90 protein-coding genes, 1 tRNA gene and 1 other annotated feature (1 of these 92 only partly in view) are annotated in these 53406 nt (G+C 28.8%); of the genes, 81 read left to right on the top strand and 10 right to left on the bottom strand.

Translation table 11 applies throughout. From position 1 onward, the window contains the following. Positions 1-227 carry the start of a sigma 54-interacting transcriptional regulator gene (locus IC219_RS17610; protein ID WP_227831661.1) on the bottom strand. Its footprint begins 1798 nt before the window's first position, so 227 of the gene's 2025 nt are visible here — the first part of the coding sequence; the start codon lies at positions 225-227; its stop codon lies off the left edge, out of view. A gap of 387 nt (positions 228-614) precedes the next feature. Here IC219_RS17610 and IC219_RS17605 point away from each other — a divergent pair, with 387 nt between their 5' ends. The 6 genes from IC219_RS17605 (at position 615) to IC219_RS17580 (ending at position 6459) form a co-directional block, all read left to right on the top strand. Next, entirely contained in the window at positions 615-1283 is a 669-nt protein-coding gene (locus tag IC219_RS17605) for a nucleoside recognition domain-containing protein (RefSeq protein ID WP_227432369.1), read from the top strand. A gap of 1 nt (position 1284) precedes the next feature. After that, positions 1285-1770, top strand: coding sequence for a YjiG family protein (locus IC219_RS17600; protein ID WP_227831660.1), 486 nt, complete (start codon positions 1285-1287; stop codon positions 1768-1770). 59 nt (positions 1771-1829) lie between these two features. Further along, entirely contained in the window at positions 1830-2951 is a 1122-nt protein-coding gene (locus IC219_RS17595; RefSeq protein ID WP_227432371.1) for a M20 peptidase aminoacylase family protein, read from the top strand. Positions 2952-3234: 283 nt separating this feature from the next. Then, positions 3235-4425: a MalY/PatB family protein gene (locus IC219_RS17590; RefSeq protein ID WP_227831659.1), complete on the top strand. Its 1191-nt coding sequence runs from the start codon at positions 3235-3237 to the stop codon at positions 4423-4425. Between the two features lie 137 nt (positions 4426-4562). Continuing rightward, positions 4563-4818, top strand: a binding site (T-box leader). Between the two features lie 58 nt (positions 4819-4876). Next, on the top strand, positions 4877-5878 hold the full coding sequence (gene asnA / locus IC219_RS17585; protein WP_227432373.1) for an aspartate--ammonia ligase: 1002 nt from the start codon (positions 4877-4879) through the stop codon (positions 5876-5878). A gap of 191 nt (positions 5879-6069) precedes the next feature. After that, entirely contained in the window at positions 6070-6459 is a 390-nt protein-coding gene (locus IC219_RS17580) for a YkvA family protein (RefSeq protein WP_227432374.1), read from the top strand. 166 nt (positions 6460-6625) lie between these two features. Here IC219_RS17580 and IC219_RS17575 read toward each other — a convergent pair whose 3' ends face one another. The 4 genes from IC219_RS17575 to IC219_RS17560 all read right to left on the bottom strand — a co-directional run bounded on the left by IC219_RS17575 (position 6626) and on the right by IC219_RS17560 (position 12051). Then, positions 6626-7744: a site-specific integrase gene (locus IC219_RS17575; protein WP_227831658.1), complete on the bottom strand. Its 1119-nt coding sequence runs from the start codon at positions 7742-7744 to the stop codon at positions 6626-6628. A 69-nt stretch (positions 7745-7813) separates the two neighbouring features. After that, on the bottom strand, positions 7814-8215 hold the full coding sequence (locus IC219_RS17570; RefSeq protein WP_227831657.1) for a type II toxin-antitoxin system HicB family antitoxin: 402 nt from the start codon (positions 8213-8215) through the stop codon (positions 7814-7816). Between the two features lie 454 nt (positions 8216-8669). Continuing rightward, positions 8670-10334, bottom strand: coding sequence for a DUF4041 domain-containing protein (locus tag IC219_RS17565; RefSeq protein WP_227831656.1), 1665 nt, complete (start codon positions 10332-10334; stop codon positions 8670-8672). A gap of 268 nt (positions 10335-10602) precedes the next feature. Further along, complete coding sequence (locus IC219_RS17560; RefSeq protein ID WP_227831655.1) at positions 10603-12051, bottom strand: SAP domain-containing protein; 1449 nt, start codon at positions 12049-12051, stop codon at positions 10603-10605. A 496-nt stretch (positions 12052-12547) separates the two neighbouring features. On the opposite strand from IC219_RS17560, the gene IC219_RS21825 reads away from it, so the two are divergent. Beyond that, the gene (locus tag IC219_RS21825) at positions 12548-12682 is read left to right on the top strand and encodes a hypothetical protein (RefSeq protein WP_255613035.1); all 135 of its coding nucleotides are present in this window, start codon (positions 12548-12550) and stop codon (positions 12680-12682) included. Positions 12683-12711: 29 nt separating this feature from the next. Here IC219_RS21825 and IC219_RS17555 read toward each other — a convergent pair whose 3' ends face one another. Further along, positions 12712-13104, bottom strand: a complete 393-nt coding sequence (locus IC219_RS17555; protein ID WP_227831654.1) for a helix-turn-helix domain-containing protein — start codon at positions 13102-13104, stop codon at positions 12712-12714. Between the two features lie 175 nt (positions 13105-13279). Between IC219_RS17555 and IC219_RS17550 the strand changes: the two genes are divergently transcribed. Together IC219_RS17550 and IC219_RS17545 are read left to right on the top strand one after the other, a co-directional pair. Further along, positions 13280-13474, top strand: a complete 195-nt coding sequence (locus IC219_RS17550; protein WP_196337413.1) for a helix-turn-helix transcriptional regulator — start codon at positions 13280-13282, stop codon at positions 13472-13474. Between the two features lie 58 nt (positions 13475-13532). Then, positions 13533-14321 (top strand): phage antirepressor, encoded by a 789-nt coding sequence (locus tag IC219_RS17545; RefSeq protein ID WP_227853342.1) that lies wholly within the window; start codon positions 13533-13535, stop codon positions 14319-14321. A gap of 77 nt (positions 14322-14398) precedes the next feature. Here the strand turns inward: IC219_RS17545 and IC219_RS17540 are convergent, their stop codons facing one another. After that, positions 14399-14593, bottom strand: a complete 195-nt coding sequence (locus IC219_RS17540; protein WP_227853341.1) for a hypothetical protein — start codon at positions 14591-14593, stop codon at positions 14399-14401. A gap of 102 nt (positions 14594-14695) precedes the next feature. On the opposite strand from IC219_RS17540, the gene IC219_RS21820 reads away from it, so the two are divergent. Beyond that, positions 14696-14824 (top strand): hypothetical protein, encoded by a 129-nt coding sequence (locus IC219_RS21820; RefSeq protein WP_255613034.1) that lies wholly within the window; start codon positions 14696-14698, stop codon positions 14822-14824. A 3-nt stretch (positions 14825-14827) separates the two neighbouring features. Here IC219_RS21820 and IC219_RS17535 read toward each other — a convergent pair whose 3' ends face one another. Next, positions 14828-15007, bottom strand: a complete 180-nt coding sequence (locus tag IC219_RS17535; RefSeq protein ID WP_074438730.1) for an Arc family DNA-binding protein — start codon at positions 15005-15007, stop codon at positions 14828-14830. Between the two features lie 135 nt (positions 15008-15142). On the opposite strand from IC219_RS17535, the gene IC219_RS17530 reads away from it, so the two are divergent. From IC219_RS17530 to IC219_RS17520, 3 genes are all read left to right on the top strand, one after another. Further along, positions 15143-15322: a hypothetical protein gene (locus tag IC219_RS17530; RefSeq protein ID WP_227482722.1), complete on the top strand. Its 180-nt coding sequence runs from the start codon at positions 15143-15145 to the stop codon at positions 15320-15322. After that, a complete protein-coding gene (locus tag IC219_RS17525) occupies positions 15315-16115 on the top strand; it encodes a phage antirepressor KilAC domain-containing protein (protein ID WP_227482721.1) in 801 nt (266 codons plus the stop codon). Before IC219_RS17530 ends, IC219_RS17525 begins: the two co-directional genes overlap by 8 nt. A gap of 83 nt (positions 16116-16198) precedes the next feature. After that, entirely contained in the window at positions 16199-16369 is a 171-nt protein-coding gene (locus IC219_RS17520) for a hypothetical protein (RefSeq protein ID WP_227482720.1), read from the top strand. A 208-nt stretch (positions 16370-16577) separates the two neighbouring features. On the opposite strand, the gene IC219_RS17515 is transcribed toward IC219_RS17520, so the two are convergent. Continuing rightward, the gene (locus tag IC219_RS17515; RefSeq protein ID WP_227482719.1) at positions 16578-16928 is read right to left on the bottom strand and encodes a helix-turn-helix domain-containing protein; all 351 of its coding nucleotides are present in this window, start codon (positions 16926-16928) and stop codon (positions 16578-16580) included. 196 nt (positions 16929-17124) lie between these two features. Here IC219_RS17515 and IC219_RS17510 point away from each other — a divergent pair, with 196 nt between their 5' ends. The 3 genes from IC219_RS17510 to IC219_RS17500 all read left to right on the top strand — a co-directional run bounded on the left by IC219_RS17510 (position 17125) and on the right by IC219_RS17500 (position 18354). Next, a complete protein-coding gene (locus IC219_RS17510; RefSeq protein ID WP_227482718.1) occupies positions 17125-17310 on the top strand; it encodes a hypothetical protein in 186 nt (61 codons plus the stop codon). Continuing rightward, a complete protein-coding gene (locus IC219_RS17505) occupies positions 17300-18100 on the top strand; it encodes a BRO family protein (protein WP_227482717.1) in 801 nt (266 codons plus the stop codon). The genes IC219_RS17510 and IC219_RS17505 overlap by 11 nt, the downstream gene beginning before the upstream one ends. Positions 18101-18183: 83 nt before the next feature. Then, positions 18184-18354 carry a hypothetical protein gene (locus IC219_RS17500; protein ID WP_227482716.1) on the top strand — a complete coding sequence of 57 codons (171 nt, stop codon included), beginning with the start codon at positions 18184-18186 and terminating at the stop codon, positions 18352-18354. Positions 18355-18357: 3 nt separating this feature from the next. Here the strand turns inward: IC219_RS17500 and IC219_RS17495 are convergent, their stop codons facing one another. Then, the gene (locus IC219_RS17495) at positions 18358-18591 is read right to left on the bottom strand and encodes a hypothetical protein (protein ID WP_227482715.1); all 234 of its coding nucleotides are present in this window, start codon (positions 18589-18591) and stop codon (positions 18358-18360) included. A 68-nt stretch (positions 18592-18659) separates the two neighbouring features. On the opposite strand from IC219_RS17495, the gene IC219_RS17490 reads away from it, so the two are divergent. The 65 genes from IC219_RS17490 to IC219_RS17175 all read left to right on the top strand — a co-directional run. Then, entirely contained in the window at positions 18660-18857 is a 198-nt protein-coding gene (locus IC219_RS17490) for a helix-turn-helix domain-containing protein (RefSeq protein WP_227482714.1), read from the top strand. 140 nt (positions 18858-18997) lie between these two features. After that, positions 18998-19327: a helix-turn-helix domain-containing protein gene (locus tag IC219_RS17485; protein ID WP_227482713.1), complete on the top strand. Its 330-nt coding sequence runs from the start codon at positions 18998-19000 to the stop codon at positions 19325-19327. Between the two features lie 133 nt (positions 19328-19460). Continuing rightward, positions 19461-19643, top strand: a complete 183-nt coding sequence (locus IC219_RS17480; protein WP_021385604.1) for a hypothetical protein — start codon at positions 19461-19463, stop codon at positions 19641-19643. Further along, positions 19633-19878, top strand: coding sequence for a hypothetical protein (locus tag IC219_RS17475; protein WP_131023942.1), 246 nt, complete (start codon positions 19633-19635; stop codon positions 19876-19878). The genes IC219_RS17480 and IC219_RS17475 overlap by 11 nt, the downstream gene beginning before the upstream one ends. Positions 19879-19955: 77 nt before the next feature. Then, a complete protein-coding gene (locus IC219_RS17470) occupies positions 19956-20234 on the top strand; it encodes a hypothetical protein (protein WP_227853340.1) in 279 nt (92 codons plus the stop codon). Then, positions 20224-20847, top strand: coding sequence for an ERF family protein (locus tag IC219_RS17465; protein ID WP_227853339.1), 624 nt, complete (start codon positions 20224-20226; stop codon positions 20845-20847). Before IC219_RS17470 ends, IC219_RS17465 begins: the two co-directional genes overlap by 11 nt. A gap of 14 nt (positions 20848-20861) precedes the next feature. Beyond that, positions 20862-21728 carry a hypothetical protein gene (locus tag IC219_RS17460; RefSeq protein ID WP_227482710.1) on the top strand — a complete coding sequence of 289 codons (867 nt, stop codon included), beginning with the start codon at positions 20862-20864 and terminating at the stop codon, positions 21726-21728. A 65-nt stretch (positions 21729-21793) separates the two neighbouring features. Next, the gene (locus tag IC219_RS17455; protein WP_227482709.1) at positions 21794-22051 is read left to right on the top strand and encodes a hypothetical protein; all 258 of its coding nucleotides are present in this window, start codon (positions 21794-21796) and stop codon (positions 22049-22051) included. A gap of 11 nt (positions 22052-22062) precedes the next feature. Next, positions 22063-22413, top strand: coding sequence for a hypothetical protein (locus IC219_RS17450; RefSeq protein ID WP_227482708.1), 351 nt, complete (start codon positions 22063-22065; stop codon positions 22411-22413). Positions 22414-22416: 3 nt separating this feature from the next. Beyond that, positions 22417-22797, top strand: coding sequence for an NUMOD1 domain-containing DNA-binding protein (locus tag IC219_RS17445; RefSeq protein ID WP_227482707.1), 381 nt, complete (start codon positions 22417-22419; stop codon positions 22795-22797). Beyond that, positions 22766-22906, top strand: coding sequence for a hypothetical protein (locus tag IC219_RS17440; RefSeq protein ID WP_227482706.1), 141 nt, complete (start codon positions 22766-22768; stop codon positions 22904-22906). The genes IC219_RS17445 and IC219_RS17440 overlap by 32 nt, the downstream gene beginning before the upstream one ends. Then, on the top strand, positions 22903-23076 hold the full coding sequence (locus IC219_RS17435; RefSeq protein WP_227482705.1) for a DUF3797 domain-containing protein: 174 nt from the start codon (positions 22903-22905) through the stop codon (positions 23074-23076). The genes IC219_RS17440 and IC219_RS17435 overlap by 4 nt, the downstream gene beginning before the upstream one ends. Then, positions 23076-23201 carry a hypothetical protein gene (locus tag IC219_RS21815; protein WP_255613033.1) on the top strand — a complete coding sequence of 42 codons (126 nt, stop codon included), beginning with the start codon at positions 23076-23078 and terminating at the stop codon, positions 23199-23201. The genes IC219_RS17435 and IC219_RS21815 overlap by 1 nt, the downstream gene beginning before the upstream one ends. Beyond that, positions 23194-23517, top strand: coding sequence for a hypothetical protein (locus IC219_RS17430; protein ID WP_227482704.1), 324 nt, complete (start codon positions 23194-23196; stop codon positions 23515-23517). Before IC219_RS21815 ends, IC219_RS17430 begins: the two co-directional genes overlap by 8 nt. Next, positions 23517-23705: a hypothetical protein gene (locus IC219_RS17425; RefSeq protein ID WP_227482703.1), complete on the top strand. Its 189-nt coding sequence runs from the start codon at positions 23517-23519 to the stop codon at positions 23703-23705. Before IC219_RS17430 ends, IC219_RS17425 begins: the two co-directional genes overlap by 1 nt. Beyond that, positions 23698-23862 carry a hypothetical protein gene (locus IC219_RS17420; RefSeq protein ID WP_227482702.1) on the top strand — a complete coding sequence of 55 codons (165 nt, stop codon included), beginning with the start codon at positions 23698-23700 and terminating at the stop codon, positions 23860-23862. The genes IC219_RS17425 and IC219_RS17420 overlap by 8 nt, the downstream gene beginning before the upstream one ends. Next, a complete protein-coding gene (locus IC219_RS17415) occupies positions 23862-24215 on the top strand; it encodes a hypothetical protein (protein ID WP_227482701.1) in 354 nt (117 codons plus the stop codon). Before IC219_RS17420 ends, IC219_RS17415 begins: the two co-directional genes overlap by 1 nt. Before the next feature lie 94 nt (positions 24216-24309). Then, positions 24310-24531: a hypothetical protein gene (locus IC219_RS17410; protein WP_227482700.1), complete on the top strand. Its 222-nt coding sequence runs from the start codon at positions 24310-24312 to the stop codon at positions 24529-24531. Continuing rightward, positions 24528-24719 carry a hypothetical protein gene (locus tag IC219_RS17405; protein WP_227482699.1) on the top strand — a complete coding sequence of 64 codons (192 nt, stop codon included), beginning with the start codon at positions 24528-24530 and terminating at the stop codon, positions 24717-24719. The genes IC219_RS17410 and IC219_RS17405 overlap by 4 nt, the downstream gene beginning before the upstream one ends. An 11-nt stretch (positions 24720-24730) precedes the next feature. Beyond that, positions 24731-25726, top strand: a complete 996-nt coding sequence (locus IC219_RS17400) for a nucleoid-associated protein (protein ID WP_227482698.1) — start codon at positions 24731-24733, stop codon at positions 25724-25726. A gap of 10 nt (positions 25727-25736) precedes the next feature. Next, a complete protein-coding gene (locus IC219_RS17395; RefSeq protein WP_227482697.1) occupies positions 25737-26027 on the top strand; it encodes a hypothetical protein in 291 nt (96 codons plus the stop codon). A gap of 19 nt (positions 26028-26046) precedes the next feature. After that, complete coding sequence (locus IC219_RS17390) at positions 26047-26214, top strand: hypothetical protein (protein WP_227831639.1); 168 nt, start codon at positions 26047-26049, stop codon at positions 26212-26214. Further along, entirely contained in the window at positions 26207-26578 is a 372-nt protein-coding gene (locus IC219_RS17385; RefSeq protein ID WP_227831638.1) for a hypothetical protein, read from the top strand. Before IC219_RS17390 ends, IC219_RS17385 begins: the two co-directional genes overlap by 8 nt. Before the next feature lie 2 nt (positions 26579-26580). After that, positions 26581-26760, top strand: a complete 180-nt coding sequence (locus IC219_RS17380) for a hypothetical protein (RefSeq protein ID WP_227831637.1) — start codon at positions 26581-26583, stop codon at positions 26758-26760. Between the two features lie 76 nt (positions 26761-26836). After that, positions 26837-27052 carry a DUF3850 domain-containing protein gene (locus IC219_RS17375; protein ID WP_227831636.1) on the top strand — a complete coding sequence of 72 codons (216 nt, stop codon included), beginning with the start codon at positions 26837-26839 and terminating at the stop codon, positions 27050-27052. A gap of 13 nt (positions 27053-27065) precedes the next feature. After that, positions 27066-27434, top strand: coding sequence for a hypothetical protein (locus IC219_RS17370; protein WP_227831635.1), 369 nt, complete (start codon positions 27066-27068; stop codon positions 27432-27434). A 12-nt stretch (positions 27435-27446) separates the two neighbouring features. After that, on the top strand, positions 27447-27860 hold the full coding sequence (locus IC219_RS17365; protein WP_054270882.1) for a DUF1064 domain-containing protein: 414 nt from the start codon (positions 27447-27449) through the stop codon (positions 27858-27860). Between the two features lie 91 nt (positions 27861-27951). Then, on the top strand, positions 27952-28770 hold the full coding sequence (locus IC219_RS17360) for an ORF6C domain-containing protein (RefSeq protein ID WP_227831634.1): 819 nt from the start codon (positions 27952-27954) through the stop codon (positions 28768-28770). A gap of 151 nt (positions 28771-28921) precedes the next feature. Further along, entirely contained in the window at positions 28922-29404 is a 483-nt protein-coding gene (locus IC219_RS17355) for a hypothetical protein (RefSeq protein WP_227831633.1), read from the top strand. A 439-nt stretch (positions 29405-29843) separates the two neighbouring features. After that, positions 29844-29920 (top strand) — tRNA-Ile (locus tag IC219_RS17350). A gap of 79 nt (positions 29921-29999) precedes the next feature. Then, on the top strand, positions 30000-30197 hold the full coding sequence (locus IC219_RS17345; RefSeq protein WP_227831632.1) for a hypothetical protein: 198 nt from the start codon (positions 30000-30002) through the stop codon (positions 30195-30197). Positions 30198-30244: 47 nt separating this feature from the next. Then, on the top strand, positions 30245-30646 hold the full coding sequence (locus IC219_RS17340; RefSeq protein ID WP_227437403.1) for a nucleoside 2-deoxyribosyltransferase domain-containing protein: 402 nt from the start codon (positions 30245-30247) through the stop codon (positions 30644-30646). Positions 30647-30649: 3 nt separating this feature from the next. Then, a complete protein-coding gene (locus IC219_RS17335) occupies positions 30650-30910 on the top strand; it encodes a Gp49 family protein (protein WP_227831631.1) in 261 nt (86 codons plus the stop codon). A gap of 15 nt (positions 30911-30925) precedes the next feature. Next, positions 30926-31294, top strand: coding sequence for a hypothetical protein (locus IC219_RS17330; RefSeq protein ID WP_227831630.1), 369 nt, complete (start codon positions 30926-30928; stop codon positions 31292-31294). An 80-nt stretch (positions 31295-31374) separates the two neighbouring features. Then, positions 31375-32058, top strand: a complete 684-nt coding sequence (gene terS / locus IC219_RS17325; RefSeq protein ID WP_227831629.1) for a phage terminase small subunit — start codon at positions 31375-31377, stop codon at positions 32056-32058. Next, positions 32048-33289 carry a PBSX family phage terminase large subunit gene (locus tag IC219_RS17320; RefSeq protein ID WP_227831628.1) on the top strand — a complete coding sequence of 414 codons (1242 nt, stop codon included), beginning with the start codon at positions 32048-32050 and terminating at the stop codon, positions 33287-33289. The genes terS and IC219_RS17320 overlap by 11 nt, the downstream gene beginning before the upstream one ends. A gap of 5 nt (positions 33290-33294) precedes the next feature. Then, positions 33295-34746 (top strand): phage portal protein, encoded by a 1452-nt coding sequence (locus IC219_RS17315; RefSeq protein WP_227831627.1) that lies wholly within the window; start codon positions 33295-33297, stop codon positions 34744-34746. Beyond that, positions 34739-35779, top strand: coding sequence for a minor capsid protein (locus IC219_RS17310; protein ID WP_227831626.1), 1041 nt, complete (start codon positions 34739-34741; stop codon positions 35777-35779). Before IC219_RS17315 ends, IC219_RS17310 begins: the two co-directional genes overlap by 8 nt. 50 nt (positions 35780-35829) lie before the next feature. Further along, complete coding sequence (locus IC219_RS17305) at positions 35830-36081, top strand: hypothetical protein (RefSeq protein WP_227482681.1); 252 nt, start codon at positions 35830-35832, stop codon at positions 36079-36081. Between the two features lies 1 nt (position 36082). Continuing rightward, positions 36083-36493 (top strand): hypothetical protein, encoded by a 411-nt coding sequence (locus tag IC219_RS17300; RefSeq protein WP_227482680.1) that lies wholly within the window; start codon positions 36083-36085, stop codon positions 36491-36493. Next, entirely contained in the window at positions 36494-37135 is a 642-nt protein-coding gene (locus IC219_RS17295; protein WP_227831625.1) for a hypothetical protein, read from the top strand. Between the two features lie 21 nt (positions 37136-37156). Beyond that, positions 37157-37351 carry a hypothetical protein gene (locus tag IC219_RS17290; RefSeq protein ID WP_227831624.1) on the top strand — a complete coding sequence of 65 codons (195 nt, stop codon included), beginning with the start codon at positions 37157-37159 and terminating at the stop codon, positions 37349-37351. Positions 37352-37392: 41 nt separating this feature from the next. Continuing rightward, positions 37393-37620 (top strand): hypothetical protein, encoded by a 228-nt coding sequence (locus IC219_RS17285; RefSeq protein ID WP_227831623.1) that lies wholly within the window; start codon positions 37393-37395, stop codon positions 37618-37620. Between the two features lie 44 nt (positions 37621-37664). Next, positions 37665-38231, top strand: coding sequence for a phage scaffolding protein (locus tag IC219_RS17280; RefSeq protein WP_227831622.1), 567 nt, complete (start codon positions 37665-37667; stop codon positions 38229-38231). 17 nt (positions 38232-38248) lie between these two features. Beyond that, a complete protein-coding gene (locus IC219_RS17275) occupies positions 38249-39142 on the top strand; it encodes a capsid protein (protein ID WP_227831621.1) in 894 nt (297 codons plus the stop codon). A gap of 17 nt (positions 39143-39159) precedes the next feature. Beyond that, positions 39160-39453, top strand: coding sequence for a hypothetical protein (locus IC219_RS17270; protein WP_227831620.1), 294 nt, complete (start codon positions 39160-39162; stop codon positions 39451-39453). 9 nt (positions 39454-39462) lie between these two features. After that, on the top strand, positions 39463-39873 hold the full coding sequence (locus tag IC219_RS17265) for a hypothetical protein (protein ID WP_227831619.1): 411 nt from the start codon (positions 39463-39465) through the stop codon (positions 39871-39873). Further along, positions 39867-40214 (top strand): hypothetical protein, encoded by a 348-nt coding sequence (locus IC219_RS17260; protein WP_227831618.1) that lies wholly within the window; start codon positions 39867-39869, stop codon positions 40212-40214. The genes IC219_RS17265 and IC219_RS17260 overlap by 7 nt, the downstream gene beginning before the upstream one ends. Beyond that, positions 40214-40645, top strand: a complete 432-nt coding sequence (locus IC219_RS17255; RefSeq protein ID WP_227831617.1) for an HK97 gp10 family phage protein — start codon at positions 40214-40216, stop codon at positions 40643-40645. Before IC219_RS17260 ends, IC219_RS17255 begins: the two co-directional genes overlap by 1 nt. Continuing rightward, positions 40638-41075, top strand: coding sequence for a DUF6838 family protein (locus tag IC219_RS17250; RefSeq protein WP_227831616.1), 438 nt, complete (start codon positions 40638-40640; stop codon positions 41073-41075). Before IC219_RS17255 ends, IC219_RS17250 begins: the two co-directional genes overlap by 8 nt. Then, positions 41059-41244, top strand: a complete 186-nt coding sequence (locus IC219_RS17245; RefSeq protein ID WP_413926962.1) for a hypothetical protein — start codon at positions 41059-41061, stop codon at positions 41242-41244. The genes IC219_RS17250 and IC219_RS17245 overlap by 17 nt, the downstream gene beginning before the upstream one ends. Continuing rightward, a complete protein-coding gene (locus IC219_RS17240) occupies positions 41245-42555 on the top strand; it encodes a phage tail sheath family protein (RefSeq protein WP_227831614.1) in 1311 nt (436 codons plus the stop codon). Positions 42556-42573: 18 nt separating this feature from the next. Beyond that, positions 42574-43050 (top strand): phage tail tube protein, encoded by a 477-nt coding sequence (locus tag IC219_RS17235; RefSeq protein WP_227831613.1) that lies wholly within the window; start codon positions 42574-42576, stop codon positions 43048-43050. Between the two features lie 52 nt (positions 43051-43102). Then, the gene (locus tag IC219_RS17230) at positions 43103-43360 is read left to right on the top strand and encodes a hypothetical protein (RefSeq protein ID WP_074105526.1); all 258 of its coding nucleotides are present in this window, start codon (positions 43103-43105) and stop codon (positions 43358-43360) included. 1 nt (position 43361) lies between these two features. Next, positions 43362-43802: a phage tail assembly chaperone gene (locus IC219_RS17225; RefSeq protein WP_227831612.1), complete on the top strand. Its 441-nt coding sequence runs from the start codon at positions 43362-43364 to the stop codon at positions 43800-43802. 265 nt (positions 43803-44067) lie between these two features. Continuing rightward, positions 44068-44628: a hypothetical protein gene (locus tag IC219_RS17220; protein ID WP_074105528.1), complete on the top strand. Its 561-nt coding sequence runs from the start codon at positions 44068-44070 to the stop codon at positions 44626-44628. Positions 44629-44671: 43 nt separating this feature from the next. Next, positions 44672-45241, top strand: coding sequence for a zinc ribbon domain-containing protein (locus IC219_RS17215; protein ID WP_227831611.1), 570 nt, complete (start codon positions 44672-44674; stop codon positions 45239-45241). A gap of 75 nt (positions 45242-45316) precedes the next feature. Beyond that, on the top strand, positions 45317-47611 hold the full coding sequence (locus IC219_RS17210) for a tape measure protein (protein ID WP_227831610.1): 2295 nt from the start codon (positions 45317-45319) through the stop codon (positions 47609-47611). An 11-nt stretch (positions 47612-47622) separates the two neighbouring features. Next, entirely contained in the window at positions 47623-48318 is a 696-nt protein-coding gene (locus IC219_RS17205; protein ID WP_227831609.1) for a LysM peptidoglycan-binding domain-containing protein, read from the top strand. Further along, entirely contained in the window at positions 48311-50269 is a 1959-nt protein-coding gene (locus IC219_RS17200) for an NlpC/P60 family protein (protein ID WP_227831608.1), read from the top strand. The genes IC219_RS17205 and IC219_RS17200 overlap by 8 nt, the downstream gene beginning before the upstream one ends. A gap of 13 nt (positions 50270-50282) precedes the next feature. After that, positions 50283-50543 (top strand): DUF2577 domain-containing protein, encoded by a 261-nt coding sequence (locus IC219_RS17195; RefSeq protein ID WP_227831607.1) that lies wholly within the window; start codon positions 50283-50285, stop codon positions 50541-50543. Positions 50544-50547: 4 nt separating this feature from the next. Then, the gene (locus tag IC219_RS17190; protein WP_227831606.1) at positions 50548-50967 is read left to right on the top strand and encodes a DUF2634 domain-containing protein; all 420 of its coding nucleotides are present in this window, start codon (positions 50548-50550) and stop codon (positions 50965-50967) included. Next, positions 50967-52016, top strand: coding sequence for a baseplate J/gp47 family protein (locus IC219_RS17185; protein ID WP_227831605.1), 1050 nt, complete (start codon positions 50967-50969; stop codon positions 52014-52016). Before IC219_RS17190 ends, IC219_RS17185 begins: the two co-directional genes overlap by 1 nt. Next, the gene (locus tag IC219_RS17180; RefSeq protein WP_227831604.1) at positions 52009-52626 is read left to right on the top strand and encodes a YmfQ family protein; all 618 of its coding nucleotides are present in this window, start codon (positions 52009-52011) and stop codon (positions 52624-52626) included. Before IC219_RS17185 ends, IC219_RS17180 begins: the two co-directional genes overlap by 8 nt. Before the next feature lie 11 nt (positions 52627-52637). After that, positions 52638-53406 (top strand): phage tail protein (locus tag IC219_RS17175; protein WP_227831603.1); only part of this gene is annotated, 769 nt, incomplete at its 3' end.

Below are 53406 nucleotides of genomic sequence, written 5' to 3'. Positions count from 1 at the left end.
GTTCCATGGATAATTTCAATATCTTCCTTGAAATGCTTTATTAAAAAATTACTAGTTAAAGGTGATAGAGAAAGAACTACATCACCCTCTAAATTCTCTCTTATACTATCAAGTATGTTTTGAGTTTCTATACTTATTTCATCTCCAAAAAAGCTTATTAACTCTTCTTTGTAGTGGTCAGCATTTAATTTATCATATGTTATAAGGATTAATTTTTTTCTGTCCATTTTATTTCTCCTAACTAAGGTAATATTTAGTTTGCTTTTTTAAGAGCAGAACAAGTTATATTATACAACAAATAACATGATAAATTTATACATTTAGCTAAATAATAGGATTTTATAGGTTTTTATCCTATAAAATCCTATTTATAAAATTAGTTTGAAAAATTATATAGAAAAATATTTATAATATAAAGATTTTTCTACTGCATGACAATAAAAGATGTATAAATATAAGTTTAAAAAGTTAGCAATTGCAAGCAATTTATATGATGTAAAAAATTAACAATAAAAAAACAAATGAAAAAATATTATTATTAAAGTATTGGCATGGGTTTTGCTTAATGAAAAGGTGTACTAATAAAATTTATTTAAGCAGGAGGGAGAATTTATATGAGCAAGTTAGAATCAACAACAGAAAAAATAGAAGTTAAATGGTATGGGTATGTAGCATTAATATTAGGAGCATTATTCTTTTCAGGAATATTTAAAGATGCACCTGGAGCATTAAAAGTACTAGATTTTAATAATGTATTAGGAAACTTTGGTTCACTGGGGACAGTTAATGATGGTGTAGGTACATTAGCTGCAAACTTCAGAGGGGATGGAGGGACTGGTCCTCGTGATGGATGGCTATATGCATTAACTTTAATACCATCAGTTATGTTTGCACTTGGAATAGTCAGAGTTATAGACCACTTAGATGGTATGAAAGCAGCGCAAAAACTTCTTAGTCCACTATTAAAACCATTACTAGGATTACCTGGATTTGCAGGATTAACTTTAATAGCTAGTTTACAATCTACAGACGCTGCTGCATCCATGACTAAGGAACTTAAAGATGATGGGTATATAGATGAAAAGCAAAAAGCTGTTTTCTGTGCATTTCAGTTTTCTGGAGCATCTGCAATCACAAATTTCTTTGCTTCAGGAGCAGCATTATTTCCATTTATAGGCGATGTTCCAATATTTATACCACTTGCCTTAATCTTAATTATGAAATTTGTTGGAGCAAACTTACTTAGATTATACTTAAATAAATTCGAAAAGGAGGAAGCTTAATATGAGTGATATAGCAAAAAAAGAGGTGAAAGTTAAAAAAGGAAATGTGATAGATGCATTTATTGGTGGAGCTAGAAACGGGTTTCAAATAAGCACAAATTCAATGGCTCCAAATGTTATATTTGGTTTTGCTATAATTTCTATATTCAATTTAACTGGTCTTTTGGATATAATAGGAACAATTTTCACACCTGTAATGAGCATATTTGGACTTCCAGGTGTTGCAGCAACTGCAATAATGACAATATTTATATCAATGGGAGGAGCTTATGGGGTAATAGCTGGCTTGTTTACAGCAGGTCAAATAAATCAAGCACATGTTGCAATACTTTTACCAATGTTATTACTTTCAGGAGCTCAGATACAGTTTATGGGTAGGTTGTTAGGAACAGCCGAATTAAAAACTAAATACTATCCACATATGTTTATAATAGCAACTTTAAATGGATGTATTGCAATGCTTATAATGAATTATTTTGTAGTATAGACAACATATGGAAAAGAGTAATATAAGGTAAAAATTAAAATTTATGGAGGTATTATATTATGGAAAATAATAAAAGTTATATTGACTATGTACATAAGGTGTATGATTATTTACATACAATTCCAGAAAAAGGATTTGAAGAATACAAGACATCTACATTTATTTTAGAAGAACTTAAAAAAATGGGATTTGAAAATATAGATGAAGGTGTTGCAGGAACTGGCATTATAGTAACAATAGACTCAAAAAAAGAAGGGCCAGTATTTGCGATAAGAGCAGATATAGATGCATTAGAATTTATAATAGATGGAGAAAAGAAAATGATACATGCTTGTGGTCATGATGGTCACACTTCCATGCTTCTAACAGCTGCAAGTTTAATAAAAGAGAGGGACTTAGTAAAAAAAGGAAAACTTAAAATAATTTTTCAACCAGGTGAAGAAAAACTTTATGGAGCATTAAGAGTAATAGATTCTGGTTTATTAGATGATGTTGAAGAGATGGTAGGTATGCATTTAAGACCTGGGCAAGATTGTAGATTAGGAAAGGCCATACCTGCAATGTATCATTGTGCCAGTTGCATAATGGAATTTACTATTAAAGGTATTACTTGTCATGGTTCTAAGCCACACTTAGGTGTAAATGCAGTAGATGCTGTATGTTTAGCAGTAAATGCAATAAATGCAATAAGAGTAAATCCAGCTGTTCCAAATTCTATTAAAGTTACAAATATATCAGTTAAAGGTGAAACATATAATAATATACCAGATGAAGCTTTTATGGCTTTAGATATAAGAGCAGAGAGTAATGAAATAATAGAAGAATTAAAAGAAAAAGCTATTCATGCTATAAAAACCGCTGCAAGTTCTATAAACGCAGAGGCTATATTGCTTTCGAAAGATGGAGTTCCAGCAGCAGAGTTTGATGAAGGTCTTGTAAGTTTAGCTGAAGAGACTATTAAAGATGTACTTGGTGAAGATGCATCTATAGGTGTATTTAAAAACTCTGGTGGGGAAGATTTTCACTATTATACTCAAAAACTAAAATGTAAGACTACATATATTGGACTAGGTGCTGATGCTACACCAGGATTCCACAATCCTAATGTGACGTTTGATACTAAGGCTTTAGAATATGGAGTTGATATCTGGTGCAGACTAGTTGAAAAGAGATTAGGATAAGATTTTAAATTAATTGATTTATATTTAAAATTTTTTAAACTTATGAAAAGAGGTTTTTTATGTTAGTTGTAATATTATTGACGTAAATAGTCTCTTTTTATTTTGTTGTAATGAAGTTGTTTTTACAATATCGAAAAAATCTATTGTAGGAAAAATAGGTATATTTTAAATCTATTAAACCAAAAAGTATTATTATTATAGTGTGTAGAGTGGTAAAATGTCCTTAGATTACAAGTAGTGACAAATTTAATATTTATAGAATTTATATTTTTAGGAGGCTTAAATGAGTAAATATAATTTTGATAGAGTTGTAGACAGAGTAGGAACAGACTGTGTAAAGTGGGATTTCAGAACTAATTGTTCACCAAAAGCACAAAAAGATGGTTTACCTTTTTGGATTGCAGATATGGATTTTGAATGTGCAGAACCAATAATAGAAGCATTACATAAAAAAATCGACCATAAAATATTTGGGTATAGTTCTAATAATAGTGACGAATACTTTGATGCAGTTTGTGGATGGTATAAAAGAAGATTTAACTGGGAAGTAAATAGAGAAGATATTGTTTTTAGCCCTGGAGTTGTACCTGCTGTAGCTATTTTAGTAAGAATATTAACAAACTCTGGAGAAGGAGTAATAATTCAAAAACCAGTATATTATCCATTTGAAGCAAAGATAAAAAGCAATAATAGGGAAGTTATAAATAATTCTCTAATATATGAAAATGGAACTTATAGAATGGATTACACTGATTTAGAAGAAAAAGCTAAGTGTGGCAATAATAAAGTACTTATTCTTTGTAGCCCTCACAATCCTGTTGGTAGAGTATGGAGAGAAGAAGAATTAAAAAAAGTCGTAGAAATATGCAAAAAATATGACTTGTGGATAATAGCAGATGAAATACACTCTGACTTAATTCGAAAAGGATTTAAACATATTCCTTTACAATCATTATGCCCAGAATATAAAGAGAAAATAGTCACATGTATAGCTCCAAGTAAGACATTCAATTTAGCTGGAATGCAATTATCCAATATAATAGTGAATAATAAAGAGTTAAAGAAGAAGTATCAAGATGAAATTACAGCTGTTGGAGTTGGTACTTCACCAAATCCTTTTGCTATTGTAGCTACTATTGCAGCATATAATGAAAGTGAAGACTGGCTTGATGAATTAAATGAATATCTAGATAATAATATGAAATTTATTGATGAATACTTAAAAGAATACTTACCAAAAGTTAAACTTGTTTATCCAGAAGGGACATATCTAGCTTGGCTAGACTTTACTGCTTATGGATTAAATGAAGTAGAACTTGAAGATTTAATGTTTAAAAAAGCCAATGTATTATTTGATGAAGGTTATATATTTGGAAAAGAAGGTATTGGGTTTGAAAGAATAAATGTAGCATGCCCACAATCTCTATTAAAAGAATGTATGGATAGATTAAAAACTACATTTGAAAACTTATAAAACATGGGGAAAAATGTATAAAGTATATAAAAAATAAAAAATAATAAACTTGACAAAATTTAACTAATCACTTATCATACTATTATGAATAAATAGAAAACACAAAAGTTAACTTTTATTAAAGTAAAAATAAAACTTTAAAGACGTTGAAAGGAAGAGTAGGTATAGAATGTAATTAAAGCGAGTTGGTGATGGTGTGAGACCAATATGAAGTCTATAGTGAAGAACATCCTGGAGTTGCTAACTGAAATTTTAAAAGAGTAGGCTTAGTCGGAACCAAACCGTTATCATATTGGGATGTATCGAGTAATATCTGTACATTATGAGCTGGGTTTGAATCTATTTCAAACTAATCAGGGTGGTACCGCGGAAAAGCAACCTTTCGTCCCTTTTTATAGGGATGAGAGGTTTTTTTAATGGAAAAATATATAGAATATAGGGAGTGAATAGTATGAGTACAATAATACCAAAAGATTATAAAAGCAGTCTAAATGTAATTGATACACAAGTAGCCATAAAAAAATTAAAAGATTTCTTTGAAATGAGATTGAGTAATGAGTTAAATCTAATAAGAGTTTCTTCACCACTATTTGTATTGCCTGAAACAGGTGCAAATGATAATTTAAATGGAGAAAAAGCAGTAAGCTTTGATATACCATTTATGGATAAAAATGCAGAAATTGTTCAATCACTTGCAAAATGGAAGAGATTAGCTCTTAAAAAATATGGTTTTGCAGTTGGAAGTGGTTTATATACAGATATGAATGCAATAAGAAAAAATGAAGAACTGGACAATATACATTCTTTATATGTAGACCAATGGGACTGGGAATTAGTTATAGAAAAAAGTAGCAGAAATGAAAAAACTTTAGAAGACGTTGTAAAAAGATTATATGGAGTATTTAAAGATACTGAAATATTTGTGTGTAGTATGTATGAAGGTATAAAAGAAATTTTACCAGAAGAAATAACATTTATAACATCACAGGAATTAGAAGATATGTATCCAGAGTTATCGCCAAAAGATAGAGAAGATAAAATTGTAAAAGATAAAAAAGCTGTATTTATAACACAAATAGGAAAGACATTAGTATCAGGAGAAAAACATGATGGAAGAAGCCCTGATTATGATGATTGGGAATTAAATGGAGATATACTATTTTATAACCCTGTTCTAGATTCTGCATTAGAATTATCATCAATGGGAATTAGAGTTGATGAAGAATCACTAGATAGACAGTTAAAGCTTGCTGGATGTGAAGATAGAAAAGAATTTGATTATCATAAAATGCTTTTAAATGGTGAGCTTCCATATACAATTGGTGGAGGAATTGGTCAATCAAGAATCTGTATGTATTTCTTGCAAAAGGCACATATAGGGGAAGTACAAGTTGGAGTATGGCCACAAGATATGATTGAAAATTTTAGAAACGCAGGAATTGAATTGTTATAATTAAAAACAAATTAATATTATTGTAAAAATTATAAACAATTTAAAATACTTAAGTTATTATATAACTGTCCATATGTAATCAATACAATTTAAGTATAAACTAATTAATAAAATTTATATCTAAAATATTCATCAAATTAATTATATCGGTTATAATGTAGAGTAACCTATGATTATAAGAGGTGATAAATATGGAACTTTTAAAAAGAGTTATTGATATAATTTTAGATACTTTAAAAAAAATTTTAGTAAGATTTAAAAATGCTAAGTTTGGATTACTTTTTATATTTGATTTACTTAAACTACCAGATTTTATGACAGATAAAAGAATAAATATAATTGATAAGGTCAAAGTAGTTTCTGTATTAGTTTTTACTGTATCCTACTTTGTATCTGGTATTGATATAATACCTGAAATGCTCGCTGGAGCATTTGGATTTATAGATGATGCTATAGTATTAATTTGGAGTATAGGTATTGTGAATGAAGAAATTAATAAATACAGAATCATTGCAAAACAGGATAAACATTCAAATATAATTGAAAATGTAGAATTTTCTATAAAAGATGAAGAAGAATAACATTTTATAAGTGTTATGCTTAGATATTATACAATATTAAGTGCTGCTAGATAGTAGTAAAATACTGCTTTTTACTACTGTCTAGTAATAAATATTTGACTGACATCTAACTGACAAATAAAAAAATATATGATTAACTGACATCTTACTGACATAGAACTGACGATTATTTAAATAAGATTTTACTTAAATTATCAGAAGCTTCTTTGTCCATTTCTTCTAAAACATGAGAGTATTTATTCATAGTTATTTTTATATCTGTATGCCCCAATCTTTCTGATATAGTTTTTATATTAGTTCCCGATAATAGCATCAAAGTTGCATTTGTATGTCTAAGTTCATGCAATTTTATATATCTGAGATTATTAGAAAGTAACAATCTTTTAAAAGGCTTAAAAAACATTTGTTGAGTCCAAATTTTGTATTTTGAGTTTAGACATACTAGGTCTAATTCATTTTTCAATATTCCTTGCAATTTTAATTTGTTTTGTTTTAGCTTTTCTTCTTTTAATAAATTTATTAATTCATCAGGTGCTGATAATGCTCTTCTTGATTTAGCTGTTTTAGGCGATTTAAAAGTTACTTTACCATCAACATGTACCATTGTTTGTTTTACATGTATAATGCCTTTATTAAGTTCAACATCACACCATCTAACTCCTACAGCTTCTCCAAAGCGTAGACCAAGTCCTAGCATAAAATAGATAGGTATAGCTAGATTAGTATCAAGACACTTTTCTAACAGTATCTGAGCCTCCTCTTTGGTATAAAAATTAGTTGTAGATGCATTTTCTTTATTTGGAGTTATTACAAACTTAGAAACATCTTCTTGTATTTCTCTAAGTCGATAAGCTTCATGCAATAAAGCATTTAAAAAACTAATCGAATTTTTTGCGGAATTCAAAGAATATTTTTTATATATTTTATTGACATATGTTTGTAAAAGGTTTGGACTAATATCAATTAATTTTATATCTTCAAAAAAAGGTTGGATGTGATTTCTAATTATACTTTTTCTGTTTCTTAAAGTATATGGAGAAAAGTCATCCTTTTTTTCCTCTATGTATCTATAGCATCTGTCTACAAGCGTTACAGTGTTTGGAGCAACAAACTTATTATTGTTTATAGTAGATTTTATTTCAATTAAATGTTTTTCAGCATCCTTTTTCTTTTCATAACTTCCATAACTTTTTTGTTTCTTTTTCCCAGTTTCTTCTTCCACATACTCCACATATACATGAAATTTTTCTCCTCTTTTTCTTATAAAAGCTGATTTGATATTCATATGTACACTCCCTTTATAAGTTTTGAATAAAATTTATATAAAAGAGCAGTTAGACTGCTCTAATTATATCTAATGAATATTAAGATGATTTTTTAAAGCTTCTTGAAGTATCTGAGAAAAATTAACCTTATTTTTTTCAGCTTCTCTATTAAGCCATTGTGGGATAGTAAGAGTTTTTTTAACAGAGTAATTTTCTATAGCTTTTCTGTGAATAGGCATATATATCTCTATTAAAGTTGGTATTTGATTTTTCTCTAAAATTAAGTTATCTATAGTAGTTGCACTTGGAATTATGTCATTGTCTTCTTCCATGCCATACAGATGTAGCCCTAGAGCTTCTTTTGCCATTTTTAAGGCTTCTTCTGTTGTATCTGCACATGTAAGGCAACCTGGCAAATCAGGAAATTCTACAGAGATACCATCGCTATCATAGCTTAGTATAGCAGGATATAAATATATATCTTTTTTCATTTTATCAACTCCTTACAGTTATATTATAAAACGTGCTTATATACGTGTAAATAAGAAGAATAAACTAAAATAGAAATTTAAATGTAATATATAGGTAAAATATGTAAGAATTATATGTTATAATATTTTTAGCAAGGAAAATAAAATTGAAAAGCTAAGGGTGATTTTCTCATATAAACGCCAAATTCCAATATAGGAAGGAGGTGAATTTATGTGTTAATTAACTTTTTATTGAGTATAGTTGCTGGTATTGTATCAGCTTACATTTATGACAAAATAAAAAATCACCCAAACGCCAATAAGGGTGATTTAAAGAAATAACTTTTAAATTCTAATCAATTAGAGAAATTCACCTTTTACAAAGTAAATTTTATCTCCTTGCTATTATTATATCACAAATTGGTACAGATATTCAAAAATAATATTTTATTAAATTATAATTGTTTGAATATATTTAAGCTAATTTATTATTTAATTCTTGTATTTTTAACGTTTGTCTATATTCTTGTGCTTCTGCTAATTTCGTATATTCTACAGTCTTATCGAAATTTTTCTCAACTTCTGACCTTATTTCATCAAGAGTAACTTCGAAGAATTCTTTTCTATTATTTACCTTATTAACTCTTTTATTATCAAAAGCTTTATGTAAAGCTGACTCTAATTTAGGCGCATCTTCACTAAATATAGTCGCATGTATATCGTATTTGAAAGGAACTGATGCACTACTTAATTCATTTATTCTCTCAGTTGGGTCTAATCTTCTAGTTACTCCTATTTTATATATATTTTCTCCAAAACTACCAATATTGGAGATTATGTATACATGTCCTGCTCTTGTATTTTGTTCTCTATTTAATACATCATCTAAATTTTTTGATAGTAAAGCTAGTTTTTCTTCTATAGAATTGATTTTTTGTTCCCATTCTAATTTGTCGTTTTCATCTTCTGGTATAGTTGATTTTAGTCTAAGTAATTCATTCTTAAATTGTAATTCTTCTTTTTTTAGTTTTCTTTTTTGATTTTCTATTTCTTTTTGAACAAGAGCTTCTTCTTTCATTTGTTCTCTCAAAGCTCTTTGTTCTTCTTTTTCTTCTTCTTTCATTTGAAGGTATTCATAATATAAATAAAGCTCATCTATTTTCAAATTAAGATAGTTTTCTTTTATAGAAACTTTATTTGAAGTATTTAATTTATTTGTATCAGTAAATGCTTTTCGTATTCTTTTTTCTACAGCATCAATATTTTTAAAACTAACTTTTGACATAGCAATGTCACACTCACTATTGAAGAGCTTAAGAGCTGTTTTAATATTTTGATTAGTCATAGTTCTACCTTTTTGAACGCTTCCATCAACAGTCCAAGAATCAGAATATTTTACACCTGTTTTATTTCTTATTAATAGTTTTTGCATTTCTCTTATTTCTTTTAATTTTTCCATATACTCGTCAGAATTCTCAAAATCATATTTTGGATTATATAATCCGAATGATTGAAGTAGAACTTCATCTTCAGTCTGTATTAATTCCTCTGATAGCCTTTTTAGCGCTTCTTTTTTATTTTTTAAAGTTTCATTTATATCTCTAAGTTCTTCCCTCTCATCTTTTAATTCTTCTAAATGAGAGTTTAAAGTATTAATATTATCCTTAAGTATATTTTTATCCTTTATAAGATTATCAAGTCTTTCTTTTTCTATTTTTAATTCTTCAATAAGTTTAAATTTATCTTGGTTTTCTGAATCAAATTTATCGATTTCAGTTTTCTTTTTATCTAATAGATTGGATAATTCTTTTAAAGTTTTTTCATTTGATTCACATAAATCTTTAAAGTATTTTTCTTTCATTTTAATTTCATCATTTAATGAAATATATTTATTATTGATTTTTTCGACATCAGATAATAACATACTAATACTATCTTTATGTTTTTTCATTATCTTATTTCTTTTGAATAAGAATATTATTGCAACTATAAATGATATAGAGTATGTTGAAAATGTAGAAAGAATTAGTAGGGATATAGTCCATAAAGAGTAGTACCAAGGTATCCTGAAATTAAGATTTTTGATTTTTTCATCGTTGATGAGTAAATCACTTTTTAACTGTTCATTTTCATTGTTCATATTAAAACTCCTTTTTATTTTTTTGTTCTACTTTATGATAATAACAATTTAAGTATATAAAATTTTATGCATAATTTCCATATATTTGCAAAAAAACGTAAGAATAAAACAAAATGGTAATTATTTAAAAGAATTCAATTGGATTATAAGGATATGTTAACCGAAATTAAAAAATAATAGAGCATTCTTACACGTATGTTATCAGTATTTTGAGCATAAAGAAAAGCCATTTAAAATGAGTTTTAATCATTTTAAGTGGCTCTTTTTGCTATTTTAGATATTCTTTTGAACATTCAATCCAAGCATCAATACCATCAATTAAGTGAATTAATTCGCCATAAATATGTTCTGAACCAAATTCATTTTTCATGTACATTATCCATTTTTTTCTACCTTGCAATTTAACTTTACCAATGAAGTTGCCTGAAGCATCAAATGCGTTGAATACTCCATCTGACATTCTATCAAAGACAAAATTATTTTTTAATTCATTTTCATACATTTTAATTTTAAGTATATTAAAAAAGTAGATTTCATTTTCATTAATTTTGAAGTTGTAATTTTTATTATTAATTTCGAATGGTATTGATTTGTTATTTTTAACAATGTCTATATAATGTAAATTTTTATTACTACTACTATCAGTCTCACTATATATTATAGTAGAGTGATTGTATATTACATCATTTATACTATTTATGGCATTATTAATTTCTATATTATCAATTTTTTCTCCTACTAAACGCTTTACTAGTATAGAAGTTTTGGCATTATTTCCTAACATATCACAAAGTATATAGGATGATTTAATTATATTATCTAAGAGTATGTCTTTTAAGTTTATGTCTAATTCTTTTATGGTTTTGTAAGACCTAATTTGTGCAGGTGTAATTTTATGACTTTCCCAGTTTACATTAATTCCTCTTGGGATATTTTTAGAGGATTCATATTTACAAATTAAGTTATATGCGTCCTCATATTTATCAGTATAAATTAATTCTAAACACTGGTCTTCTAGGTCAATGTTTTTAGTAGCAGATTTATGTACATTTTTCAATAGCTCTTTTCCTTTATCTGTTAAAGCATAATATTTGTTGGAGCTACTAAAAAAAATAGATAAATCTTCACATGAGATTTCTTTTTCTATCCTTTCTATTAATTCAGCCTTTTTACCAGTTGATTTAATATTATTAGATTTTAATATTTCTTTCAATTCAGAAACTGTTAATTTAGTAAGGTCTTCAATGTAATTTGAAATCTTAAGATAATCCATATTGAAAAACTTAGAAATTAAATATGAATAGTTAATATTATATTCATATGTCCAATAAGCTGCTATATAAGGCTCACATATATTTTCTCCAATTATGTATTTTAAGAAAGATTTTTCTATTGATGTAAGTGGTTTAGTATCTGTTTCTAATATATTGCTTTGTGGGTTAAACTCACTAACACTATTAGTATGTATATCATATAAAGCATCCGATTTTTCTCTTGCTTGTTTTTCTAGTTCATATAAATCTGTTGTATCATTATAACCCACATTCAATACTTTATTAATTTCATTTGTTACTTCTACATTATGAGATGAAATAGAATTACATTCTTGTGAAGGTGTCATAGTGTTATTATAGGTTTGTTTTGATTTATTTGATTTTTCATTGCAATCAATATTATTTTTGTTTTTATTTTTTCTAAATAGATTTAAAATGCTCATAAAAAATTACTCCTTTCTGGATTTAATTAATTTCTAATATATTTTATCTTATGATAGTAATTTAAGTATATAAAATTTTCCATACAAAGAATATATATATTGGGAAAAATATAGAATTAAATATTTTTAAAAGAATACTATATTTACAAGTTATAAAAAGTAAAATAAGCATCGTGTTAATTATTATAAAAAATATTATAAAAATAGGTTTTCATAAAAAAATATAATAAAAAACTCGATTAATAATATATTCAATTGGAAAAAACTTACAACTGACTACAAAATTCGATTTTTTCATTACAATTCCGAGTTTTTTATTGCATTAACAAATCAAAAGTATTATTATGTAAGTAAGATAATTATCAAAGACAATTCTGAATAATCTAAAAATATTTCTAGAAATAAAAGGATATAATTATATAAACTTTATTAAAAATTGTTGGGAGTTTTTAACTAAAAATAAGAACGTAAGTTCTGAATAATGGGGGATAATAGTATGGAAGAAGAAATTTACTGTAAACTATTAATTTTTTATGAAGGGTTAGAAAATTTAAAAAAGAAGGATGAAGTGAAATATAATGAATGTAGAGAAGAGTTAGAAATATTGCTCAACATAAAAAAAGAGGACTAGTTCCTCTTTTTCAATTATTTATAAAAATATTATTTTTTGCTTATTTTAGAATTGTTTTCTTCAGAAAAAAGTTTAACTATTTTTAAAGCTTTATCTTTAGAATCTTCATCAAGTTTATTAAAATGTTCTAATAATTCTCTCATTTCATCAGTTGGATTTAATTTTTCTATTAGTTCTTCTTCCTTCAAATTAGAAATATTAATTTTTATATTAGTTCTTCCTAGCAAATAATCAGTTGATATATCTAACATATCAGCTATATGCTTAACAATATCTAAAGAAGGGCTTCTTTTTCCAGTTTCATAACCATTATAAGTTGTAACTGGCATATTTAACTTGTTAGCCATTTCTTTTTGCATTAAACCAAGTTCTTCTCTAGCATCTCTTAATCTTTTAGCAAAGACATTTTCTTCATAATACATTTTATATTCCCCCGTCATATTAATCTTAATCGTTATTTTACTACAAAATACGCGTTTTGTGTATTAATTACGCAAAATGAATTTTTTTTGTAAAAGAGTATTGACAATACGCAAATTGCGTATTAATATATAAATATACCAATACTCAAAACGCGGAATTGAGAGGTGATAAGAAGTGAAAAATTATACTTTAAAAGAACTTAGAAAAGAAAAAAATTTAAGACAGAGAGATGTAGCAGACAACATTGGAATGAAGATAACAACATATGCAAGTAAAGAGAATGGAGCTAGAAGGTTTACAATAAAAGAAGCACTTGCAATAGCTGAGTATTTTGGGAAAGATTTAAAAGAAATTTTTTTGAACACTTGATACTCAATATGAGTATAAAAACATAAAAAACTTAAATATCAAGGAAGGAGTTTTAAATATGAACAATCTACAAATATTTAAAAATAATACTTTTGGTGAAATAAGAGTAATTGAGATAAAAGAAGAGCCTTGGTTTGTTGGAAAAGATATAGCAGAAAAGCTAGGGTATAAAGATACATCTGATGCTTTAAAAAGACATGTTGATGATGAAGATAAGGGGGCGGGTGAAATACCGACACCTGGAGGAAATCAAAATATGAGGTTAATTAATGAAAGTGGACTTTATTCTTTAATATTAAGTTCTAAGTTGCCAAGTGCAAAAACATTTAAACGTTGGGTAACTAATGAGATACTACCAAGTATTCGTAAAACCGGAGGATATATACATACAACAGAAGATATGTCAGATGATGAAATAATGGCAAGAGCATTACAAGTAGCTCAAAAGACAATAGAAAAGAAAAGTAGAGAAATAGAGGAAAAAGATAAGGTAATTCAGTTACAACAACCAAAAGTACTTTTTGCTGATGCAGTAGCCTCTTCTGATGACTCTATATTAATTGGAGAGTTAGCAAAGCTACTAAATCAAAATGGAGTTAACACAGGCGAGAAAAGATTATTTGCATGGCTAAGAGATAATGGTTACTTAATAAAACGCAAAGGTGAGGATTATAATACACCAACTCAAAAGAGTGTTGACTTAAAAATAATGGAAACTAAAAAAAGAGCAATATATAACCCTGATGGAAGCACAAAGATTACTAAAACACCAAAAGTAACGGGCAAAGGACAGATATACTTTATCAACAAATTGAAATCAGTAAATCAAATATCAATGTTAGGTTAAATAAAACCAGCACTTTGAAAACTAAATATAAAATAAAAATATCTCCCTTAAAAGTTTTTTAAAGAGAGATAAACACTTTATTTTGTAACTATTTGAATACATGATGGATGAATGCAATAGTTTTTATCTTTGTAATCTACAGAAACATAATTACTAGAGTACATCTCATCAAGGTTCCCATTAATATATTCTACTGCATTGCAACCATTTATAGTGCCAATATCAGTTATATCAATCCAGTTATTAAATATCTTAACATAAACAAATTTCATGATAACACCAACTTTCATTAGAATTTAAATTAATTATAACATGGTGTATTGAGATAATGTGTTAAGAAATAGATACAGAATATTCAAAAGAGGTGAGATAGATTGAATAGTAAAAAGAAATATACACTGAGTATTACAGAAGAATTATATGTTAAATGCAAAGAAAAAGCTAATCAAAGAGGTATGTCAGTAAATGAGTACATACTATCAGTGATTAGCAAAGCTTTATAAATGTTATTCTTCAATATTGACTTTTATTTCTCCTTTTGTTTGTTCATAATTTTCAACATGCTTCTTTATTAGTTGTTCAATTTCTTTATTAGCAGAACGACCTTCACTTTCTGCAATATACTTAATTTTTTCAAGTAAAATTTTATTTATTCGCAAAGTGTATTTAGGCAATGAAGTTGACATAATAATACCTCCTTTTTAAAGTCTAAATGATGTCATTATTATATCATAAAAATAATTTATAGAAAATCTATAAAATATATTGACGGCATAAAGACGGCGTGATATTATTAAAACAAGAAAGGAGTTGACGGCAAAATGAACTCAAATAAAAAGAGAATAACTGTTAGGATGCCCGAAAAATTAAATGAAGAAATAACCAGAAAATCAAAATACTTAGGATTAACGAAAAACTCATTTATAATAGACATTTTATGGAAAGAATTTGATTCATCTAAATATAAAAATAACAATAAGGAGGACAATAAATATGAATGACTTAACAATTATCAAGCAAAACAATAAATACTTAGTTGAGAGTAGAGAAGTAGCTGAATTAATAGAAAAAGACCATAATCAATTATTAAGAAGTATAAGAGGTTACATAAGTGTATTAAAGCAGAGTGCAAAATTGCACACTGATGATTTTTTTATTGAAAGTACTTACAAGAATGAAAATAATCAGAAATATCCTTGTTACTTATTAACTAAAAAAGGTTGTGATATGGTGGCTAACAAAATGACAGGAGAAAAAGGGATTATATTTACAGCAATTTATGTAACTAAGTTTGAAGAAATGGAGCAAGAGTTAAAAGAACAACAACCTAAATTACCAACTACATATAAAGAAGCATTACAACAGTTGTTAATAGAAGTTGAAGAAAAAGAGTACTTACAATTACAAAGCAAGATGAAAGACCAAGTTATAAACGAACTCAAACCTAAAGCAGATTACACAGACACAATACTAAAAAGTGATAGTTTGGTTACGATAACTCAGATTGCAAAAGATTATGGTATGAGTGGTACAGAAATGAATAAATTGCTTCATAAATTAAAGGTGCAATATAAGCAAAGTGAGCAATGGCTTTTATATAAGGAACATCAAGGCAAAAGATATACTCACTCAGAAACAATAGAGATAACTAGAACTAATGGAAATATAAGTACAAAAATGATAACTAAATGGACTCAAAAAGGAAGATTGTTTTTACATGACTTATTAAGAGCAAATAACATATTGCCAGAAATAGAAAAGAATAATAATCAACAATTATCAATGTTAGGTTAAATTGAACCAGCACTTTGAAAACCAAATACAGAATATTTTGAAATATATTATTTTAATTAATTATTAACTAGGAGGTTAAATACATGAAAAATAATACAAGTGATTCAAGAGTAAAATACTTTTGCAAGTGTCCATACTGTGGGTTTGACAATGAGGTAGAAGTTAAAAAAGGATTGAAGCCTAAGATATGTTGCTTATGTACAAAAGAAGTTGAATATGAAAAACTGGAGCAACAAAGTACTCCAGCAAAATAGAAATTAATAGATACGAATATTATCATAAGAATCTAATTCTTTTTCTAGTTCATTTACAACATGATTATATTGAAGTACATATTCTGCTGCAAAGTTAGAGTTTGATATACGCTCTTGACATGCAGGACATGTTAAACCATGGTTGCAAATTTCTCTAAATTTAGATTCTGTTATGGTAACTTTAATAATAAAAATAAAAGCCCTATTTCTAGGACTCTTGTTGAATGTGTTTTTCTTGAATTATCAAAAGTTCCTGAATTTGTTTTTCTATAAAAACCTTATATTCATCATCTAGTTGTTCATATTTTTCGGCTATTAATTTAGTTAAGTCATTATAACTTTTTAAACCATCTAAGCTATTATCATCATCATTAATTAGCCAATCTTTGTCCACATTATGAGTCAAAGAAACGCAATTAATAAACATTTGAGTTGGTTTTACATTGTCTAATTCGAGATTTGTAATATTGGCTCTTGAAACTCCGATAGTTTTAGCAAAATCACTTTGTGTTAAACCTTTTGTAGTTCTTATTAGTTTAAGTTTTTCGGCAAAGTTCATGTTTACACCTCCTAAAAATATAATACCATGGGCAATTGTTTATGTCAATACAAAATGTTGCCAAACAAACAAAAAACGTTTTAAAAAGGAGTGTAAAAGTGTTGACACAAACAAAAATAGATGTTAATATGTATTTATACAAACAAAATATTGTTGAAAAAGTAATCATACAAACATTAATCAAGAGGTGAAGTAAATGAAAAAAAATATGAATGAATCAATTAAGACAGGTACAGAAATAGGTATATTAGCAACAGAATTAGAACCAATATATCAAGCTTATATATTAAATTCTATCAATAATTTTTTATTCGCTCAAAAAACACAAAATTCAAAATTAAAGATTAAAAATAGAACGGGGGATATTGAAGATGAAAAGTAATTTACAAGTATTTAGAAATAAAATTTTTGGAGAAATAAGAGTATTAGATAAAAATGGAGAGTGTTGGTTTATAGGAAAAGATATAGCAGAGCAATTAGGTTATTCAAATGTAAGTGATGCTTTAATAAAACATGTTGATGAAGAAGACAAAGAGCAAATCGCATTTCACGATTTGAAAGAATTAGGATTTATTGATATAGGAACAAAGGGTACTCCTATTATTAATGAAAGTGGACTTTATTCGCTAATATTAAGTTCTAAGTTACCAAATGCAAAAGCATTTAAGCGTTGGGTAACTAATGAGGTATTACCAAGTATTCGCAAGACTGGTACATATAACATAATAGATTCTCAGCAAAAGGATAGTTACATAATAGAAAATCCGATAGAGCGTGCTAAACGTTGGATAGAGGAGCAAGAAGAAAAACAACTAGTTATTCAAGAAAATCAAGTAATGAAACCAAAAGCAGATTACTTTGATGCTTTAGTAGAAAGAAACTTACTTACAAACATAAGAGATACGGCAAAAGAACTTGGAGTCAAAGAAAAAGTGTTTGTGTCATGGCTAATAGAGAAGAAATATTGTTATAGAGATACAAAAGGTAAAATAAAGCCTTATTCTAACAAGATGCAATATTTTGAGTTAAAAGAGTTTACAACACCACATGGACATTCAGATACTCAAACATTAATAAATCCAAAGGGAAGAGAAGCATTTAGATTATTACTTATAAAAGATGGATTAATTACAGAAAAAGAGCAAGGGTGTCAAATAACTTTATTAGGTTAAGTAAAACTAGCACTTTGAGAATTAAATACAGAATATTTTGAAATATATTATTTTAATTAATTATTAACTAGGAGGTTAAATACATGAAAAATAATACAAGTGATTCAAGAGTAAAATATTTTTGCAAGTGTCCATACTGCGGGTTTGACAATGAGGCAGAAGTTAAAAAAGGATTGAAGCCTAAGATATGTTGCATGTGTACAAAAGAAGTTGAATATGAAAAACTGGAGCAACAAAGTACTCCAGTAAAATAGAGATTAATAGATATAAATGTCTTTACAAGAATCTAATTCTTTTTCTAAAGTATCAACAGCTTGATTGTATCTGTGTACATTCGATATTACAGATTTAATGTTTTGAATATCTTCTTTGCATACAGAACATGTTAGTCCGTTATTGCAAACTTCCCTAAAATAAGAGTCATTTATGATGATTTTTGTGTCACAGTTCGAACAAGCAGCTTCAATTTTAGTTATTTTATCAATAGTCATAAGTCACCACCTAACCATATATTTGTAGGATATATCCTACAAATATATTATATCAAAGGAGGAAATTAATGGCAATTAATGACAACATAAACAAAATTTTAAGAGATAGAAATTTAAAAGCATGGAAATTAGCAAAAGAAATAGGAGTAGATTCAGGAAATTTATATGCAATTTTAAGAGGAGAAAAGAAGAACCCAACTGTAAACACTTTAATAAAAATAGCTGACTATTTAGACATTACATTAGATGAATTAGTCGGAAGATAGGAATGATAAAAATGAAAAATAAAGAAAAAGCATTATTACTTAGAGCAGTTCTAATTTTAATTTTCTACTTTTTAGGAATTGAATTTAGCAAAGTTTTCTTTAAATAATAAATCTACATATACAGAAAGGGTGAGATAAAAATGAGCACAGCATTACAATTCATAGACACAAAAGATTTAGTGCAAGAATTAATGCAAAGAGATGATACAACAGACATCATAAAGATGTTTTTAGATAGAGAAGGAATTAAAAGAATGGATTTAGTTACAGTAAAGGAGTTCTGTGAGTACTTGAAAGTTTCTGATTCAACTGCAAGAAACATGATAAGAGAAGCAATGGCACAAAACCATTATACTGTAATTCCTCTAGGTAGTTCATACAGGATAGATTTAATTTCTTTTGAAGAATATGTAATGAAAAATGCAATGAAAGATAGGAATGTAATGAAAAAGAGAAAGGGGGTGATTTAATTGACTCTAAGATGGTTTCTAAGATTCTGTATAAAACATAAAAAAGTACCTACACCAAAGTTTTATATAGAGTGTATAAGTTACATGGAAGAATGTAAGCAAAGAGGACTCGAACTTTAAGGGGGGATTGAACATGGAAGTAACAAGAAGATTTTTAGAATATAAGATACAAAGTTTAAGAAAGAAGATAGAGGACAGAGAATCAATCGGATATAAGTGTAAGTCAGATGAAAAAGTGCTAGGAGCATATGAGGATATTTTGCTTATGCTAAATTCAGAAATTGAATCAATAGGGGGAGTGGAAAATGAAAAGTAGACAAGAATTAATTAAAGATATAGAAAAATACAGAAAAGCACAATACTTAATATATTTAGATATAGTACAAAGGGCATGGGCAGATAGAAGTCTTACAACAGATGAACAAGACAGAATTAAGCATGAAGCATATGCAGAGTACAAGAGGATAGAAAAAGATACAGAAGAAGCAGAAGAACTGCTAATGAGAGAAGAATTTGAAACAGATAGACCATTAAGTGTTCAAATAATGTAGAAAAGAGCCATTCCAGTGGCTCAATTCAAAAACATACTAAAATTTAATTAGCTATATTATAGCACAAGGGGGAAGAAATGAAAACTAGAAATGAGATAATTAAGGATTTAGAAAATAGAGTATTTATATTAAAATTTACTAGATTTGAAGGAATAGAAGCAGAACAAGCTTTAGGAAGTATTGCAGGACTAGAATATTGTATAAAAAGGCATAAAGAAAATTGGACAATAGAGCAGTTTAAAGAAGATTTAGAAAAGCAAAAATCAGATGGTTTATATGGAGACTATATAGATGGATGGGAAGGTGTTTTAAAAAGAAATATAAAGGACATGGAGCGTGGTGGAATTGGAATCTAATAATATTTACATTAAATTGATGGATGTAAGAGTTAAGTTCAGTAAGTTAAATCTAAAGAAAAGTGGAGAGAATAAGTTCGCTAACTTCAAGTATTTTGAGTTGGCAGACTTCTTGCCACAAGCGACAGAGTTATTAGAAAAAGCCAAATTATGCCCCATAGTAGTTTTTACAAATGACTATGCAACATTAACATTAATTAACGGAGAAAAACCAACAGAACAGATTGTATTCACTTCTCCAATGCGAGATTTACAGTTGAAAGGTTCTAATGAGTTACAAGCATTAGGAGGTATAGAAACCTATCAAACTAGATATTTATATATTCAGTTACTCAACATAACTGAGAATGATAGTTTTGACGCAGTAAGTGGAAAAGATGAATCTAAAAGTAATTCTAATAATACTCAACAAAGTAAAAGTACAGTAGATAGAATATTGACTGACAAACAACTAAGTAGATTATATGCAATAGCTAATAGCGTTGGAGTTAATAAAACATTATTAAAAGAGCAAGTTTTCAAACAACTAGGAAAAGATATAAAAGATTTAAATAAAAGTGAATATGATGCTGTTTGTGCAGCATATGAGAAACAAGGTTTTAAAGGAGCATAACAGGAGGTGATAGAGTGGCAGTTTTTAGACAGATATATACAAGCTTTTGGACTGACCCAAAGGTACAAGAGGAATGGACACCAGAAGATAAATTCTTCTTCATACTTCTTCTTAGTAATCCTCAAACAACACAAATAGGAGTTTACCAAGTAACTAAAAAACAACTAGCATTTTGGATGGGATACTCAGAAGAAAGTATAAGAGCATTAATGGATAGATTTATAAATCACCATAAGTGTATTAAATATAATCCCGATACTAGAGAAATTGCCATAAAAAACTGGGGCAAATATAACCTAACTAAAGGTGGCAAACCAATTGTGGATTTACTCAATAAAGAACTCAAAGAGGTTAAAGATATTGAGTTAATAAAATATGTAATTCCATCAATAGAAAAATCAGATATAAGAAAAATATTTGAGGACTATTATGAAATGGCTAGAAATAGCGATTCATACGATACGTCGACGATACGTGAACGAATCGTACCACGATACGGGGACAATAACAATAAGAATAACAATAAGAATAACAATAAGAATAACAACAACAATAAAGACGATTCGGTGGTTGTGGATAAAATAAAACAATACTTTGATTTAGAATCTAAAGACATTGAAAAAATTGTTGATGTATTTATACATACAGGTAGAGGAATTGACTACTTAGAAGAAAAACTAAGGTTGGTTAAAAATACAGATGGAGTAAAAAGTATCACAGGTTATCTTATAAAAGCATTAGAAGAAGATTACAAGCCTATACAAAGTAAATTCAATAAAAATAAGTTTCATAATTTCAATGAAACCTTTGGACAATATACAGATGAGGAATTAAAAAACATGGCTACAAGAGGTCAACTTGAAGAAAGTAAATTTGGATAAATTAAATAATCTAGGGAGTAGTTATACAATATTACTTCCTAGAAGTTAAAAATATTGGAGGGAAAATGGAAGAAGAGTATGGAAAAATCTTTTTAGAGTGTGATGGTGAAAGATTTGAATTTATACAGAACAATTCAACAGAAAAAATCAAGTTAAGTAATAGAAAAACTGATAAATATGAACCATTAACAGGGAAAGGAACTTTTGAGATTATATCTGTAAATGAGTGTTTAAAAAAAGATATGTTGTGGCTTAAAATATTGTATTTATCAGCATCTATAGCGAAAATAATGCAATATAAAATGTTAGGTATTTCAAAATGAGGAGAGCTGAAATGTTGGAAAAGACAAGAAAAAATAAGGTTAATGTTTGTTATAAATGCAGAAATGAAGATATAAGTAAGGATGCAAGGTATTGCAAGATTTGTGGAATAGGATTAAGAGTTATGGAATTAGTGAGTGTTTTTAACTTTGAAACAGGAGAAAAAACATGCTCATTTTTAACAGGCAAAGAATGTCTTATAGATTTTGGAGATTTAAGAGAAGGCAATATGTGTAAGTTATTCTTTGAAAATTCAGAATTAAGAATTATTGGAGTAGAAAATATTTATCAAGATGAAAGAGGTATATTTATTGAAGCTGGCGAGTGTAGCTATGAAATAATATTTAAAGATTTGGAGTGGTAGAATATGGCTAAAATTTGGGTAGATGCAGGAACGTTTTTAGAAAAAACTATTGATATAGAAGATATGTTTGAGCTTAATTTAAGAAAAGTAAGACAAGCAAATGAAAGTAAGAAAATAAAGCTGAAACTTAATGAATCGAAATTCAAGAAAATAAGGAAAAAACCAACTAATGATACAAAAAGTAAACCTATAAAAGTTTTTAATATTGAAACTGGAGAAGTTAGGATTTTTAAAAGTGCAAAGGCTGCAAGTAAATATTTAAAAATTAGTGGAGATTATGCTAGTTGTTTAGCTAGAGAAAATAGAGTAACTAGAGAAGGTTGGAAAGCTGAATATATTCAAGGAGTGACAGATGGTATTAGCAAATGTAGAGCAAGTAATTAAGTTAGCTGAAAAGATAATAAATAAGAGAAAGTGTTCAATTAATAAAGCAATTGATACAGCTATAAAAATATTAAGTAGATATGAATGTGAGGGGATGTTAGAAAAATGAAATTAAAAGATATTATAAAACTTGGAGAAAAATATTGCTATTGCCCTGATTGTGGTAATGAAAAGATTGGAAATGATGAAGGCAAGTTAATAGTTGAAGAACACACATATTATAGAGAATGTAAATGTGGATTTAATATATTAGTTGATGATAGAAAGAATGAAATCTAATGAATATCTTAACTAGTTTACTTTTAATAGGAATTAGTTTTGTAGCAGGTAGAATTTATGAGTATAGATTGAATCTGAAAGAGTGTGAAAATTGCGATAATATGGGAGGATTTAAAAATGAGTAAAGTTATACAATGTGATTTTTGTAAGAGAATATTTGAAAAATATAATGGAGAATGTATTGAGCTATATAAAAAGGATTGTAGCAAAGGAGTACTTGGGATGGATAAACACATATGCCCAACTTGTTATGAAAAATTGGTTGAAGGGGAAATAGAGAAAGTAGAAAATGCTAAAAGATTTAAGGATAAATTGATAGACTTTTTGTTTGAACATGAGATTTGTGACTGTTGTGCTTGTGATTGTATGTTTGTTTCTGATGATGAAAAAAAATGCAGGGCAGGAATTAGAGAATGGGTTGAAAATGAGGTGGAAGAGTAATGAACGAACTCATACAGTGCGATTTTTGTAAGAAGACAATTAATGTTGAGAAACAAAAATATTTTATTAATAAAGAAAAGGGCAATACAAGTCTACTTAGGTATATAGACATACATATCTGTGAAGATTGTTGGAATCTTGGAATAAAAAATTATTGTAAAAATAAAGAAGGAGCTAAGAATGACTAATTTTGAAATGATAAAAAGTTTGGATGAGGATGGAATGGCTGATTTTCTTGGGAGTACTGATTGTGTTTGTGAGTATTGTGCTTATGAAATTGAGACTTGTATCTATAGTTGTTTTGTTGGATGCAAAGAGTGGCTTGATATGGAGGTAGAAGAATAATGCATGAAGAAGAATATGAACAATTAAAGTGCGAAAGAGAGGATATAATAAAAAAACTTGAGGAGTATAAACAATTAAAGCGTACAGAAGAAAATATAACGAAAAAAATTGAGAAATATGAAGAATTGAAACATAAAAAAGAGCATGCATATAAGCAAAGTCAATTTCTTTATGCAGGAACACATGGAGATGGAGTAATAAAAATAGTTTTTTCTAATTTTACAGAAGGATATACAAATTTTAGTATACATGAAGAAGCGACAGAAGAAGAGTTCGAATTAGCAAGAAGAGCATTGCATGAAGTTCTTTGCAAACTTACAAGTAAATACATGGAAGATATGCAAAATATCTAATTAAAACAGTTTAGAGAGTTGCAAAATTTATCTTAATATAAATATTGTTTAAGTGTTTTGCGACTCTTAAAAATGAAAATAGAGAGGGGAATAAATGTCAAAATATATATTGAGATGGCAAATGGGATTGTTGTTAGAAAATAAAAGAATTCACTACACATATGGTAGTAAAGAAATGTTAAGACAAAAAGCAGAAGTATTAGCTAAAGATGACAAGATATTATTTATAACAATAGATAAGATAGATGAAGTTATAAAAGATACTAGAAGTCAGAAAATGGCTGAATATTTTGAGAATGAAGGGGTGGAGTTGTGATAATATGTGCAATGGTTAAAACTAATAAAAAAGGTTCGTATACTCATGGTGAAATTAAAGTAGATGATGATGTTTTAAAAGGTATGAGTGATGAAGAAAAGACAGAATATATGAAAAAAATAGCTCAAGAATACATTTGTGAAAATCTCATAGATTGGTACTGGTTTGGAATTGGAGAAAATAATTAAAGGGGTGAATTATGATAATACACAAATTTATAATACATGTTTTAGATAAGAATAGCGATACTCCAATATTAAATGATTTTGAGGGGAGAGTTAGTCAAGATATTGAAGTTTTCTTTCAAAAGAAAATCAACAAAGTATTAAGAGATAATGACATCAGAAAAGCAGTATTTAATGACTATAGTAACAATCTGATTAAGAAGTGTTGTGAACAGATAATATATGATGAAAGTTCATTTTTAAATAACTCTAAAGAGATTGCAGCTTATTTATTTGAGGTTATGAAAGTGAATGCTACATTAGAATCTTGTGACTTAGCAATATGTTTATATACTGAAAAAGATGAAAAGAGAGTTGCTATATTAAAACTTGATTACAACAAGTCGTATACTCATTCTATTGAGTTTGAAGATGATAAATTTAACATACAGATGTCAGCCAATGAAGTTAATATACAAGAGACTAAAGCAATTAAAATAGGGGCAATTATTGGTTTGAGTGGAATGAATGACGAATACCATTTAAGAGTCTTAGACAAGGATGCAGAAAAGGAAGAAACTAATTCTAAGTTTGTTACAGAGTTTTTAAATGCTACTAAAATTAAAGATGATAAGTATAAGACTAAGGTGTTTAAAGGCTTGGTAGATTCCTTTATAGCGAATTTATATAGTGATATGAAGCAGGGCGAAGACGTAAGAAGTATCTTGCTTTACATGCTAAGAGAAAAGCAAAAACTTGATATAAATGAGTTTACTGAAATAGCAATAAAGGAAGACTTAAAAGATAGTTTTAAGGACCATGTGGAAGAAAAGGGAATTGAAAATTTTAATATTGATAAAAAGTGGGTTGAGAAAAATCTAAAAAATAGACATATAAAAACAGATACAGGATTTGAGATAAAAGGCAAAATGGATGATTTTGAGGATTTTATGAAGTATGGCATTAGACATAATGGGAATGGAACTGTAGATATAATTATTAAAAATGTAAGTTTTTATAGTGAAAAATAAGGAGGTTGCAATGAAAAATCAAGGTCGTTTTGTACTGAATAAACTTGGAACAGTAGATGAAGTAATGAAAAAAGTTGAAATGGATGAAAAAGAAATAAATGTTTATTTAAAAGAACTAAAAGAATGTGAAAAAGCAAAAGTTTTGATTATTGGTAAAGATGGAATTGAAATTCCAATAGTTTTTAAAGATGAAACTATGAACGAATGGTTAAGAAAAGAAATTGAGATAAGTTTTGATAAATTTAAAGATGAAATTATGCAGGTCAAACAAATATTGCTTAAAATTACAGGAGATAATTAGAAAGCTGGAAGGTGCTCATATGACTAATAAAGAAATGTGCGAGTCAAAGAATCTTGGTGAAAGAGAAGTGTATAAGAAATTTAGGAAAGAGATTTGTAAAAGTTGCAAAAACAATAATAGAGATTGTAAAAGTGAAGATTGTGATACAACATACAAAAATTGGTTGGAGGATATTTATTATGCTTAGCATCTATAAAGTAAAACTTAAAACTAAAAGAACCTTAGAGCAAGTGAAAAATCAAAGTGTAGACTTTGAGTATTCAGAAGAAGGATTAAAAGATGCACTTAGATACTATAATTTGATTGATGGTTTAGAAGTAATTGTATTTAAATTAGGGGATGAATATTGTCTAGCTAATTACAATGAGGAAGATAGAAAAATAATAATGGAAGCACATTATATTTTAGAGCAGGATGAATATACTGGATGCTATATAAATGAATATGAACGATTTAAAAAAGATTGGGAAAATGGTGAATGTGATGGGGAATCTTGTATGGTGTTTTCAGATGATGAAATTGAGATAATTGAGAAATTAAGGGAGGGTTAAGTATGAATAAAAGAATTAAATTAAAAAAAGGATTGCTTCATAAAAAATGTGATGAAAGATGTGTCAATTATGACTTTGTAATTAGTAATAAGCTTACAACTTGTAATGTGTGCATAGGGTGCAGATACAAAGAAAACATGGATAAAGTATGTGAAGAAAACTATAAGGAATTAAAAAAATAAAATAAATAGTCAAGGTAAGTTTGTGAATGAAACTAGAATGTTATAGACTTACTTTGACTTATAAAGAGGTGATTGTATGATACATGAATTACAAATATCTTCTAGCACTTTTAAAGATGTAATTAAGAATAAAAAACAAATTGAAGTAGAACATACAGCAGATTTTAAAGCAGGAGATACAGTTATATTACAGTCATTTAAAGATAAAAAATTTACAGGAATTGAAGTAAACAAAGAGGTTGAGTATTTTGTTAAATTGGGAAATGGGTATGTGCAATTAGGAATAAAATAGAGGAGGAATTTATATGAAAAATAAAAAAGATGTGTGGCTATATAGTAAAGATAGAGAATATTTTGATAGTGATGAATACGAAAGCAAAGAAGCAGCAATTAAGGGTGCTGTAAAAGATGGGATTACTAAAATAGTTTATGTTGGCAAAAGAGAAGAAGCTTATATCCCTTGCGTAAATGCAGAAAACATACTAGATTATGTTCAAGATAGAATTGATGATGAATTTGGAGAATTTGGAGAGAGCTGGTCAAGTTATGTAAAGGATGAGGATGAAAAAACACTTGATGATAGATTAAATGAAGTATTCGAAAATTGGATAAATGAATTTGGATATAAGCCATATTGGTACATGGTTGTAGATGTAGAAGAAATAGAAATATAGAGGAGAAAACAATTGAGCAAATACAATAATAAGAAAACTATAATAGATGGAATTAAATTTGATAGTAAAGATGAAGCAGAATACTATTTATATCTTAAAGATAAGAAAGCAAAAGGAGAAATTAAAGATTTTGGGCTACAACAGAAATTTGAGTTACAACCAAAATTTAAGAAGTTTGGAGTTTCTGAAAGAGCTATTACATATACAGTTGACTTTGCGATATATAAATGGAATGGAGAAGTTGAATATATAGATGTAAAAGGGTTTGGAACTCAGCAAGGAGAGATAAAAAGAAAGATATTTGATTATAACTTTCCTGAAAAATTGACATGGGTTTCTAGGAGTAAGAAATATGGTGTAGATGGTTGGATAGAGTATAAAGAATTGAATAAGAAAAAAAGAGACGCAAAAAAGAATAAGAAGTAAATACTGAAGCTTACAAGATGTACTTAGTTTTTCATAAAAATGTGAAAAAGCTAAACAAAGAATATATCAAATGATAAAGGAGAGATAGACTATGAATGAAAATATAAATAAAGAAATAACAGTACTTGGAACTTTAGAAGTTGAGGGAATGAAATTTCATGATATTGAGGGTGGGTTTGGAAAAGGTAAGAAAGCAATGCTAGTAAAGGATATAGCTGATATACATAATAGAGAACTGAAGGAGATAAATAAAAATATAAATAATAATAGAAAAAGATTTAAAGATATGATAGATATATTAGATTTAAAAGTGAGTGATTTAAAATCACTGAGTTTAGAAATGGGTTACTCTAATCAATCTTATGCAAATGCAAATAACATTTACTTGTTATCTGAGAGAGGTTATTCAAAACTACTAAAGATATTAGAAGATGATAAGGCTTGGGAACAATACGAGAAAATAGTTGATGGATATTTCTCTATGAGAAAAGAATTAAATAATCCTCTTTTAAGTGCATCAAAGGAGTTACAGGCTATATTTATGCTAGATAAGAAACAAGAAGTCTTAGAAACTAAAATAGAGAGTGTTAATGAGAAATTAGAGAACTTTATGGATGATGCTCCACTATTTAATGTTGAATGCGAGAGTATTGTTAAAGAAGTTAAGAGAATAGCAACAAAATCACTTGGAGGACATGGTAGTAGGGCTTATAAAAATAAATCTCTAAGAGGCAAAGTTTATAGTGATATATATCATCAAATTAAACGAGAATTTGGAGTAGAAAGTTATAAGGCTATAAAGCGTTGCCAGTTAGATAAGGTACTGGAAATAGTAGATAATTATAAGCTACCTACAGTTCTTGAAGAAGAAATAAGATTATTAAATAGTCAATTATCAATAGTAAGTTAAGACAGGGAAGACTTTCCCTCTTTAAAGGGGAAAACCTTCAATAGGTTAATTAAAAAGAAAAGGAGTGCTTTCACACTCCACTTGTCAAAAATATAAAACTTTTATATACAAATATTATTATAACATAAATAATTGATAGGAGTGTGGAAGTATGAATAAAAAGACACTATTCCAAGAGGTTGAGGGAAGATTATATAACTATAAAAAATTAGAAAGTCAAATAAGAATAAAAGATATATATATTAAAAAGTTAGAAAACGAGTTTTGCGGATGTAAGGCTCAAAGTTATGAAGAAAAAACAGGACTTACTTATAATATAAGTTCAAGTGTGGAAAATGAAGTTATTAAAAGAGAAGAGGATTTAAATAGATTAAAAGAAGATAAGAAAACACTAGAGATTGAAAAAGAAACTATAGAATGTGCATTAACAAGTTTAAATAGCTTTGAAACAGAGTTCTTCAATGAAATGTACATGAACAATGAAAAAATTAACATGGATTATATGTCTAATGCTATGCACATAGATAGAAGTCATTGCTTTAGAATAAGAAAAAGAATAGTTTGCAAAATCATGGATATGTTATATCCGAAAATAAAAGAGTTTGAATTGCCCATTTTTTCATGGAAAGCTTAAAAATGAGACTATTTTGAGACTTTTTGGAGACTATCGTGAGACTTTTTATTGGCAAAAACGTGAGATAATAATATTGTGGAAATAAAGATTTCCCTCTCAAAACTAAATATATATTAGGCTAGGGTTAAGGGATTGCCCTAGCCGCTATACAATAATAGAGAAAGTAATGATATATTTGCGAATATATTATGGATTTAAAAAAAGATGCCAAAACTGCATGCTCTATTATTATAAAGGGCTTAGATGTCAGTGACAGAAAGTCTTTTATGTGAACAGACTAGGCAGGGCATGAGGATGCTGTTAGTTCAATTCTAACTATGTTCAAAATCTATTGATACACTATATTAAGTATTTGAATTGATATTAAAATCTCATACAATTTTGTATCTTAATTCAGAGGTCTAAAAATCGGGTGGGGCTTGGTAACCTCACTCACCATAGCAGTATAGCTCAGATGGTTAGAGCAGTCGATTTATACTCGAAAGGTCATAGGTTCGATTCCTATTACTGTTACCACAAAGTATATACCTCCCCTATAAAAAGACTAAGTTTGGGTAAGCTTAGTCTTTTATTTTTTTTACAGGAGTATGACAATATGAATGATTTAAGAAGAAAGATAATAAAAGAATTAGATAAATTTAATATAAAAGCAGATGATGAATTTTTGGAATATGCAGTTGAACACATTAAAAAGTTTATAGATGAAGGTATAGATGATGAAAATTTGCTAATAAGAGGAGTTGTGCTTGGAGCAAGTTATGTAGTTAATATGGAGAATAAAGACTTGGATTAATTTCTAAGTCTATTTTTATACAATAAATTAAGAAGGAGAATGATATTATGAAAGTATTTTTAGGAGGAACTTGTAATGAAAGCACTTGGAGAGATGAATTGATTAGTTTGTTAGAAATTGATTACTATAATCCAGTTGTACCTAATTGGACAGAAGAATGTATGGAAAAGGAAAGAGAACAAAGAAAAACTTGCGACTATTGTTTATACACAATAACACCACTTATGACTGGGGTATATTCGATTGCAGAAGCAGTAGAAGATTCTATAAAAAGACCTCACAAGACTATTTTCTGTTTATATGACTCAATTAGAGATGAAAAGAAATTTACTATATCAGAATTAAAATCTTTAAATGAAGTTGGTAATATGGTTAAAAGAAATGGTGGAAAGTATTTTACTAATTTGCTTGATACAGCACTTTATTTAAATAAAAAAGGGGAGTATTAAAAAATGAATAAAAATTCAATAACTCAGCAACAAATAGATGATTTGTTTAATCAAGCAGAAAAGAAAGTAGAGATTTATTGGGATAAGTGTACAGTAATGACAATACAATTACCTAATGGGTTTACTCTAGTTGGTCATAGTGCCTGTGTTGACCCTGCAAACTATGATGAGCAAATAGGACTAGATATTTGTGAAGAGCAAATTAAAAAAGAACTTTGGAAATTAGAAGGATATAGACTTCAATGTGAACTAGGAAAATTATAAAAGGAGGATTAAATTATGGAGATTAAAAACAGTTTATGCACACAAAATTATACTAAGCTTTATTGCGAGGATAAAGAAGAATGGAAGTATAATGCCCCATGTTACTTTATATTAGGAAGAACAGATTGTGAGGATGATTGTATAGAACCAATTCAATATCTTAGTTTTCAAGAAGGAGCTGTAAAAGAATGTGGCGTCAATGGAATTAATAATGAAGATGTAATATTAGCAGTTATAACAAGATTAGAAGCATTTCAAGATAGCGAATATGCTTGTAAAGAGAATGAGAAGGCTATAGAGAAGTTAGAAGAATGCTTGATGTGGCTTAGAAAAAGAACTTTAGATAGACAAATGAGAAATATTGAAGGAACTAGTGGTATTTAGAATAGGAGGCCTTAAATTAGAAGATATAAAATTCTAGGTCTTTTTTTATTCCCAAAACGACAAACAAACGAGGTGGTGATGTGCAAGATGTCAAAGAAAAGGTAAAGCAAGATTACCTAAAAGGTATGAAACAAAAGGAAATATCAGCAAAGTATGACATTAGTTTAAATACTTTAAAGTCATGGATAAAGAGATACAATTGGTCTAGTGAAAAAAAGAAAGGTGCACCTAAAAGTAAAAGGGGTGCACCCATAGGTAATAAAAACGCTACTGGACCTCCCGGAAATAAGAATGCTGAAAAGTTTGGTTTCTTCTCAAAATATCTACCCAAAGAGACTCAAGACCTAATTAATGAGATAAAGAATAAAGATAAATTTGATATTCTTTGGGAACAGATAACCATTCAATATGCAGCAATAATAAGAGCACAAAAGATAATGTATGTTAAAGATAAGGAAGAAATGATTAAGGAATTAAAGAAACATGAAAGTACAGAAAATGGTGAGAGGATAGAGTATGAATTTCAATTTGCATGGGATAGGCAAGCATCTTTTCTTAATGCACAGAGTAGGGCAATGAGTGAGTTAAGGAGTTTAATTAAGCAGTATGATGAAATGATTCATAAGGATTGGAATTTGGCTACAGAGGAGCAGAAAAATAGAGTTGAAAAGTTAAAATGTGAAGTAAGAGAACTTAATAGAACTGATGATGAAGATGATGAATTAAAAATAGTAATAGATTATGGTGATTTTAATGATAACTAGAGTACAATTTAATCCATCTTTTAGAGAAGCTAACTTTACTAAAAAAAGATACAGAGCAATGAAAGGTTCAGCAGGTAGTGGAAAGTCTGTTAATGTAGCACAAGACTATATACTAAAGTTAGGAGATAAAAAGTACCAAGGAGCTAACTTATTAGTAGTTAGAAAATCAGAAGCTACGCATAAATATTCAACATATGCAGAACTTACAGGAGCTATAAATCGTATTTATGGTAAACAAGCTGATAAGTATTGGAAAACAACTCTAAATCCTTTAGAAATTAAGAGCAAAGTTACTGGTAATTCTATAATTTTCAGAGGGGTTAATGATGCAAAACAAAGAGAAAAATTAAAATCAATTAACTTCTCAAAAGGTAAGCTAACATGGGTTTGGTGTGAAGAAGCTACAGAACTTATGGAAAGTGATATAGATATACTAGACGACCGTTTAAGAGGTATTTTGACTAATCCTAATTTATACTATCAAATGACATTTACATTTAATCCGGTTTCAGCCACTCATTGGATAAAAAGAAAATATTTTGATTATAAAAATGATGATATATTCACTCATCATAGTACTTATCTACAAAATAAATTTATTGATGAAGCTTACTATAGAAGAATGCAAATGAGAAAAGAGCAAGACCCTGAAGGTTATAGAGTATATGGACTTGGAGAATGGGGAGAAACTGGTGGAGCAATACTTAAAAATTATGTTATACATGAATTTCCTACAGAATTTGAATACTTTGATAATATGAGGTTATCACAAGACTTTGGATTTAACCATGCAAATGCAATACTTAGAATTGGTTTTAAGGATGGTGAACTATATATATGTAATGAAATATATGTACATGAAATGGATACATCAGAAATAATAAAGATTGCAAATAGTAAAGGTTTAGAAAAGAATCTATTTATGTACTGTGATAGTGCCGAACCTGACAGAATTAAAATGTGGAAAAGTGCAGGGTATAAAGCTAAAGGAGTTAAAAAAGGACCTGGAAGTGTTAAAGCTCAAATAGATTATTTAAAACAGTTAAGAATACATGTACATCCTAGTTGCACCAATACAATAAAAGAGATTCAACAATGGAAATGGAAACAAGATGAAAGAACAGGGTTATATCTTGATGAACCAGTTGAGTTTATGGATGATGCAATGGCTGCTCTTAGATATTCTATAGATAATAAACTTAAAAATAATGGAATAAGCTTCTTGAAGTAAAGGAGGTGTTGAATATTTATATAAGTGAAACAGATTTAATAAAAGCTCAACTAAAAAAAGAGAGTACTTTTAATCTAGCAAGAGTTATAGAACATTATATTTTAAAACATAGACCAGAGAGATACAAACAAGGAGAAGAATACTATTATGGTAATACTGATATAAACAATAAGAGAAGATATTATTTCTTAGATGGAGCTAAGGTTGATGATTTTACTAAAGTTAATAATAAGGCAATTAATAACTACCATAAACTTTTAGTTGACCAAAAAGTGGGCTATAGTGTTGGAAATCCAATAGTATTTAATGCAGATGATGACAATTTCACTAAGCTTTTAAATGACCTGCTAGGGGAAGAATTTGACGATACAATAACAGAACTATACCTTAATGCTAGTAATAAAGGGATTGAATGGTTACATCCATATATTAATAGAAAAGGTGAGTTTAAATATGTAATAATACCTGCTGAGGAAGCTATTCCTATTTGGGATAGTAAGAGGCAAAAGGAATTAGTTGCATTTATTAGGTTTTACTACATTGAAGATATAGATGGTAACAAGATAAAAAGAGTTGAATATTATACAGAAAATGACGTAACTTACTTTATTGAAAGAGGTAATAGTTTTGTTCAAGAGCTTTTATATGATGAATATGGAAAATTAACAGAGATACAAGAAGGACATTTCAAAGTAAATAATAAAGAGCAAGGATGGGGTAAAGTTCCATTTATACCTTTCAAAAATAATGAAAAGTGTGTCTCAGATTTAACTTTCTATAAATCATTAATAGATATATATGACAATAATATTTCTACACTAGCAGATAATTTAGATGAGATACAAGAGTTTATTTATGTATTAAAAGAGTATCCAGGCACAAGTCTACAGGAGTTTATAGATAATATAAGATACTATAAATCGGTTAAAGTAGATGATGGAGGTGGAGTTGATAAATTAGAAATAAGTATACCTATTGAAGCTAAAAAGGAACTTCTTGACAGATTAGAAAAAAATATAATTATTTTTGGTCAAGGAGTTAATCCTGAGTCTCAAAACACAGGTGATAAATCGGGTGTAGCACTTAAATTTTTATATTCACTACTTGATTTAAAATGTTCTAAGACTGAAAAGAAGTTTAAAAAAGCAATTAGAGAGCTTTTATGGTTTGTATGTGAGTATTTAAAGATAAGTAGTAGTAAGAGCTATGATTATAAATCAGTTCAAATAACATTTAATCATTCCATGATAATAAATGAAGCTGAAAAAATAGACATGGCTTCTAAATCAATTGGAATTATATCAGATGAAACTATTGTTAGTAATCATCCTTGGGTTGAAGATGTAAATGACGAACTTGAGAGACTTAAAAAACAGAAAGAAGAAAGTATGAAAGAATATGAAGATGTTTTTCCAATTAAAAAGAAAACTAAAGAAGGTGAGCCTATAAATGAATAATATGGATTACTGGATAAAGATTTTTAATCAGTTAGAAGAAGATGTTCATAACAAAGGTGATACCTTTAACAAGGAACTAGAAAAACAATATGATTTAGTTTTATATAATATTATTAGAGAAATAAATAATTGGTATATGAAATTTGCTAAAGATAATAAAATAAGTATGCAAGAAGCTGAAAAGTTATTAAATTCAAGAGAATTAGCTGAACTTAAATTATCATTAGAAGAATATATCAAGTATGGAGAAGAAAATGTAATTAGTCAAAAGTGGCTGAAAGAACTAGCAAGTGCAATTAAAAGAGTTCGTATAAGCAGACTAGAAGCATTAGAGTTAAAAACAAGGCATCAAATTGAAGTATTATATTCAAAAGAGTATGAGAATGTAAATAGACTTGTAACAGATACTTATAAAGATAGTTATTATCATACTGCTTTTGAAACTCAAAAAGGTGTAGGCTTAGGAGTTTTATTAGCTATGCTTATCCCAAATATGATTAATAAAATAATTAATAAACCTTGGACTACTGATGGAATAACATTTGGTAATAGAATTTGGAATAAGCATAGACCAAGGTTAATAAGCGAACTTAACAAAGGATTAAAACAAACTTTAATTAATGGAGCATCTCCTGGAGACTTAACAAATAAAATTAATAAAAACTTTAATACAAGCAAAGAAGAAGCTAAGTTATTAGTAAAATCTGAGCTTGCCTTTTTTAGTTCAGCAAGTCAAAGGGATTGTTTTAATAGTCTAGGGGTTGAGAAATATGAAATAGTAAGTGCATTAGATAGCAGGGTTTGTGAGAAAAGATGTAGTCCTCTTGATGGCAAAGTTATTGAAATGAAGTATTATGAAATAGGAATTACAGCTCCACCATTTCATCCTAGATGCAGATGTGTAATAGTACCATATTTTGATGGTGAAGAAAGTTATAGGGCTGCAAGAGAAGAAGACGGTGAGACTTATTATGTGCCATCAAGTATGAAGTATAAAGAATGGTATGAGAAATATGTTAGAGACACTTACTAAATTAGTAGGTGATTTTATTATGTGAAAATTTATTGAAAGGGTGACTTGAAATGCTTAAATTATATATTTTATCAGTAATTGTGTTTTGTACAGGGCTTTACTTATTAAAAATGAGGGTTGATGGTAACAAGGAATTAATTGAATTATTTAAAAGTATGAATGTTAGAAAAAGAAAAAAATATAATTTTATTTTTCTAGCTTTATTCCCACTACTCAATTTTATTTTAGGTGTGATACTCATACCATATTCTTTGCTTGTTAGTAATGAAAATATGGTTAAAGCTTTAAGGAGGAATAAGTAATATGGCTAAGTTTAAAAAGAAATCCGAGGAAGTAGAAGCTTTTAAATGGATATTAGGAAGTCCAAACACTCCTAGATGGTTTTATCAAGCTTTTGAGAAGGGAACTATATGGCTTGATGAATCTTTAAACTCTATGAATCGTAAAGGTGAAGTAAAGAAAACTATCTGTATAAAGTATGGAAATGGAGTCATTAGAGCAAATAATAGAGATTGGATTATAAAAGATAGTGAAGGTAAAATCTATTCTTGTGCATGTGGGGAATTTGAAAAGTATTATGAGGATTTAGATGATGAAAAAACAAAGATTTCTGATAAAGTTTTCAAATATCCAAGTGAGATGGTATCAAAAGAGGTAAGGTTAATATGTCCAGAAATGAAACTTGAAATTGTAGGATTTAAGGAGGATGAATAAATGGCTAGATTTGTAAAGAAAGCAATTGAAGTGGAAGCTTTTAGATTTGACATAGATGTAGAACCAACAGTATGGATACGAAAAGAGATTGAACGTGGCAACGCTTGGGTTGAACACTCTATTGCTAAGGGAGATGCTAAATTATTCATAAGAACTCTTGAAGGGGTAATATATAAAGCTAACATAGGAGATTACATTATACAAGGTGTAAAAGGAGAAATATATCCTTGTAAAGCAGATATATTTGAAATGACCTATGAGAAAGTTGAATATACTGCAACTATTGAGAATTTAACAAATTATGTTGAAAATTTAGAACAAAAGCATAAATACATTGATAAAGAAAAGATTAAGAAAAATAACTTAGAATTTTCAGCTAAGTTGGAGCTAGATACAACAGATTTTGAGGAAAATATAAAAAGTGCTACAAAAGAAATTGACATATTTAACGAAGCAGTGAGAAATTTAGAAGAAAATTTAAATAGAATATTTGGAAAAGAAAAAATTAATGAAACAAAAATAAAAATAAAAAGTCCTACAAAGCAACTTTCTAATGAGGATTTGAAGTATATAAGAGAGCTAGCATCTAAAGATATAAAAACACGTTTTGCTAAAGAAGGGAAAATTAAGATAGATTATTAGATAAAAAAGTGGGTGATTTTAATGTGTATATTAACTCAAGTTATAGTTGTAGTTTGTGTAGTACAAATTGTTATTAATTGTATTGCTAATCTTAGTGTAAGTATTCTTTGCAATAAATTAAAAAAAGAAAATAAAGCTAATATTGATAATGTTTCTGATGAAATTTTAAAGAAGGTAAAAGAAGAACTAAATAAATCATTAGATAAAAGTCTTTAAAAGGTTTTTTATTAGGTAAGAAATAGAAGGAGGGTGTATTATTGAAAGAATATATGATTTGGTTTAAAAGTGGTAATAGCATATCTGGAATAGTAGATGAAGATGTTGCTGATAAGTTAATGCAAGATTTTATTGAAGCTGACTCAGGTAGGGATTTGAAAGGGTATTTAGATGAAGATGGAACAACAATAATAGATTTATCACAAATAGAAGCTATATCAATAAATAATTGTGATGAGAATAATAATATTGGTTTTAGTAAGTCCTAGATAGGGCTTTTTTATTTTGTAAAAAATGAAAGGAGATATTAAAAATGGATTGGATAAAAGAATTACTAGAAGGAATAAAAATAGAGGATAACAAAATTGATGTAGCTTCTCTTCAAAAGTCTATAGAAAAGAAAATAAAAGAGACTACAGTTACTCAAGAAGATTATGTAAATATTGAAACACAACTTAATACAGCTAATGAAACTATTAAAAAGTTTGAAGGAGGTATGACAAAAGAAGATGTAGAGAATCTAAAAACAACTTATGAAACTGATAAGAAAACTTTAGAAGAAACTTACAAAAAAGAAATTGAAGAAAAAGACTTTAATTATTGGTTAGGTGATGCTTTTAAATCTGTTAAATGTAGGGATGAAATAGCATTAAAAGCTCATTTAGACATGGAAGCACTAAGAAATAGTAAAGATAGACAAAAAGCTTTTGAAGAGCAAATAAACCCTTTAAAAGTTGATAAAGATTATTTATTTAATGCAACACTAGAAGGTGAAGAACCTAAAACAGATACTATAACACCAGGAGATGCGCAATTAAAATCAACTGGATTTAAATTTAACTTCAATGGTGTAAAACCACATGAAAATAATAAACAATAACTAGGAGGAATAAGAATATGGCACAACCATTAGAATACGCAAAGGAATACTCACAAGCTCTAGCACAGGCTTATCCATATGTACTACATTTTGGAGAATTATATGCTACAGAAAATAATGGTAGATACAGATGGACTGGTTCTAAAACAATAGAAATACCAACTATAAGCACGACTGGGAGAGTTGATTCAAACAGAGATACAATAACAGCAGCTCAAAGAAATTATGACAATGCCTGGGAACCTAAAGTACTAACGAATCAAAGAAAATGGTCAACATTAGTTCATCCAGCAGATATTGACCAAACTAATTATGTAGCTTCAATAGGTAATATAACTCAAGTATACAATGAAGAACAAAAATTCCCTGAGATGGATGCTTACTGCATATCTAAAATATATGCAGACTGGACGGCTCTAGGTAACACAGCAGATACAACCTCTCTTACAACAGCAAATATCTTAGAGGTTTTTGATAAGTTAATGGAAAAAATGACAGAAGCTAGAGTACCTGCTGTTGGAAGAATATTATATGTTACACCAGGAGTTGACACTTTAATCAAGAATGCAAAAGAGATACAAAGAACTGTAAATATAAAAGATGGAGGGACTTCTCTTAATCGTCAAACAACTGATATTGATTCAGTTAAGATAGTTAAAGTGCCATCTAATCTTATGAAAACAGTATATGACTTTACTACTGGCTGGAAAGCAGGTGCAGGAGCTAAGCAAATATTTATGTCCTTAATACATCCAAGTTCAATAATTACACCAGTTTCTTATCAATTCTCTACATTAGATGAACCAAGAGCAGTTACAGAAGGAAAATACTTGTACTTTGAAGAAAGTTTTGAGGATGTATTTATATTAAATAAAAAAGCTGATGCAATACAATTTGTTGTTGAAGCGTAGAAAAGGAGTGATATATAGTGCCACAAGTAAAAAAACTAAATAGAATACTAACTATAGAAGAATGTAGAATAGATGATTTCTTGGAGATGGGATATGACTTAATAGATGAAACTGGTAAGGCAATAAAGTATGGTAAGTCATTAAATATAAAAGATTTGGTAGCTGAAAATAATATTTTAAGAAATAAAGTAGAATCTTTAGAAGAAGAAAATAAGCAGCTTAAAGATAAAGTAAGAACTTTAGAGGAAAAAGATATCCAATCTATAGAAAAAGCAGAACCTACAGAAAAAAATAAGTCTAACAAAAAGTAGGTGTATGTTATGAAAAAAGAAGCTGATAACATGATTGACAATATAGAAAAAAGACTTGAAGGTTTTGGATATGTATTAAAAGATGGAGACAAGTGGTTAATAGATTTTGTTAAAGAAAAGATAGAGAATATCATTAAACTAGATTGTAATATAAATGTTATTCCTATTGAATTAAAAGAAATTGAAGTAGATATGATAGTTGGAGAATTTCTATTTACTAAGAAGAATATGGGGCAACTAGATATAGAAAACCTTAATTTTGAAGCTGTAGAAAAGTCTATAGAAGAAGGTGATACAAAGGTAGATTTTGCTATAGGGAGTGGCTCACAAACACCCGAACAACGATTTGACAGTCTTATAGCATACCTTACTACTTATGGTAAAGATAAAATATTAACCTTTAGGTGTTTGAGATGGTAAACAAATCAAGGAAAGCAATAGAAATGTTATATAGAGATAAATGCACTATAGTAGAATATCAACCAATTAAAGACTATATTACAAAACGAACTAATAATAAAGAAGTAGTTGTATTAGAAAATCAACCTTGTAAGCTTTCATATAAGAATATTACTTCTACAGAACAGGGAAAAGTAGCTAAGCTTACACAAACTATTAAACTCTTTATAGCTCCAAATATAAGCGTTAAGGCAGGTTCAAAACTTATTATAAATAATAAAGAATATGTAAGAAGTGGAGAACCTGCGATATATCCGAGCCATCAAGAGATAATACTTGAGTTATTTAAGGATAAAGCATAATGGCTAGAGGAGGAAGTGTTGATTTTAAAGAACTAAAGAAGCTACAAAGGAAATTACAAAGATTAGAAAACAGTCAGATTGATAAATTTTTAAAAGATTGTGCAAGAGAATTAGCTGCAAGACTTGTTCGTAAAGCTAGGAAGCGTGGACGTACACCAAAAAAGACTGGAACCTTAAAAGAAGGTTGGGGTGGGATAGCATATGCTAGGTCACTTCCTGTTACTAAAGTTGGAGATAATTACGTTATAGAGGTAAAGAACCCAGTTCCTTATGCTAGCCACGTTGAGTTTGGACATAGAACTAGAAATCTTAAAGGTTTGGTAAAAGGAAAATATATGATGACTATTTCAGTAATGGAATTAAGAGAAGAAGCAGATGCAATAATAGAGAAAAAATTAATGATTTTATTAAAGAAGGTATTTGATGCTTAATAATATAATTGATGGGATATCAGTAAAATTAGATAAGTCATTTGGAGATAGTTACACAATTTACAGTGAAGATGTAGAGCAAGGTATAAATGAACCTTGTTTTTTTATTGTTCCTATAAACTCGAGTAAGGTATTATATCCAAATGGCAGAGAGTTGAAGAAAAACTCATTTGATGTATATTACTTACCACGTTCAAAAGATAAGAATTTTGAAATAAATGAAGTAGCTGAAATGTTACTAGAGGAATTAGAGTATATAAATGTGGATGAAGATTTGGTAAGAGGAACAAATATGAACTTTGAAGTCGTGGATAATGTACTCCATTTCTTTGTTGATTATAACTATTTCACTATGAAAAGTAATAATACAGAAAAAATGAGTGATGTTGAATTGTTTGGTGGATTAAAGAGAGGTGATAAGCTTGAGTAAAACATTAAGTAAAGAAGAAAATTACAAGTTCACTAAGGAGCAGATAGTTAATTCTAAAAAATATGTAAATAGAAAAGATTTATTAAATGCAATTTTAAAAGAAAATGAATTATATTCCTTCTCAGATGTAGAGGAAATAATAGATAAATTTATGAAAGGAGTGAGTTAGATGGCTTTAGGTGGAGGAACATTTATAACACAAAATAAGGTACTACCTGGTGCTTATATAAACTTTATTTCAGCTAAGAGGGCAACAAGTTCTCTTAGTGATAGAGGTATTGTAGCAATGCCACTTGAACTTGATTGGGGTATTGATGAAGAAGTATTTCAAGTGACTAGTGATGATTTTGAAAAGTATTCAACTAAGTTCTTTGGATATGATTACACTCATGAGAAGCTGAAAGGACTCAGAGACTTATTTAAAAATATAAGGCTAGGATATTTCTATAAACTAAATAAAGGAGTTAAAGCTAGTTGCAGTATTGCTACAGCGAAGTATAGTGGAATAAGAGGTAACGACTTAAAAATAATAGTTACAACAAATATAGATGATAACACTAAATTTGATGTTGTAACTTTGTTAGATAATAAGAAAGTAGATACACAAATAGCTAAAGTCATTACAGACTTACAAGACAATGACTATGTTAGTTGGAAAAAGGATGCAACACTAGAAGCAAGTGCAGGACTTGTATTTACTGGTGGAACTAATGGAGAATCAGTTACAGGAGCAGAGTATCAAACTTTCTTGGATAAAATAGAAAGTTACTCATTTAATGCACTAGGATGTTTGGCTACAACAGCAGAGATTAAAAGTCTATTTGTTGAGTTTACTAAAAGAATGAGAGATAAGGTAGGGGCTAAGTTTCAAACTGTACTATATAAAAAGAATGATAGTGATTATGAAGGTGTAGTATCTGTAGAAAATAAGATTAAAGATACTGGATTATTAGAATCGAGTTTAATTTATTGGGTAACTGGAGCTATAGCAGGATGTGATATAAATAAATCTAATACAAATAAGCGATATGATGGTGAGTTTGATGTTGATGTTAACTATACTCAAATACAGTTAGAAGAAGCTTTAAAAACTGGTAAGTTTATATTTCATAAAGTTGGTGATGAAGTTCATGTGTTAGAGGATATAAACACTTTTGTTAGTTTTACAGATGATAAAAATGACGATTTTTCATCTAATCAATCCATTAGAGTACTTGACCAAATTGCTAATGATATTGCAACTTTATTTAACGATAAATATCTTGGTAAAGTGCCTAACGACAAGGCTGGTCGTATCTCGTTTTGGAATGATGTTGTTAAACATCACAAGGAGTTAGAAAATATAAGGGCAATAGAAGAGTTTAAAACTGATGATGTTAGTGTAGAACTTGGAAATGATAAAAAAACAGTTGTAGTAAGTGATGCTGTAAAGGTTATTAATGCAATGAGCAAACTTTATATGACTGTTTCAGTAAGCTAGAGAGGAGAGTGGTTATAGATGTCTAAAAACGCACCTATGAATGTTAAAGATACAATAAGTGCATCTTTAGCACAATGTTTTGTAACAATAGAAGGTAAAAGATACAATTTTATGCAAGCTATTAATTTAGAAGCTAAAGTGGAGAAGAATAAAAGTGAAGTTCCAATTCTAGGGAAAACAACAAAAGGAAACAAAACAACTAGTACTACAAATACCGGAAGTTCAACTTTCCATTATAATACTTCTATTTTTAGGGAATTACTTTATAAATACAAAGAAACTGGCGAGGATATTTATTTTGACATACAAGTTACAAATGAAGACCCTACATCAGCTGTAGGAAGACAAACAGTAATACTTAAAGATTGCAATATGGATAGTGGAATAATTACTAAATTTGATGCCGATGGTGAGTATTTGGATGAAGATATGGATTTCACTTTTGAGGACTGGGAATTGGTCGAATCCTTTTCATTGCTTAAAGGAATGGAATAAAATACACATTTATAAATTATAGATGTGTATTTTTTATTTATAAGAATAGGAGATGGTTAAAATTAAAGATAAATATGAGATAAAAGATTCAATTTATTTTGATTATAGTAAGAAAAGACCTTTGGAAGAACGTGTCAGCGAGATGTATAAAAAGGCAGGAAAATATCTTATAGATATTTCAGATAAGTTAGCAACAGATACAATTGATGGTTCGTCATTAAAGCCAATAATAATAAAATTTGAAATAAATGAAGCTGGTGTTGCAACAATAGAAAAACAAACAAAATATTTAGTTATGGAGGTAGAATAATATGGGAGATTTAAACGCTTTTTTAAGTCAAAATGCAATAAAAGTAGAGAATAGAAAGTATGTAGCAAGTAATAGATTTATAGATGAAGATGGGAAACCAATAGAATGGGAAATAAGAGCATTATCTTCAGAAGAAGATAATATAATAAGAAAAAATTGTCCAAAGAGAGAACCCATTTTAAATAAAAAAGGAAAACACACAGGACAATACAACACTGTAACTGACTATAATAAATATTACGAAGAACTAAGTATAGCTTGTACAGTTTTTCCTGATTTGAATGACTCAATGTTGCAAGATAGTTATAGAGTTATGGGAGCAAATCAACTGCTTAAAGCAATGCTTACACCAGGCGAATATACAGAATATGTGCAAGAGGTACTAGATATAAATGGTTTTGACAATTCATTTGAGGATAAGGTAGAAGAAGCAAAAAACTAATTGAAGAAGGCGATTATGATTCTAACATAGCTCATTATTGCCTTCACAAGTTTAAGTGGAAACCGCATGAATATATGGATTTGCCAGTTGATGAAAAAGCATTTGTTGCTGCATCTATAGATATCAAAGTAGAAGAAGAAAAAGAAGAAGCTAAAAAAGCTGACAAAGATGCAAAGAGAGGTAGAAGAAGATAATCTCTAATGTAAAAATTTTACCAATATAGTATAATATTGTTAAAGAATATAATTTAGGGGGATATTATATTATGAAGAAAAAAGCATGTTTTTTAGTTTCTATTTTTATAGTTATCTGTTTGGCTATTGTAGGGTGTTCTAATTCAGAAAGTCTAGAGAGTAGTAACAAAGATAATAAACCAAAAAAAGAAGAAAAAAAGGATAAAGAAGTAGTCATAGGAGAAAAAATTGTTTCAGATAAAATGGAAATCACTATTAATAAGGTTGAATTCTCTTATGATGTGTTACCAAAAGTTAAGGAAAGTTTCTATACACATTATCCTGCTGAGTCAGGTAAAGTATATATTGATATTGCTGCTGATATAAAAAATACTCAAAAACAAGAGTTAAATTGTTCAGATTTACTAACTATCGAAGCAGACTATAATGATGGATATAAATATTCATCACAAACAATAGTAGAAGATGAAACAACAGGTTTTACTTATGATAATATTACTAGTATTGACCCTTTAGAAACGAAGGGAGTTAGATTTATAATTGATTGCCCTGATGAAGTAAAAACAAGTGATAAGCCAGTGATATTAAATTTTACATTTGATGGGAATAAGTATGTTTATAAAATGAAGTAATTTATTCAAAAATGAATATATTATAAAATGAAGGAGATATTTTATGAATGATACAGTAGAATATATATTTTGTAGTAAGTGTGGAGTAAAGTGTTTAAAAGGAAGCAAGTTTTGTAGTGAATGTGGAAATAAAATAGATGATATAAAAATGTCAAATGAAAGTATTACTAAAGATAAAGAATATGACTTAAAAGGTGTTAGTTTACAACATATAATGCAAGAAACTAATTTTATAAAAGCTTCGTCTATAAGAAGGTTAAAAGAATTAACTGGAATAGATTTAGAAGATTGTAGAAAAATATTAGAAGAGCCATATCAAAAATATTATGATGAAAATGCTGAAATGCTTGAAGAAAAAAGAAAAAAAGAAGATGATATGTCAAAAATTAGAAGGGCTAAAGATGAAAAGAAAGAGAAAGAAAAAATAGCTTGTTGTCCTAGTTGTGGTTCAACATCTTTATCAGCACATAAAAAAGGTTTTGGTATAGGAAAAGCAGTAGTAGGAGCGAGTCTAACTGGTGGTATAGGTTTAGCAGCTGGAAATTTAGGAGCAAAGAAAGTTAGAGTTACATGTTTGAATTGTGGAAAACAATTTTGGGCAGGTAAAAAATAAATATTAGAGATAAAAGCATTTACTTATTAAGTAGATGCTTTTTTTATAACAAGAATTAGAAAGGAGGTTGAAAATATGGCTACTATACAAACTTCAATAAAAATTTTTGATGGAATGACACCAGCTTTCCGTAATATGACTACATCTATTAACACAACAATTAATAGTTTAGAGAGATTACAACAAAGATTACACAGTCCTATAAATACTGGTGGGATACAAGCATCTCAACAAAGTTTAAATAATATAGAAAGTATTCTTACAAGAATAGAACAAAAAATAAGTAAAACTGATGAACAGCAAAAAAAATTTAATGAAGATATTAATAAAGGAGCAAGTTCTACGGATACACTATTAGGTAATATCAAAAAGGTTGCAGGAGCTTACATAGGGCTGAAAAGTATTGGTAGTTTGATTAATTTAAGTGACCAAATGACTAACACTAATGCAAGGCTCAGCATGATAAATGATGGGCAACAATCAGATAGTGGACTTAATAAAATGATATTTCAATCAGCAGAAAGAGCAAGGGCATCTTATTTGGATACTGCAAAAATTGTAACTCGTGTTGGAATGAATGCAGGTAAGGCATTTAGTAGTACAAAAGAAATAGTAGCATTTGCTGAACAATTAAATAAAAAATTCGTAATTGCAGGAGCAACGACAGAAGAAACAAATTCAGCTTTACTACAGCTAACACAAGGACTGGGAAGTGGCGTTCTAAGAGGTGAGGAACTGAATGCAGTGTTTGAGTCAGCACCTAATATTATCCAATCTATCGCGGATTACCTCGACGTGGACATAGGAAAAATAAGGAGCATGGCAAGTGAAGGAATGCTTACAGCTGACATTGTGAAAAACTCATTACTTGCAGCAGCGGAACAGACTAATGCAGAATTTGAAAAGATGCCTTACACCTTTAATCAAATTTGGACTTCAATTAAAAATAACGCAATTATGATATTTGGTGTTATACAGAAAAAGATAGAACAATCCATGTCTAGTAAGGGATTTCGAACCTTTATAGATAATCTGATAGATACTTTATATATTTTAGGAGCTGTTGGGTTTGATATTTTTAATGGATTTATTACTCTATTAAGTAGCCCAGTTTTTCAAGGATTCGCTAATATGATGCTCGTTTCGATAGGGATAGTTGTTCAAGGATTTGGATGGCTATTGACAACTATAGGAAGTGTCGTTAATTTTATTGCGCAAGGTTGGAGTATAATACAACCTTTATTAATTACTAGTATTGTATTATGGGGACTATACAAAGCTGCTATTTTAGCAGGTGCTATAGTAACAGCTGTTCAAGTAGGTTGGACAGCTTTACAAGCGTTTTGGACGAATCTACTAAATGGTTCATTGCTTACAAATATAATGATGAGTATTGCAGCTGCAATAGCAACAGATGCTTTGAGTGGCTCAATGATACTTTTAATCACAACAATAGTAATGGTTGTAGCTGTAATAGCTTTAGTCATAGCAGCAGTTTTTGTAGGCATAGCTATATTCAACCATTTTGCAGGGACGAGTATAAGTGCTATTGGTGCAGTAGCAGGAGCAATATCAGTTGCAGCTGCTTTTGTAGGAAATTTGTTTGTTGCAACAGGGAATTTAATGATAGATATTGTAGCTTTAATATACAATACTCTAGCAGGCTTTGCAGAGTTCTTTGCTAATTTTTTAGATGACCCAATTGGTTCTGTTCTAAGAGCGGTATCTGGAATGGCTAATGCTGTATTAGGTATTATAAGAAGTATCGCTAGTGCATTTGATACTGTATTTGGTTCAAACTTAGCAGATGCAGTAAGTGGATGGCAAGATACACTACAAGGATGGACTGATAAAGTAGCAGGAGAAGCTAAGATAAAAGTTGAAAGAATGGACCCTAGTAAACTACATTTTGAACGATTTAATTATGGGAAGGCATGGGATGCAGGGTATAAGTGGGGCGATAAACTAGAAACTAATATAAAAGATAAATTTGATATTAGCAAAATGGCAGAAGATGCAAAGAAAAAGTTAGGGTTAGATGATTTATGGGATAAAAAGTACGGTTTAGGAGATGGAATTGGTTCAGCAGGGCTTAATTCTCCACTTGGAGATGCTGCCAAAGGAGCGAAAGATACTGCGGGAAATACTGCAAAGATGGCTAAGACCATGGATAAAAGTCAAGAAGATTTAAAATATCTTAGAGACATTGCAGAACAGGAAACTATCAATAGGTTTACAGGAGTCAACATTAAAATTGACATGAACAATACAAACAACATAAGTAAAGATACTGACTTAGATGGAATAGTTAATGTACTAACTGAAAAATTAAATGATGCTATGGTTGTTTCAGCCGAAGGAATAGTTTAGGAGGTGTTTAAATGGCTTATGATTTTTATTTAGATGGAGTACAATTACCAATCACACCTGGAAAATTAGAAGTAAAGATAACAAATAAAAATAAAACTGTAGACCTTATAAATGATGGAGAAGTAAATATATTAAAGACTCCTGGTTTATCAGAGTTTTCATTTGAAGCAGAATTTACACACAATAAACTACCATTTTATCGTGGTCAATTTAAGGATGTTCAATTCTTTTTAAGTAAATTAGAACTATTAAAAACAGATTGTAAGCCATTTCAATTTATTGTATCTCGTGAGTTAGGCAATAAAGTATTATTTAATACAAATAGAAAAGTATCACTTGAGGAATATAACATAGTAGAAGATGCAGACAATGGTTCAGATTTTAAGGTTGCAATAAAATTAAAACAATATAGAGATTATTCAACTAAAAAATTAGTTCCTGCTACACCCAAAACTACTAATGAGACTGGTAGACCAAGTGTAAAGATAGAACCTAAGAGGGTCGATTCAGTCAATGCACCAAACACTAAAACATATACAGTCAAAGCAGGTGATTCTCTTTGGTCAATTTGTCAAAAGCAACTTGGAAATGGTTCACTATATAAGAAAGTATATGAACTAAATAAATCAATGATGGATAAAGCTAACAAGGGTAAAAAAGTACCTAAATATACCATCTATAAAGGGCAGGTGTTGAGGCTTGGATGATGAATTAATTCTTGCAAATGATAGGGATGTAAGACTAGTAATAGCTCACTTAGAAGATTTCTATGAGCCTGTAGTTTTAGATGGTATTACATGGGAAATTGAAAGACGAGGTATACCAAGTAAATTAGAATTTACAATAGTTATGGATAGGATATTAGAGTTTTGCGAAGGTAACTCAGTAAGATTATATTACAAGGGTGTAGGCATATTTTATGGATATATATTTCAGAAGAAAAGAGATAAAGAAAATCATATCAAGATAGTTGCCTATGACCAATTAAGATTTTTTAAAAATAAAGATACTTATGTTCTTGAGAACAATACTGCAAGTGAACTTGTAAAGATGTTAGCTAAAGATTTTAAATTAAAATACAATGTCATAGAAGATACAAAATATAAAATATCGAGAGTTGAAGAAAATAAAACACTCTTTGATATGGTTTTAACTGCACTAGATGATACTCTAAGAGAAAAAAAAGAAATGTATGTACTTTATGATGATTTTGGAAGAATAACTTTAAAAAATGTTGCTTCTATGAAACTGGACACGGTTATGAACAATGATGTAATAGAAGACTTTGACTATAATTCATCAATAGACAGTGATACTTATACAAAAATTAAACTTGTCAGAGACAACGAAGAGACAGGAAAAAGGGATGTTTATATTGCACAAGATTCTACGCATATGAGGAGTTGGGGAATACTTCAAATGTTTGATACAGTAGACAAAAACATGAGTGAAGCAGAGATAAAACAAAAATGTGATATACTTTTAAAACTATATAATAAGAAAACTAAGTCGCTAAGTTTAAAAAACGCAATTGGAGATATTAGAGTAAGAGCAGGTTGTTTAGTACCTGTTTTTTTGTCGTTAGGAGATATTGAATTGCAAAATTATATGTTAGTTGAGAAAGTAAAACATACATTTGAGAATAATTCGCACTTTATGGATTTGACTCTTGTTGATGGAGACGAATTTGCTTCTTATTCTTCAAGTTCGTATAGTAGTGGAAATACTAATAATAAAGATGAAAAGAAAAATGGTCCTGCACAAAGTACTACAAGTAAAGAAGACAATGATATGATAAATAAATTAAATAAAGTATTTAAAAATAAGTTATCAAATACAGGAAGTATATTTGTTAAATATTCTAATGCTTACAAAGTCAATGCAGCTTTAATGGCTGCTATTTCTATACATGAAACTGGTAATGGAAGTTCTTCACTTTGTAAAAATAAAAATAATTTCTTTGGAATGAAAGGAATGTCTTTTGGCTCTGTAGATGAAGGAATAAAAAGAGGTATAAGTAATTTATCAAGAAATTATATCCATACAGGAAGGAAAACATTAGAAAGTATAAGAGATAAATATGCACCTCTTTATGACAGTCCTCTTAATAAAGATTGGGTACCAGGAGTAGGCAAATTTTATAAACAAATAACAGGAAATGCATATAGTTCTAATAGTGCAGGTACAGGAGTTGGGAGCAATGAAGAAGCAGAAAAGAATTTAAAAGATACAACTTATCAAGTTCAAAACAATAACAATGCTAATACATCTACAAATAATAGCTCTAAAACAGATAAATTAATTAATCTAGCAAAAAGTAAATTAGGTTGTAAATATGTGTATGGAGCTACAGGACCTAATACTTTTGATTGCAGTGGATTTACTCAATGGTGTTATAAACAAATAGGTATAAAAATTCCTCGGACTGTTGCAACACAAAGTAAAGCAGGTAGTGCAGTGGATTTAAAAGATAGGAGTAAATGGAAAGCAGGAGATTTACTATGTAGAGTTGGTGGAGGAAGTAGTAATCATGTAATGATGTATCTTGGAAATGGTCAAATGATTCATTCGCCACAGACTGGTGATGTAGTAAAAATACAGTCCATTGATTCATATAGAAGTGGCAAGGGATATACACATGTAAGAAGGTTTATATAAGTGAGGTGATAAAGTGTCACAGGAATTATTACAAATAATCAAGAAAGCTGCAATGGATGCAGTAGAAACAAGTAATCCAATTAGGGTTGTATTTGGAACAATAGAAAGCATTAATCCTCTAAAAGTTAAGATAGAACAGAAACTATCTATCGGTGAATTTTTTTTAATACAAACAGATACATTTAAAAGATGTACAGATAAAAAGATAGGAGATAAATTAGTTTTAATTCGTATGCAAGGAGGACAACAGTATTTAATTTTAGATAGGATGTGATAAAGTGATACCAACAGACGCTATTGACTATGATATAGAAGATGTATCAATTATAAATTTTGATGTAAGACAAGAACCAAGTAAGACCTTTAAACTGAATACAGAAAAATCTAAGATAGATGGTATTTGTGATGATGTGGAAGCATTAAAACAGACCATCTTTTTAATTTTGAACACAGAAAGGTATAATCATCTTATTTATTCTCGAAATTATGGAGTTGAACTAAACGATTTAATTGGAGAGCCTATTTCATATGTAATACCCGAACTTGAAAGACGAATCAAAGAAGCACTAATTCAAGATGATAGGATTGAAAATGTAGATAATTTTGAGTTTGAAAATCAAAAAGGAAAGGTCCAGTGTAAATTTATGGTCCATACTAAATATGGAAATATCAAAGCAGAGAAGGTGGTGAGCATTTAGTGTTTGAACTTATGACATTTGAAAATATAATTAAAAGAATGTTAGATAGTGTACCAGATACTTTTGATAAAAGAGAAGGTTCTATAATATATAATGCCTTGGCACCAGTTGCTATAGAACTTACAGAAACATACATTGCTATGGATGAATTACTAGACCAAACCTTTGTTGATACTGCCAGTTACTATTATTTAGAGAAAAGGTGCAAAGAGCGAGGAATTACACCACTATCTGCAACAAATACAATTGCAAAAGGAGTCTTCAATATAGATATTCCTCTTGATTCACGCTTTAATCTAGGAGAGTATAACTATGTAGCAATTGAGAGAATATCTGAAGGTATATATAAGATGAAATGTGAAACCGCTGGACCTATTTTTGAGTTAGGACAATTAATACCTATCGAATATATAGACAAATTAGAAACAGCAGAACTGACAGAAATATTGATAAATGGAGAGGATGAAGAATCTGAGGACAGTTTAAGACAAAGATACTATGATAGTTTAAATTCTCAGTCATTTGGTGGAAATATACAGAATTACAAGGATGAAGTTAACAAGATACAGGACGTTGGAGGAGTTAAAGTTTATCCTGTTTGGAATGGTGGAGGAACTGTTAAGTTAGTAATAATTAACTCTAACTTCAAAGTACCAAGTACCGATTTGGTTAATCTAGTACAAAAAGAAATTGACCCAATTGGACATCAAGGACAAGGCATTGGATTAGCACCGATAGGTCATAGAGTAACAGTTGAAGGAGTCGTGAGTACAACTATAAACATATCAGCAGATATAACATATAAGAGTGGCTACGCTTGGGAGAATATAAAGACTATAGCAGAAGAAGCCATTGACGACTATTTAAATGAACTTAACATGAGTTGGGAAGATGAAGAGAATTTAATAGTTCGTGTATCTCAAATTGAAACTAGATTGCTTAGTATTGATGGAGTATTAGACATTGCAAATACTATGATAAATGACGTTGCATCAAATTTTAGTGTTGATAAAGATTCAATAGTAGTAAGAGGTGAGGTAGTTGGATAAAGATATAAATTTAATAAGTTACTTACCACAAATTCTGCAAGACAAAGAAGAATATATAAAAGCATTTAATGCAGATAACAAAGAAATAAAGATACTATATGATAAATTAGATGACGTCTTAAATGACCAGTTCTTAGAAGATTTAACTCCAAGTGGTGTGAAAAGATGGGAAAAAATAATGTCTATAGTTCCAAAAAGTAATGAGACATTAGAGGATAGAAGGTTTAGGATTTTTAGTAAATATATAAGTAAATTACCCTATTCAGAGAGATTTCTAAGAAGTTGGTTGGACAATATTGTTGGAGAAGGTAATTATGAATTAACTATTAATAATGCTACTTATAACATTCATTTAGAGAGTGACGCAAGGAATCAAGACTGGTTTGAGGAAGTTCATTCTTTTGTAAGTAGTATCAAACCTTGTAACATGACTTTAGATTACACTAGGGTGCTTGTAAGCAAAGATAATGGTGTGTATTTTGGAATAACCACTTTGATGGGGCAAGAAATAACTATATACCCTTGGAGTCCACCAAACATAGAAACTTATGGAGAAATTGACATATTAACAGGTAATGGAGCTGGATACCAAGAGGTAACAATATTTTAGGAGGTGATATATTGGCTATAGATAAAAGTTATTACACTATAATTACAAATGTAGGAAAGGCAAAGATAGCAAATGCAAGTGTTACAGGCAACAAAGTAGGGTTTGTAAAAATTCAACTTGGTGATGGTGGAGGAAGTGAGTATACTCCAACAGAAAGCCAAACAGCCCTAAAAAATGTAGTTTGGGAAGGTAATATTGGGAATACAACTACAGATGAAACAGCACCAAATTGCATAATACTAGAGAGTCTTATACCATCAAGTGTAGGTGGGTTTATGATAAGAGAAATAGGATATTTAGATGATGAAAATAATCTAATTGCAATCTCTAAATATAAAGAATGTTATAAACCTTCTATAGAACAAGGAGCAGTTGTTGATATGAAGGTTAAAACTGTGCTTATTGTATCTAATGTAAATAATATAGAACTTAAAATTGACCCTACGATAATTTTTGCTACATTAAAAGATTTACAAGATTTAGAGGCTAAAATAGATACTGTTGACACTAAAATTGATACAACTAAAACAGAGTTAACAAGCAACATAGAAACTACTAAGACAGATTTAAATGGAAAAATAGGAGATACAACATTACTTGAAACAACAGATAAAACAAATATAGTTAGTGCATTAAATGAGGTAAAAACTAGTGTAGATAGCATAGAAACAACAGCAGAGAAAACAAGTATAAAAGATACAGATAATCTATTTACTAGTAATAATGTAGAAGATGCTTTAAAAGAGGTTTTTCAAAGTGGAGTTAATGCTAAGAATAATG

Source organism: Clostridioides sp. ES-W-0018-02 (assembly GCF_020658175.1).
Taxonomy (GTDB): Bacteria; Bacillota; Clostridia; order Peptostreptococcales; family Peptostreptococcaceae; genus Clostridioides.
This window is presented reverse-complemented; position numbering and strand designations above follow the sequence as displayed.

Excerpts from the sequence above, each read along its gene's own strand:
- IC219_RS17310 (WP_227831626.1), top strand. The coding sequence starts at position 34,739 with ATGAATAATATGGATTACTGGATAAAGATTTTTAATCAGTTAGAAGAA.
- IC219_RS17280 (WP_227831622.1), top strand. The coding sequence starts at position 37,665 with ATGGATTGGATAAAAGAATTACTAGAAGGAATAAAAATAGAGGATAAC.
- IC219_RS17530 (WP_227482722.1), top strand. The coding sequence starts at position 15,143 with ATGAACTCAAATAAAAAGAGAATAACTGTTAGGATGCCCGAAAAATTA.
- IC219_RS17225 (WP_227831612.1), top strand. The coding sequence starts at position 43,362 with ATGGGAGATTTAAACGCTTTTTTAAGTCAAAATGCAATAAAAGTAGAG.
- IC219_RS17395 (WP_227482697.1), top strand. The coding sequence starts at position 25,737 with ATGAAAAATCAAGGTCGTTTTGTACTGAATAAACTTGGAACAGTAGAT.
- IC219_RS17370 (WP_227831635.1), top strand. The coding sequence starts at position 27,066 with ATGAAAAATAAAAAAGATGTGTGGCTATATAGTAAAGATAGAGAATAT.
- IC219_RS17510 (WP_227482718.1), top strand. The coding sequence starts at position 17,125 with ATGAAAAAAAATATGAATGAATCAATTAAGACAGGTACAGAAATAGGT.
- IC219_RS17590 (WP_227831659.1), top strand. The coding sequence starts at position 3,235 with ATGAGTAAATATAATTTTGATAGAGTTGTAGACAGAGTAGGAACAGAC.
- IC219_RS17390 (WP_227831639.1), top strand. The coding sequence starts at position 26,047 with ATGACTAATAAAGAAATGTGCGAGTCAAAGAATCTTGGTGAAAGAGAA.
- IC219_RS21815 (WP_255613033.1), top strand. The coding sequence starts at position 23,076 with ATGAATATCTTAACTAGTTTACTTTTAATAGGAATTAGTTTTGTAGCA.
- asnA (WP_227432373.1), top strand. The coding sequence starts at position 4,877 with ATGAGTACAATAATACCAAAAGATTATAAAAGCAGTCTAAATGTAATT.
- IC219_RS17515 (WP_227482719.1), bottom strand. The coding sequence starts at position 16,928 with ATGAACTTTGCCGAAAAACTTAAACTAATAAGAACTACAAAAGGTTTA.
- IC219_RS17305 (WP_227482681.1), top strand. The coding sequence starts at position 35,830 with ATGCTTAAATTATATATTTTATCAGTAATTGTGTTTTGTACAGGGCTT.
- IC219_RS17455 (WP_227482709.1), top strand. The coding sequence starts at position 21,794 with ATGGAAGAAGAGTATGGAAAAATCTTTTTAGAGTGTGATGGTGAAAGA.
- IC219_RS21825 (WP_255613035.1), top strand. The coding sequence starts at position 12,548 with ATGGAAGAAGAAATTTACTGTAAACTATTAATTTTTTATGAAGGGTTA.
- IC219_RS17340 (WP_227437403.1), top strand. The coding sequence starts at position 30,245 with ATGAAAGTATTTTTAGGAGGAACTTGTAATGAAAGCACTTGGAGAGAT.
- IC219_RS17440 (WP_227482706.1), top strand. The coding sequence starts at position 22,766 with ATGGTATTAGCAAATGTAGAGCAAGTAATTAAGTTAGCTGAAAAGATA.
- IC219_RS17570 (WP_227831657.1), bottom strand. The coding sequence starts at position 8,215 with ATGAAAAAAGATATATATTTATATCCTGCTATACTAAGCTATGATAGC.
- IC219_RS17605 (WP_227432369.1), top strand. The coding sequence starts at position 615 with ATGAGCAAGTTAGAATCAACAACAGAAAAAATAGAAGTTAAATGGTAT.
- IC219_RS17420 (WP_227482702.1), top strand. The coding sequence starts at position 23,698 with ATGACTAATTTTGAAATGATAAAAAGTTTGGATGAGGATGGAATGGCT.
- IC219_RS17275 (WP_227831621.1), top strand. The coding sequence starts at position 38,249 with ATGGCACAACCATTAGAATACGCAAAGGAATACTCACAAGCTCTAGCA.
- IC219_RS17485 (WP_227482713.1), top strand. The coding sequence starts at position 18,998 with ATGAGCACAGCATTACAATTCATAGACACAAAAGATTTAGTGCAAGAA.
- IC219_RS17235 (WP_227831613.1), top strand. The coding sequence starts at position 42,574 with ATGTCTAAAAACGCACCTATGAATGTTAAAGATACAATAAGTGCATCT.
- IC219_RS17560 (WP_227831655.1), bottom strand. The coding sequence starts at position 12,051 with ATGAGCATTTTAAATCTATTTAGAAAAAATAAAAACAAAAATAATATT.
- IC219_RS17205 (WP_227831609.1), top strand. The coding sequence starts at position 47,623 with ATGGCTTATGATTTTTATTTAGATGGAGTACAATTACCAATCACACCT.
- IC219_RS17490 (WP_227482714.1), top strand. The coding sequence starts at position 18,660 with ATGGCAATTAATGACAACATAAACAAAATTTTAAGAGATAGAAATTTA.
- IC219_RS17380 (WP_227831637.1), top strand. The coding sequence starts at position 26,581 with ATGAATAAAAGAATTAAATTAAAAAAAGGATTGCTTCATAAAAAATGT.
- IC219_RS17215 (WP_227831611.1), top strand. The coding sequence starts at position 44,672 with ATGAATGATACAGTAGAATATATATTTTGTAGTAAGTGTGGAGTAAAG.
- IC219_RS17335 (WP_227831631.1), top strand. The coding sequence starts at position 30,650 with ATGAATAAAAATTCAATAACTCAGCAACAAATAGATGATTTGTTTAAT.
- IC219_RS17300 (WP_227482680.1), top strand. The coding sequence starts at position 36,083 with ATGGCTAAGTTTAAAAAGAAATCCGAGGAAGTAGAAGCTTTTAAATGG.
- IC219_RS17505 (WP_227482717.1), top strand. The coding sequence starts at position 17,300 with ATGAAAAGTAATTTACAAGTATTTAGAAATAAAATTTTTGGAGAAATA.
- IC219_RS17600 (WP_227831660.1), top strand. The coding sequence starts at position 1,285 with ATGAGTGATATAGCAAAAAAAGAGGTGAAAGTTAAAAAAGGAAATGTG.
- IC219_RS17535 (WP_074438730.1), bottom strand. The coding sequence starts at position 15,007 with ATGTCAACTTCATTGCCTAAATACACTTTGCGAATAAATAAAATTTTA.
- IC219_RS17425 (WP_227482703.1), top strand. The coding sequence starts at position 23,517 with ATGAACGAACTCATACAGTGCGATTTTTGTAAGAAGACAATTAATGTT.
- IC219_RS17265 (WP_227831619.1), top strand. The coding sequence starts at position 39,463 with ATGAAAAAAGAAGCTGATAACATGATTGACAATATAGAAAAAAGACTT.
- IC219_RS17400 (WP_227482698.1), top strand. The coding sequence starts at position 24,731 with ATGATAATACACAAATTTATAATACATGTTTTAGATAAGAATAGCGAT.
- IC219_RS17430 (WP_227482704.1), top strand. The coding sequence starts at position 23,194 with ATGAGTAAAGTTATACAATGTGATTTTTGTAAGAGAATATTTGAAAAA.
- IC219_RS17540 (WP_227853341.1), bottom strand. The coding sequence starts at position 14,593 with ATGAAATTTGTTTATGTTAAGATATTTAATAACTGGATTGATATAACT.
- IC219_RS17595 (WP_227432371.1), top strand. The coding sequence starts at position 1,830 with ATGGAAAATAATAAAAGTTATATTGACTATGTACATAAGGTGTATGAT.
- IC219_RS17220 (WP_074105528.1), top strand. The coding sequence starts at position 44,068 with ATGAAGAAAAAAGCATGTTTTTTAGTTTCTATTTTTATAGTTATCTGT.
- IC219_RS17525 (WP_227482721.1), top strand. The coding sequence starts at position 15,315 with ATGAATGACTTAACAATTATCAAGCAAAACAATAAATACTTAGTTGAG.
- IC219_RS17555 (WP_227831654.1), bottom strand. The coding sequence starts at position 13,104 with ATGTATTATGAAGAAAATGTCTTTGCTAAAAGATTAAGAGATGCTAGA.
- IC219_RS17435 (WP_227482705.1), top strand. The coding sequence starts at position 22,903 with ATGAAATTAAAAGATATTATAAAACTTGGAGAAAAATATTGCTATTGC.
- IC219_RS17345 (WP_227831632.1), top strand. The coding sequence starts at position 30,000 with ATGAATGATTTAAGAAGAAAGATAATAAAAGAATTAGATAAATTTAAT.
- IC219_RS17470 (WP_227853340.1), top strand. The coding sequence starts at position 19,956 with ATGAAAACTAGAAATGAGATAATTAAGGATTTAGAAAATAGAGTATTT.
- IC219_RS17240 (WP_227831614.1), top strand. The coding sequence starts at position 41,245 with ATGGCTTTAGGTGGAGGAACATTTATAACACAAAATAAGGTACTACCT.
- IC219_RS17255 (WP_227831617.1), top strand. The coding sequence starts at position 40,214 with ATGGCTAGAGGAGGAAGTGTTGATTTTAAAGAACTAAAGAAGCTACAA.
- IC219_RS17520 (WP_227482720.1), top strand. The coding sequence starts at position 16,199 with ATGAAAAATAATACAAGTGATTCAAGAGTAAAATACTTTTGCAAGTGT.
- IC219_RS17295 (WP_227831625.1), top strand. The coding sequence starts at position 36,494 with ATGGCTAGATTTGTAAAGAAAGCAATTGAAGTGGAAGCTTTTAGATTT.
- IC219_RS17210 (WP_227831610.1), top strand. The coding sequence starts at position 45,317 with ATGGCTACTATACAAACTTCAATAAAAATTTTTGATGGAATGACACCA.
- IC219_RS17545 (WP_227853342.1), top strand. The coding sequence starts at position 13,533 with ATGAACAATCTACAAATATTTAAAAATAATACTTTTGGTGAAATAAGA.
- IC219_RS17355 (WP_227831633.1), top strand. The coding sequence starts at position 28,922 with ATGAATAAAAAGACACTATTCCAAGAGGTTGAGGGAAGATTATATAAC.
- IC219_RS17385 (WP_227831638.1), top strand. The coding sequence starts at position 26,207 with ATGCTTAGCATCTATAAAGTAAAACTTAAAACTAAAAGAACCTTAGAG.
- IC219_RS17290 (WP_227831624.1), top strand. The coding sequence starts at position 37,157 with ATGTGTATATTAACTCAAGTTATAGTTGTAGTTTGTGTAGTACAAATT.
- IC219_RS17480 (WP_021385604.1), top strand. The coding sequence starts at position 19,461 with ATGGAAGTAACAAGAAGATTTTTAGAATATAAGATACAAAGTTTAAGA.
- IC219_RS17375 (WP_227831636.1), top strand. The coding sequence starts at position 26,837 with ATGATACATGAATTACAAATATCTTCTAGCACTTTTAAAGATGTAATT.
- IC219_RS17450 (WP_227482708.1), top strand. The coding sequence starts at position 22,063 with ATGTTGGAAAAGACAAGAAAAAATAAGGTTAATGTTTGTTATAAATGC.
- IC219_RS17250 (WP_227831616.1), top strand. The coding sequence starts at position 40,638 with ATGCTTAATAATATAATTGATGGGATATCAGTAAAATTAGATAAGTCA.
- IC219_RS17410 (WP_227482700.1), top strand. The coding sequence starts at position 24,310 with ATGTCAAAATATATATTGAGATGGCAAATGGGATTGTTGTTAGAAAAT.
- IC219_RS17360 (WP_227831634.1), top strand. The coding sequence starts at position 27,952 with ATGAATGAAAATATAAATAAAGAAATAACAGTACTTGGAACTTTAGAA.
- IC219_RS17445 (WP_227482707.1), top strand. The coding sequence starts at position 22,417 with ATGGCTAAAATTTGGGTAGATGCAGGAACGTTTTTAGAAAAAACTATT.
- IC219_RS17575 (WP_227831658.1), bottom strand. The coding sequence starts at position 7,744 with ATGAATATCAAATCAGCTTTTATAAGAAAAAGAGGAGAAAAATTTCAT.
- IC219_RS17495 (WP_227482715.1), bottom strand. The coding sequence starts at position 18,591 with ATGACTATTGATAAAATAACTAAAATTGAAGCTGCTTGTTCGAACTGT.
- IC219_RS17565 (WP_227831656.1), bottom strand. The coding sequence starts at position 10,334 with ATGAACAATGAAAATGAACAGTTAAAAAGTGATTTACTCATCAACGAT.
- IC219_RS17320 (WP_227831628.1), top strand. The coding sequence starts at position 32,048 with ATGATAACTAGAGTACAATTTAATCCATCTTTTAGAGAAGCTAACTTT.
- IC219_RS17475 (WP_131023942.1), top strand. The coding sequence starts at position 19,633 with ATGAAAAGTAGACAAGAATTAATTAAAGATATAGAAAAATACAGAAAA.
- IC219_RS17415 (WP_227482701.1), top strand. The coding sequence starts at position 23,862 with ATGCATGAAGAAGAATATGAACAATTAAAGTGCGAAAGAGAGGATATA.
- IC219_RS17500 (WP_227482716.1), top strand. The coding sequence starts at position 18,184 with ATGAAAAATAATACAAGTGATTCAAGAGTAAAATATTTTTGCAAGTGT.
- IC219_RS17580 (WP_227432374.1), top strand. The coding sequence starts at position 6,070 with ATGGAACTTTTAAAAAGAGTTATTGATATAATTTTAGATACTTTAAAA.
- IC219_RS17260 (WP_227831618.1), top strand. The coding sequence starts at position 39,867 with ATGGTAAACAAATCAAGGAAAGCAATAGAAATGTTATATAGAGATAAA.
- IC219_RS17330 (WP_227831630.1), top strand. The coding sequence starts at position 30,926 with ATGGAGATTAAAAACAGTTTATGCACACAAAATTATACTAAGCTTTAT.
- IC219_RS17230 (WP_074105526.1), top strand. The coding sequence starts at position 43,103 with ATGGTTAAAATTAAAGATAAATATGAGATAAAAGATTCAATTTATTTT.